The following is a 54,735-nucleotide window of genomic DNA, read 5'->3' as shown; positions in this document are numbered from 1 at the left end:
CGAGTCTCAGCTCGTCAAGGGATCGCAGTTCTGTGCAGAAAAATATACAGTTGATGTATGACTGTTCTGCACGATGCTACTGAGCTGAGCGTCACGGAAGCGGCCCAGCGAGGGGTCGCCCGCCTGGTGGCCGATGCGGAGCAGGGGACCGATCTGGTGGTTACCCGTCGGCATCAGCCAGTGGCGGCCGTGGTAAGCATCCGACGGCTCAACGAGTTGGAGGAGGCGGCGGCCGATCTGCGTGATTTGGCGCTCGTACTTGCCCGGTCGGTCGCGGATACGGGAGAGCGAGTCTCGCTCGATGAGGTAATCGCCGCTTTCGGGCATACTCGCGAGTCGCTGGCCGCCCTCCCGGACGACGAGTGATAGGTGTCCGACGTCGTCTTCACCGCACCAGCGGTCGATGACCTTCGGCGCATCGGCCCAGACGCGGTGCCCAAGGTGCTCAAGAAGATCCTTCTCCTGCTGGACAATCCCGAGGCTGGCTACCCGCTCGGCGGCGAACTGACCGGTTTCCGGAAGCTTGTGGTCGGTCGCAACACCTGGCGTGTCGTCTACCGCATCACCGAGGACAAGTCGGTGGAGATCTGTGAGGTGTGGGCCGTCGGTGAGCGAGCCGACGCGGAAGTGTACGCCGAGGCCACGGCGAGGGTTCGCGAGGCGGATGCCGAGCGTCCGGAGATTGTCCGGCTCGGCCAGGTGATCGAGCGTCTTGGCACGCTCGCCGATCACATTCGGATGGAGAAGGCGCCCCCTAGAGAACCGGTTCCAGATTGGCTCGCCGACCGGTTGATCCACACAGTGGGGATGGCCCGCGAGGACGTTGCCGCTCTTGATCTCCAAGAGGCCGTCGACCTGTGGGCTGAGTACCGGTCGAAGCCGAGTTAGGTCGCGCATCTATTGCCAGAGGCGGAGCACTGCGTGCTGCTCTGGGCGGTGCCCAGTGAGCGGGCACGGGTCTAGTGGTGGGCCGGGCTCTGGCGTGGCAGGGTGGCCGTCACGATCAGGCCGCCGCCTTCGCGGGGACGGGCCGAGACCTCGCCGCCGTGCGCGAGCGCGATCGAGCGCACGATGGACAACCCCAGCCCCGCGCTCTTGGCCGTGACCACGCGTTCGGGGCCGAGCCGGCGGAAGGGCTTGAACAGCGTCGGGATCTCGTACGGCGGCACAGCCGGACCGGTGTTGCTGACCTCCACCTCGACGCGCCCGTCATACGCGATGCGGCTGGCGGCCCGCACCCAGCCGGTGCCGTCGTCGATGTTGTGCCGGATTCCGTTCTCGACCAGGTTGTGCACCAGCCGTTCGAGTAGGAGCGCGTCCCCGCTGGTCGGCGCGGGCCCGGCCGCCTCGTGCAGGGTGATCTTCGACTCCGTGGCCTCGGCGGTGGCCTGCGCGATCACGTGGCTCACCACGTCGGCCAGATCCACGGGTGACCGATCGCCGATCTCGTGCTCGGCGCGGGCCAGGAGCAGCAGCCCGGAGATGAGCCGCTCGTGCCTGGCGTTGATCTCCAGCAGGCTCTCGCCGAGCTGCTTGACGTCGGCCGAGGCCGTACGGCGGTGCATGGCCAGCTCCACCAGCGCGCGGTTCAGCGTCAGCGGGGTGCGCAGCTCGTGCGAGGCGTTGGCGACGAACCTGCGCTGCCCGTCGAAGGAGTGGTCGAGCCGTTCGACCATGGTGTCGAAGGTGTCGGCCAGCTCCTTCACCTCGTCGGCCGGACCGTTCAGCGCGATCCGCTCGTGCAGGCCGCGCTCGGCGACCGGCGCGGCCGCGATCCGCCGCGCGGTCTCGGTCACCTGGCGGAGCGGCGTGAGCACCCGTCCGGCGACCAGCCACCCCACACCCGAGGCCGCGCCGCCGACCACGACCAGCGCGATCGCGCCCTGGGTGAGCAGCGAGGTGGTCGCGGCGCCGCGCAGCAGGCTCTGCTGCTGCTTCATCCAGTTCATGGCCTTGTCGCCGTCCAGCGAGCCCGTGTTGGTGTCCAGCGAGCCGGGACCTCCGCCTCTGACGATGATGGATACCGTCTTTTGCTCGAGCTGCTGGTTGAACAGCAAGTACGTGACGCCGAGCAGCGTCAGTCCCGCGACGAAGAACAGCGTGCTGTACACAAGGGTGAGCCTGCTGCGGAGCGTGGGAGTGGTCATGGAATCTGGTACCCCACTCCCGACACGGTCTCCACGACCGGCGGCTCGCCGAGCTTGCGGCGCAGCTTGAGGATGGTCAGGCGGACCGCGCTGGTGAACGGGTCGGCGTGCTCGTCCCACGCCTTCTCCAGCAGGTGTTCGGCGGGCACCACGGCCCCGTCGGCGAGCAGCAGCTCGGCCAGCACGGCGAACTCCTTCTTCGACAGCGGCACGTACCTGCCGTTCCTGAACACCTCCCGGCGAGCGGGATCGAGGGTGATCCCCGCGCGCCGCAGCACCGGCGGCGCGGCCGGACGCGAGCGCCGCCCGAGCGCCAGGACGCGGGCCGCGAGCTCGGGGAACGCGAACGGCTTGGCCAGGTAGTCGTCGGCGCCGAGGGAGAGCCCGGTCACCCGGTCGCCGATCTCGGCGGCGGCGGTGAGCATCAGCACCCGCGCGGTCGACGCGGACTCCACCAGCTCCCGGCAGACGTCGTCACCATGGACGAGCGGCAGATCACGGTCCAGGACGACCACGTCGTAGTCGTTGACCGCGATGCGCTCCAACGCCGCCTCCCCGTCGTGCGCGGTGTCGACCGCGTGCGTCTCCTCGCGCAGCCACTCGGCTATCGCGTCGGCGAGCATGCGCTCGTCCTCGACCACCAGCACCCGCATCGCGCCCTCGTCCCCTTCGGTCATGTACTGGGGCGATCGTGCCGGTTGCGCTGTTTGTTCGGCGTTAGCACCCATGGAAACGCCGGGGAAACGGCGTGCGCTGTTGGCTTTCGTCTCGTACACCCGAGCTGCAAGAAAGAGGAGACCATGAGACGACGAGGCATCCTGGCCGCGATCCCGCTCGCACTGACGCTGGCCCTGGCGGGCTGCGGCGCGAACGACCCGGCGGGCTCCGACGTGGCATCGGTGAGCAGCGGCAAACCTGCCGCCGCCCCCAGCGCCTCGGCCAGCGTGGACCGGGCGGGGATGGGGCTCAAGTTCGCCCAGTGCATGCGCGAGAACGGCGTCCCCATGGACGACCCCGAGCCCGGCAAGGGGGTCATGCTCAAGATGGACAAGAGCATCTCCCCGGAGACGGCACGGAAGGCGCAGGAGGCCTGCAAGGAGTACGCGCCGAACGGCGGTGGCCCGGGCGGGAAGGTGGACCCCAAGATGGCCGAGCAGATGCGCAAGTTCTCCCAGTGCATGCGGGACAACGGCGTCGAGGCCTTCCCCGACCCTGACGGCGGCGCGCTGCGCATGACCGGTGAGGCCGGCGACGACCCGGACTTCAAGGCCGCGCAGGAGAAGTGCTCGAAGGAGTTCCTGCCCCAGATGGGCCAGGGCGGCTCCTGATGTCCACAGCCACCCTCGACGACAAGGCGGCGGCGGGCGGGGATCGCCCGCGCCGCCGCCGCGGTCGCGGCAGGCGGGTCGCGGGCCTGCTCGTCGCGGTCGCCGTCATCGGTACGGCCGGCGCGGCCGTGAACGGCATGGGCCTCCTGGGCGGCGACCGGGCGGCGGGCAAGACGGCCGGCGCCCTGCCGCCCGCCACCACCACGGTGACCAGGCAGACGCTGCTCGACACGCGGGAGGCCGACGGCGACCTCGGCTACGGACCGACCACCACGGCGGTGAGCAGGAAGCCGGGCACGGTCACCTGGCTGCCGGACAGCGGTGACACGGTCGGCAGGGGCAAGTCCCTGTACCGGCTCGACGCCAAACCGGTGGTGCTGATGTACGGCACCACGCCCGCCTACCGCGACCTGCGGATCGGCACCGAGGGCAAGGACGTCGAGCAGCTCGAACACAACCTCAAGGCCCTCGGCTACGACGGCTTCACCGTCGACGACGAGTACACCGACTCCACGGCCGACGCGGTCAGAGAATGGCAGGAGGACCGCAACCTCGACGAGACCGGCGTCGTCGAGCTCGGCCGGGTCGTCTTCGCCGCCGGCAAGGTACGCGTGGACAGCCTCGAGGCCGAGGCCGGCCAGCCCACCGCGCCGGGCCAGAAGGTGCTCTCCTACACCGGCACCGACAAGGTGATCACCGTCAAGCTGGAGACGGAGGACCAGCGGGTGGCGAAGAAGGGCGCCAAGGCATCGGTCACGCTGCCCGACGGCAAGACCGTGTCCGGCAAGGTCACCGAGGTCGCCACCGTCATCGAACCGGGCGACGGGCAGGGCGCGGAGCCCGAGACGCGGGTGGAGGCGCTGGTCTCCCTCGGTGAGCAGCGGGCCGCCAAGGGGCTGGACCAGGCCGCGGTGGACGTGACGTTCACGGCGTCGAAACGCAAGAACGTGCTGACCGTGCCGATCGCCGCGCTCGTGGCGCTCCAGGAAGGCGGGTACGGCGTGGAGGTCGTCGAAGGCGGCAAGTCCCGATATGTCGGTGTGAAGACAGGTCTGTTCTCTGGCGGCCGGGTCGAGATCTCCGGCGACGGCCTCACCGAGGGCATGAGCGTCGGGATGCCCCGATGATGGCCTTTTCACCGACCTCATTTCCGATGATCTCCCTGACTGACGTCACCCGCTCCTATCCCGGCGGCGTCACCGCGCTGGACAAGGTGTCCCTGGAGATCGAGCGCGGTGAGCTCGTCGCGATCGTCGGCCCGTCCGGCTCGGGCAAGTCGACGATGCTCAACGTCGTCGGCACCCTCGACCGCCCGTCCTCGGGAACCGTCCGCATCGACGGCTACGACGTGGCGAAACTGTCGGACGGCCGGCTCTCCGCACTGCGGGCCACCCGCATCGGCTTCGTCTTCCAGCACTTCCACCTCGCCGCCAAGGTCCCGGCGATCGACAACGTGGCCGACGGCCTCGTCTACACCGGCATCGGGCGCGCCGAGCGGCGGAGGCGGGCCGCGACCGCGCTGGAGCGGGTCGGGCTCGGTCACCGCCTCGACCATGAGCCGCACGAGCTGTCCGGCGGCGAGCGGCAGCGCGTGGCCATCGCCAGGGCCGTGGCGGGTGATCCCCCGCTCCTGCTGGCCGACGAGCCGACCGGCGCCCTGGACTCCGTCTCGGGCGCCGGGGTGATGGACCTGCTGCACGACCTGAACGCGGCCGGCACCACCATCGTGATCATCACGCACGACCGGGAGATCGCCGCGAGCCTGCCCCGGCAGGTACGGATGCGCGACGGCCAGATCGTCGCCGACTCCGCGGCCGAAGAGAGAGTGGCCTGATGGCGGCCGTCGTCGAGCACGCGGGACTGCCGAAGCTCACCCCGGCCAGGATGCGCTCGGGCGATGTGCTGCGGGTCGGCGCCGTCGGCCTGCGGACCCGCCCGCTGCGGGCCTTCCTGTCCGCGCTCGGCATCGCCATCGGCATCGCGGCCATGATCGGCGTGGTCGGCATCTCGTCCTCGTCGGGAGCCGAGCTCGACCGTACGCTCTCGGCCCTCGGCACCAACCTGCTCACCGTCTCCTCCGGGCAGACGCTGATGGGCGAGCCGGCCAAGATGCCGGTCGAGGCAGAAGCGATGATCGAGCGGATCGGGCCCGTCGAAGCCGTCTCGGCCGCCGGAAAGGTCGGCGACGCCAAGGTCTACCGGTCGGAGGAGGTGCCCAAGGCGCAGACCAACGGCATCAACACCTACGCCGCCCGGCTCGACCTGCCGGCCACGGTGGGCGCGACGCTGCGCAGCGGCACCTGGCTCAACGCGGCCACTCAGCGCTACCCGGCCGCGGTGCTCGGGTCGAGCGCTGCCCAGCGGCTCGGGGTGGGCGCGGCGGGGCCGGACACCCAGGTGGTCGTGGGCGGCAAGCGGTTCACGGTGGTCGGCGTACTCGACCCGGTGCCGCTCGCCGACGAGCTGGACACCGCGGTGCTGGTCGGCTGGCCCGTCGCGGAGGCGGAGCTGGACTTCGACGGCTACCCGACGACCCTGTACACCCGCGCGGAGGAGTCGAAGCTGGAGAACGTACGCTCGGTGCTGGCGGGCACGGCCAATCCAGAGGCGCCCAACGAGGTCGACGTCTCGCGGCCGTCCGACGCGCTGGCCGCCAAGCAGGCGACCAGCCAGGCGTTCACCGGGCTGCTGCTGGGCGTCGGCGCGGTGGCGCTGCTGGTCGGTGGGGTCGGGGTGGCCAACACCATGGTCATCTCGGTGCTCGAACGGCGCTCCGAGATCGGCCTGCGCCGCTCGCTCGGCGCGACGCGCGGGCAGATCCGTACGCAGTTCCTCGCCGAGTCGCTGCTGCTCTCGGCGCTCGGCGGGGCGGGCGGGGTGCTCCTCGGCACCGGCGTCACCATGGGGTACGCGCTGTACCAGGGGTGGCCCGCGGTGATCCCCGCGTGGGCGACGGCCGGCGGACTCGCGGCCACCCTGGCCATCGGCGCCGTCGCCGGACTGTACCCGGCGATCCGCGCCTCCCGCCTCTCCCCGACCGAGGCACTCGCCACACCCTGACCTGCCCACCCTGACCCGCGCCACCCTGACCCGCCCAGCACCGCCAACCAGACGGCGGCCCGCTCGGCGCGGTCAACCCGGCGCGGTCAACCCGGCGCGGTCAACCCGGCGCGGGTCAGCGCTGTGCGGGTCAGCGCTGTGCGGGTCAGCGCTGTGCGGGCAGTCCGGCAGCGAGGGCGGCGAGCATGCGCTTCATCGTCGGCCGGAACGGCAGGCAGCGGGCGGCGATGTCGGGGTCCTGGGCGTAGAGCTCACGCAGGGCGGGCGGCGGGTTCGACATCGGGAAGAGCGTGCCCGCCAGCGCGGCGGCCGCCCCGGCCAGCTCGATCCCCTCACCGGTGGTCAGGCCGGGGTAGGCCAGAGCGACGCGCGCTCCCAGGTCGTCGATCGCGCTGTGCACGGCCCGCTTGAAGGCACGAGCCGCCGGGACCGAGATGTTGTGCTCCAACGTGATCGAGACGTGGCCCAGCAGGTCGCAGAAGAGCGTCCGCTCGGCCAGCGTGTCGGTCAGCGCGGCGACCACGTCGTCCGGACCGGCGGCCGTGGCGAGCCGGGCGGCGACCTCGTCCGCCCAGCCGATCCACTCCTCGACGGTGAGTTCGAGGTAGATCTCCTCCCGGGTCCCGAAATATCGCACCACGTTGGACTTCGCCAGTCCGACCGCCGACGCGACCCCGCCCAAGCTGACGTTGCGAACCCCTGATTCGGTGGCAAGCCGACGAGCGGCGGCGAGGATCTCCTCGCGCCGCTGCTGCTTGTGCTCCGGGCGCCTGGCCCGGAGAAACGCCGATCGCGTCATGGTTGAGCCAAGCATACGAGCAAGATAAGGAAACGTCGTCCTCTTGTTAAGATTACACCGTCCTGTTAACGTCGCCCTCAACTGACGCGCATCATTCGGAGGGCAATGTGGTCACGCTGCGGATGCGGGTGAACGGCGTAACCCGTTCGCTCGAGCTCGAACCATGGGTCAGCCTGCTCGACGCGCTACGCGAGCACCTCGGCCTGACCGGCACGAAGAAGGGCTGCGACCAGGGCGCCTGCGGCGCCTGCACGGTGCTGGTCGACGGCGAGCGGATCAACTCCTGCCTGGCCCTCGCGGTGCAGTACGAGGACCGCGACATCACCACCATCGAGGGGATCACGCACCCGATCCAGCGGGCGTTCATCGAGCACGACGGCTTCCAGTGCGGTTACTGCACCTCCGGCCAGATCTGCTCGGCGATCGGCATGCTGGCCGAGCACGGGGCGGGGATGCCCAGCGCGGTCACCGGGCCCGGCGCCACCGGGCTGTCGGAGGCCGAGATCAGGGAGCGTATGAGCGGCAACCTGTGCCGCTGCGGCGCGTACAACGGGATCGTCGACGCCATCAAGGAGGTCGCGCGATGAAGCCGTTCGCGTACGTCAGCGCGCCCGACGTGGCGACGGCCGTCCGCGCGATCGCGACGGAGCCCAACGCGAAGTTCCTCGGCGGCGGGACGAACCTCGTCGACCTGATGCGCGAGGACATCGAGCGGCCCGACACGGTGGTCGACATCACCCGGCTACCGCTGACCGAGATCGAGGAGCTGCCCGGCGGCGGCGTGCGCGTCGGGGCGCTGGTGCGCAACAGTCACCTGGCCGCCCACCGGCTGATCAGGACCCGCTATCCGCTGCTGTCGCAGGCGCTGCTCGCGGGCGCGTCGGCGCAGCTGCGCAACATGGCCACGGTGGGCGGCAACCTGCTGCAGCGCACCCGCTGCCCCTACTTCTACGACGGCGCGTCGGCCTGCAACAAGCGCGTGCCCGGCAGCGGCTGCGACGCGATCGGCGGCTTCAACCGCAACCACGCGATCCTCGGCACGAGCGACGACTGCATCGCCACGCACCCCTCGGACATGTGCGTCGCGCTCGCCGCGCTCGACGCCACCGTGGAGGTGGAGAGCGTACGCGGCCTGCGTCGCGTGCCGATGGCCGACTTCCACCGGCTGCCCGGCGGCACACCGCACCTGGAGACGGCGCTGGAGCCCGACGAGCTGATCACCGCGGTCGAGGTGCCTGCGCTGACGGCGCCCTCCTGCTATCGCAAGGTGCGCGACCGGGCCTCGTACGCGTTCGCCCTGGTGTCGGTCGCCGCGGCGCTGGAGGTCACGGACGGGGTCGTGTCGGAGGTACGGCTGGCGCTCGGCGGCGTGGCGGCCAAGCCGTGGCGGGCCCGCCAGGCCGAGGCGGCCCTGCTCGGCGCCCCGGCCACGGAGGAGTCGTTCCGCCGGGCGGCCGAGGCGGAGCTGGAGCCGGCGGTCGGCCGGCCGGACAACACCTTCAAGATCGAGCTGGCCCAACGGACGATCGTGGCGACGCTGCGGCGGCTCAGCGACGGGAGCCTGGCATGACCACCACCACCGAGACGCAGAGCCCGCCGCGCGAGCGGGCGGTCGGCCGGGGCATCGACCGGGTCGACGGCCCGGAGAAGACGACGGGCAAGGCCCGGTTCGCGGCCGAGTTCCCGTACCCGGACCTCGCCTACGCCGCCCTGGTGCACGCGACGGTCGCCCGCGGCCGGATCACCGGCATCGACGTCAAGGCGGCCGAGGCGGTGACGGGCGTCCTGTCGGTGCTCACCCATCTGAACGCGCCCGTGCTGAAGCCGGCGCCCGCGCGGAGCATGCTCGACCTGAGCACGATGGTCTCCGGCACCTCGGTCAATTACCTCAACACCGACGAGGTGCATTGGGACGGCCAGCCGGTGGCGGTCGTCGTCGCGGAGAGCCTGGAGGCGGCGCGGCACGGCGCGAGCCTGGTCGAGGTGACCTACCAGGAGTTCCCGGCCGTGGTGGACTTCGCCGCGGAGGAGGCGAACGCCAAGCCGCAGCCGAACAGCATCATGGGGCCGGGCAGCGCCAAGAAGGGTGACGCGGAGGCAGCCCTGGCGGTGGCGCCGGTCTCGGTGGACCTGCGCTTCACCACCCCGCCCCACAACCACAACGCGATCGAGCCGCACGCGACCACCGCCGTGTGGGACGGCGACCGGCTGACCGTGCACGAGGGCAGCCAGGCCATCTCCTGGATGCGCAAGCACCTCGCGGTCAGGTTCGGCATCCCCGAGCGGAATGTACGCATGACCTCCCCGTACGTCGGCGGCGGCTTCGGCGGCAAGGGCTCGATCTGGCCGGGCACGATCCTGACCGCGCTGGCCGCCCGGGCGACCGGCAGAGCGGTGCGGATGATGCTGACCAGGGAGGGCGTCTACCGCACGGTCGGCGGGCGCACGCCCTCGACCCAGCGCGTCGCGCTCGGCGCCGGCCAGGACGGCAGGCTGACCGCGCTGATCCACACCAGCGTCACCAGGACCGGAAAGGCGGGCGGCAATTCCGAGTCGGTGACCGAGGCGTCCCATCATCTCTACGACGCCGAGAACATCCTCGTTCAGCAGAAACTCGTCGAGATGGACCTGCTCCCCAACACGTTCATGCGCGCGCCCGGCGTGTCCATCGGCACGTTCGCGCTGGAGGCGGCGATCGACGAGCTGGCCGGCGAGCTCGGCGTCGACCCGATCGAGCTGCGGATGCGCAACGAGCCGGAGCGCAACCCGCTCGACGGCAAGCGCTTCGCGCACCGGAAGCTGCGCAAGGCGTACGCGCTGGGCGCCGAGCGGTTCGGCTGGGCCGAGCGCACGCCGGAGCCCGGCTCGATGCGCGACGGCAGGTGGCTCGTCGGCATGGGGGTGGCCACGGCTTACCACTCGTCGGTGCAGTTCACGGCCAACGTCACCGTGCGGCTCTCGGCCGATGGCACGGTCGTGGTGCGCTGCGGCTTCCACGAGATGGGCATGGGCGGCGCGACAGTGCAGGCGCAGATCGCCGCCGACGAGCTGGGCGTGCCGTTCGAGGCGGTTCGGGTGGAGTACGGCGACTCCGACCTGCCGACCGGGCCCATGGCGGGCGGCTCCGCGCAGACCGCGAGCGTCGCGGCCAGCCTGCTGTCGGCCTGCGAGAAGCTGAAGGGGTCGGTGCTGGCTCTGGCCCGGCGCTCCGGCGACTCGCCGTTGCGCGGGCAGCGGCTGGCCGCGGTCGAGGCCAGGGACGGCGGGCTCTACCGGCGCGACCGGCCGGACGCCGGCGAGAGCTACGAGGCCATCCTGTCCAGGGCGGGCCGGCCGTCCGTCGAGGCGGCGATCGGCTCCGAATCGGGCCTCGGCGCGCTGGCCGGGCAGGTCAGGTTCATGGCCAAGTTCGTCAACGACCGGCGGCGCTGGGTCAAGGCCGCGAGCGGCGCCCAGTTCTGCGAGGTACGCGTCGATCCGGACACCGGCGAGGTACGGCTGTCACGCTGGCTCGGCGTGTTCGACGTGGGCCGGGTGATCAACGCGAAGACGGCGGCCAGCCAGCTCCGGGGCGGCATCGTGATGGGGATCGGCATGGCGCTGTCGGAGGAGACGCTCGTCGACCCGCGCAACGGCCGCGTCATGAACCCGGGTCTGGGCGACTACCACATCCCGGTGCACGCCGACATCCCGCCGATCGACATCCACTACCTGGACGAGCCGGACCCGACCATGCCCCTGGGCCTGATCGGCATCGGCGAGGTGAGCATCACGGGCGTCGCCGGGGCCATCGCCAGCGCCGTCCACCACGCCACCGGCAAGCGCGTCCGCGACCTGCCGATCACGCTCGACAAGCTGCTCTGATCAATACCCCCTCCGGGGGAGCGGAAGAAACCGGTACGTCGCGGCTGAGGTCCCTCCGGGAGCGGAAGAAGCTGCCCCGGAGGGATACCCGGTGTCACTGACCGGCCAGGCCGGTGTGGGCGACTCCTCGGATGATCTGGCGCTGGAAGAGGACGAAGACCACCAGCAGCGGCAGCCCGGCCAACACCACGCTGGCCATGATCTGCGCGTACCGGAGCCCGAACGTGCCCTGCACCACGTTGGCCAAGCCGACCGGGAGCGTCATCGTGTTGGGGTCCGTCGAGACCAAGAACGGCCAGAGGAAGTTGTTCCACGTCGTGATGAACGTGAAGATCGACACGGCCGCGAGCACCGGGCGCGACAGCGGCAGGACGATCGTGAAGAACACCCGCCAGCGCCCGGCCCCGTCCACGAAGGCCGCCTGCTCCAGCTCCAGCGGCACGTCCTGGAAGAACTTGTAGAGGATGTACACGATCAGCGGCGCCGCCACCTGCGGCAGGATGATCGACCACCAGGTGTCGACCAGCCCGAGCGAGACCATCTCGGCGAACAGCGGCGCCATGAGCACCTGCGGCGGCACCATGATCCCGGCCAGGATGACCGCCAGGAGCACCCGCTGACCGCGGAACTGCGTGCGCGCGAACCCGTACGCGGCCATCGCCGAGAACAGCACGGTCATGAAGGTGACGACGACCGCGGTGACCGTCGAGTTGATCGCCCACTTGACGATGCCGCCGGTCGCCAGCACCAGCCGGTAGGCGTCCAGGGTGAGCTCGCTGCCGAACCACTGGAGCGGCAGCTTGGTGGTCTCGCTCTCGGGCTTCAGCGAGGTGGCGACGGCCCAGGCGAGGGGCGCGAGCCAGACGATGGCGAGCGCCGCCGCGACGACCAGCAGGATGATCTGGGAGGGGCTGAACCGCTTGGTCATGACAGGGCCTCCTCGCGCTTGCGGAGCAGCCGGAGCTGCCCCAGCGACACGATGACGATCAGGACGAAGAGGATGTAGGTGATGGCCGACGCGTAGCCGATGCGGTAGCCGGAGAAGCCGACCTCGTAGGCGTACTCGATGATCGGCCGGGTGGCCTCCTCGGGACCGCCGTTCGTCATCAGGTAGATCTGGTCGAAGACCTTCAGTGACGCGAGGAGCTGCAGGATCACGATGAGCCCGGTCGTCCGGCCGAGCAGCGGCAGCGTGATCGAGCGCAGCTTGGTCCACGCCGTCGCGCCGTCGATCGCGGCGGCGTCGTACAGGTGCTGGGGGATCGACTGCAGGGCGGCGAGGTAGAGCAGGAAGTTGAAGCCGACCGTCCACCAGACAGTGGTCAGCACCATCGACCACATCGCCACGCCCGGGTCGCCCAGCCAGAGGACGTCGGTGCCCAGAGTGCCGTTGAGCAGGCCGTACTCGGGCGGATAGATCATCTGCAGCCAGAGCACCGCGACCACGGCCGACGGCAGCAGGAACGGCCCGAAGAACGACAGCCGCCACAGCCACTGCAGGAAGCGCAGGTTGTGCACCAGCAGGGCGAACCCCAGGCCGAGCAGCACCAGCGGGATCGTGCTCAGCACGGTGAACACCACGGTGTTCCACAGTGAGTGCCACATTCTGGGGTCGCCGAACGCCTCGGCGTAGTTGGCGAACCCGACGAATTCGTTGTTGCCGCCCGCGATGTTGACGCTCGACAGGCTCATCCGGAGGCCGAGCACGGTCGGCCACACCAGGAAGGCGGCATAGATCACCAGGAAGGGCGCGACGAACAGCAGTCCGTGCTGGGTCCAGCGGCGCCGTACCTGGACGTGGGCGACGGGAGTGGTGGTGACGGGAGCGGCGGCAGTGGTGGCCATCATCCCTCCTTGGCGGGGAAGGGGTTCGGGGCTGACATGAGCCGGCGCAGCGCCTGTTTGGCCGTCTCCAGGCCCTGCTCGGGCGTCCGCGCCCCGCTGATGACCGGCGAGAACGCGCCGCCGAACTCGATCCACAGCCGCGACGCGGACCCGGCGAACCACACCTTCGGGTCCAGGGCGACCTCGGTGATCACTGAGCGGTACTCCGACTGCGGCTGCAGCGCCAGGTAGGCGGGCTCCTCAAGCGCGGGCAGGTAGGCGGGCACGTGCCCGGCCACCGCCCAGTCGGCACTGTGCTTGACCAGGTAGGCGATGAACCGGTAGGTCGCCGCCTCGGTCTCCGGGTCCCGGTTGCGCTGGTGCGGCAGCACGAACGAGTGGCAGTCGGCCTGGGCCGCGCCGCTGCCGAAGACGCTGGGGAAGCGGGCCATGCTGAACGGCGTCTTGCGCTCCTTGAGCCCGGTCGTCTCCCAGTCGCCGTTCCACAGGAAGGCCGCCAGGCCGTTGGTGAAGGCGGCCACGGACGCGCCGTAGTCGGTCTTGGGGTTGCAGAGCCCCTCCTGGCCGAGTTGGCGCATGAACCGCAGCGCGGTCAGCGCCTTGGTGTCGTCGAGGGTGATCCGGGTGCCGTCGTCCGACACCAGCGTGCCGCCGCTCTGCGCGTACAGCGACTCCCACACCCGCCACGGGCCCACCGTGCCGAGGCCGAGCGCATCGAAGACCAGCGGCGGCTTGCCGCCGAGCGCGTCCTTGGCCTTGCGCAGCATGGCCAGCAGTTCGTCGGTCCCGGTGGTCGGCTTCAGCTTGCCGTCGTCGCCGAGCAGGCCGGCCCGGCGGGAGAGGTCGGTGTTGTAGTACTGGACCATGGGATGGGCATCGAACGGCACGGCGTACAGCTCGCCGTTGACGTGGGCGCGTTCCCAGATGGGCGGGCTGAAGTCGGCGGCCCGCAGGCCGTTCTTGGCGAGCAGGTCGACGTTGATCGGGTCGAGTATCCGGCCGGCGCCGATCCCGGACAGGCGGGCCAGGTGGAACGTGGCCAGGTCGGGCGAGCGCCCGCCCGCTCCGGCCATCGCGACCTTCGTGTAGTACGGCTCGCCCCACGCGAGCACGTTCTCCTCGACGAAGACGTCGGGGTTGGCCTTGGCGAACGCGCCGACCATCCGGTTCATGATGATGCCGTCGCTCGCGCCGAGGAAGTGCCAGTAGCGGACCCGCCGCTGGGCCGAGCCCAGGCCGACGGGGATCGCACAGCCGGCCGCGCCGGCACCGAGAAGAGCGAGGCCGCCACCGAGGAGGTGGCGGCGGGAGACGGACGAGGGACCTTCCATGAGCGGCCTCTTTTCGGGTTACCCGAGTGTTTGCGGTAACACGTGAGCTGTCAAGAGCCTTGACCAGGTCTATGAGAGCGCTAACAATCTAGGCATCACTTCCGAGGAGTCTGCACAGTGCACGAAGCACATCTCACGATCGACCCCGCCTTCCGCGTGGCCCCGGTACGCCGCCGCACCTTCGGCACGTTCGTCGAGCACCTGGGCCGGTGCGTCTACACCGGCATCTACGAGCCGGGCCACCCGACGGCCGACGAGGACGGCTTCCGCCGGGACGTGCTCGACCTGACCCGCGAGCTGGGCGTGTCCACGGTCCGCTATCCGGGCGGCAACTTCGTCTCCGGCTACCGCTGGGAGGACGGCATCGGGCCGGTCGCCGAGCGGCCCCGGCGGCTGGACCTGGCCTGGCACAGCACCGAGACCAACGAGGTCGGGGTGGATGAGTTCGTCCGCTGGTGCCGCAAGGCCGGGGTGGAGCCGATGATGGCGCTCAACCTCGGTACGCGCGGCATCGCCGAGGCCCTTGACCTGCTCGAATACTGCAACCATCCGTCCGGCACCACACTGTCGGACCTGCGGATCGCCAACGGCGCCAAGGAGCCGCACGGCATCCGGATGTGGTGCCTGGGCAACGAGATGGACGGCACGTGGCAGACCGGCCACAAGACCGCCCGCGAGTACGGCCGGCTGGCCGCCGAGACCGCCCGCGCCATGCGCATGGTGGACGGCGATCTGGAGCTGGTCGCCTGCGGCAGCTCGGCCTCGTCGATGCCGACCTTCGGCGCGTGGGAGGCCACGGTGCTGGAGGAGACCTATGACGTGGTCGACTACGTCTCCTGCCACGCCTACTACGAGGAGAAGGACGGCGATCTGGCGAGCTTCCTGGCCTGCTCGACCGACATGGAGTACTTCATCCAGTCGGTCGTGTCCACGGCCGACAGCGTCGGAGCCCGGCTGAAGTCGCGCAAGAAGATCAACCTCTCGTTCGACGAGTGGAACGTCTGGTACCTGTCCCGCTTCCAGGCCGCCGAGCCGCCACGGGACTGGCCGGTCGCGCCGCCGCTGCTGGAGGACCACTACCACCTGGCGGACGCGGTGGCCTTCGGCGGCCTGCTGATCACCCTGCTGCGCAACAGCGACCGGGTGACCTCCGCCTCGCTGGCCCAGCTGGTCAACGTGATCGCGCCGATCATGACCTCGCCCGGCGGATCGGCGTGGAAGCAGACCACCTTCCACCCCTTCGCGCAGGCGTCCCGCCTGGCCGCCGGCGACGTGCTCCGCGTCGAGGCGACCTCTCCGAGCCACGACACCAAGGAGTACGGCGAGGTGCCGCTGCTGCACGCCGTCGCCACGCACTCCGGCGACGAGACCGTGATCTTCGCCGTCAACCGCTCGACCGACGAGCCGCTCTCCCTGGAGATCGACGCGCGGTCGCTGGGCGACGTCCGCGTCGTCGAGGCCACCACGCTGTCGGGCCCCGACGTCTACGCGCGCAACACCGCCGAGGCGCCGGACACGGTCGCCCCTCGGACCAACCCGGACGTCCAGCACGATCCCCTGCGCGTGCTGCTGCCCCCTGTCTCCTGGAACGTGATCCGCCTCGGCTGATCACTCTTGGCTGATCACCTCGTACGGCTGGCGCCCGTGCTCTCCCTGACCACGAGCTCGGGCTCCACCAGCCGCTGGGTCTCCCGCTTCGTGCCGGCCATCTGGTCGAGCAGCAGGTGGAAGGCGTTGCGACCGACCTCGCCGAAGTCCTGCCGGACCGTGGTCAGCGGGGGCCAGAAGTAGGCCGCTTCGGGGATGTCGTCGAAGCCGACCACGCTCACCTCCTCCGGCACCCGGCGCCCGGCCTCGCGCATCGCCCTGAGGACGCCCAGCGCCATCTGGTCGTTGCCGGCGAAGACGGCCGTGACCGAGGGGTCGGCGGCCAGCCGCCTGCCGTGCTGGTAGCCCGAGCGGGAGCTCCAGTCGCCGCGTAACAGCTCGGGCACCGGCCGGCCCTCGGCCTCCAGGGCTCCTCGCCAGCCCTCGATCCGGCCGCTGGCGTCGATCCAGTCGACCGGCCCGCTCAGGTGCCAGACGGTCTCGTGGCCGAGACTCAGCAGGTGGCGGGTCGCCCGCGCGGCGCCCGCCCGCTGGTCGACCATCACCACCGGCACCGGGACCTCCTTGCCCGCGTCGACGGCGACCACCGGCAGATCGGGCGGCAGGTAGCGCAGCCCGTCGACCGCCGACTCGTGGGGCGCGACGATGACCACGCCGTCGACGGACTGGGACCGGAGGCGGTGCACGCCCTCCTCGATCGACTTGCGGTTGAGCAGGCTCAGGCTGGCGATGCTCACGGTGTAGCCGCTCAGCCGGGCCGCCTGCTCGATGCAGTAGAGGGTCGAGGCCGGGCCGTACAGGGTGGTGTCGATGCTGACCACGCCGAGCACGCCGGAGCGGCCCGTGACCAGCTGGCGCGCAGCCGAGTTGGGCCAGTAGTCCAGCTCGCGCACGGCGGCCAGCACGCGCTCCCTGGTCTCGGCGCGGACCCGGTCGGGCGCGTTGAGCACCCGCGAGACCGTCATCGCCGAGACGCCGGCCAGCGCGGCCACATCGCCGAGCACGGCGGGCCTGGTGCGCGGTTTGCCGTCCGATCCCCCAGCCATGCGGATCACCACCTCCGCGATAACGCTAACAGGCAGGTCGCGCAGGTGTGGATCGCTGACCGCAGTGTGGACACGCGAACGGGCACTTGACACCTCCTTCCCGGCAATGGTCTGCTAGCGCTGATTCGGAATGGCATTCCGTAATACGGAATAGACGAAATACGGAAAAGAGAGGGGTGCGCGTGAAGGCCCTGGTGTTCACCGGTCCGAGCGTCGTGGAGCTGCGCGAGGTGCCCGAGCCCGTGGTCGGCGCCGGCGAGGTGCTCGTCCACGTGGCCGCGTCCGGCATCTGCGGCAGCGAGTTGCACGGCGTCAGGACACCAGGCTTCCGGGTGCCGCCCCTCATCATGGGACACGAGTTCACCGGCCACACCGACGACGGACAGGCCGTCATCGTCAACCCCATCCTGGCCTGCGGCACCTGCGACCTGTGCGCCCAAGGGCAGCCCAACATCTGCCGGAACCGGAAGATCCTCGGCATTCACCGGCCCGGCGGCTTCGCCGAACGCGTCGCCGTACCCACCGCCGCCGTCATCCCCCTGCCTGACGGCGTCGGCCGCACCGCCGCCGCCCTCGTCGAGCCCGCCGCCAACGCCGTGCACGCCTGGCGCCTGGCCGGCCACCCCGCCGGAGCCCGCGTCGGCGTCATCGGCGCCGGCGCCATCGGGCTCACCTGCCTCCACACCGCCCTCGCCGGCAAGGCCGCGTCCGTCCATGTCGCCGACCGCGCACCCGAACGCCTGGCCATCGCCGCCCGGCTCGGCGCCACCACCGGTCCCGAGCTGACCGGCGAGTACGACGTCATTTTCGACGCCGTCGGCGCCGCCGCCACGCACGAGCAGTCCCTCACCCACCTGCGCCCCGGCGGCGTGACGGTATGGCTCGGCCTGGCCGCCGCCGACCCCGGCTTCGACGCCACCGACCTCGTACGCACCGAGAAACGCGTCCTCGGCTCCTTCGCCTACGGCAACGGCGACTTCACCGCCGCCATCGACCTGGTCGGCGGATGGGACCTCAGCTGGACCGACCCCTACCCCCTCGACCAGGGCGCCGACATCTTCACCACTCTGATGAACGGCCACACCACCCCGGTCAAGGCCCTCCTGATCCCCTGAGAGGTGGCAACCATGTGCCCAGCCGACCCGCCGTTGTCCCGCTACCCGCCGGTGTCCCGGCTCCGGGTCGCGGTCCACGGCATGGTCAACCTCGACGGCCGCGCGCCGGCTCGTACCGAGGCTGACATGAGCGGCCACCGTGCCAGACGGGTACTTTCCTCGTAAAAACCTGCCTTTTACCTGCGCGTTCGCGGAATGGTCGGCGCGGTGGCGGACACCATCGTGGAGTGGAGCTTCTCAGGGCCGAGGGCCTGCGTAAACGCTTCCCGGGTGTGCTGGCGCTCGACGGCGTCGACCTGACCGTACGCGCCGGTGAGGTGCACGTCCTGCTGGGTGAGAACGGCGCGGGCAAGAGCACGCTCATCAAGATGCTCTCCGGCGCCTACCACCCGGACGAGGGCCGCGTGCTGCTCGACGGGCGAGTCGTGCACATCCGTACGGCCGGCGACGCGCAACGGCTCGGCATCGCCACCATCTACCAGGAGTTCAACCTGGTCCCTGAGCTCAGCGTGGCCGAGAACCTGTCGCTGGGCCGGCCGCCGCGCAGGTTCGGCTTCGTCGACACCAAGAAGATGCACGAGCGGGCCGTGGAACTGCTGGCGCGGGTGGGCGTGGACGTCGATCCGCGTACGCCGGTCGCCCGGCTGGGCATCGCGCGCATGCAGATGGTGGAGATCGCCAAGGCGCTCGCCCTGGACGCCCGCGTCCTGATCATGGACGAGCCGACGGCGGTGCTCACCACCGGCGAGGTCGAGAAGCTGTTCTCGATCGTCCGCCGGCTCCGTGAGGACGGGGTGGCGATCGTGTTCATCACCCACCACCTGGAGGAGATCGCCGAGATCGGCGACCGCGTGACCGTGCTGCGCGACGGCCGATCGGTCGGCGAGGTGCCCGCAGACACGCCCCAGGACGAGCTGGTCCGCCTCATGGTGGGCCGCCCGATCGACCAGCAGTTCCCGCGCCGGCGCGGCCAGACGGGCGAGCCGCTGCTCAAGGTCACCGGGCTCGGCCGCAAGGGCGTCTTCGAGGACGTCTCTTTCGAGGTGCGCGCGGGCGAGGTGGTCGGCCTGGCCGGGCTGGTGGGCGCCGGTCGTACCGAGGTGGCCAGGGCGGTGTTCGGCGCCGACCGCTACGACACCGGCGAGGTCACCGTGCGCGGCCGGCGGCCCGCGCCGGGCGACGTTGTCGCGGCCATGGAGGCCGGCCTGGGGCTGGTCCCCGAGGACCGCAAGGGCCAAGGGCTGGTCCTGGGCGCGGACATCGGCGAGAACCTGGGGCTGGTCACCATGCGCGAGGCCACCCGCGCCGGATTCGTCGACCGCGGCGGGCAGCGCCGGGCCGCCGCGGAGGTCGCGGAACAGCTCGGCATTCGGATGACCGGCCTGGCCCAGGAGGTACGCACGCTCTCGGGCGGCAACCAGCAGAAGGTCGTCATCGGCAAGTGGCTGGAGGCCGACGCGGGGGTGCTGATCCTCGACGAGCCGACCCGCGGCATCGACGTGGGCGCGAAGGTGGAGATCTACCAGCTGATCAACCAGCTCACCGCGTCGGGGCACGCGGTGCTCATGATCTCCAGCGATCTGCCCGAGGTGCTCGGGATGAGCGACCGGATCCTGGTGATGGCGCGCGGGCGGCTGGTCGGCGAGCTGTCCGCGGCCGAGGCCACCCAGGACGGCGTGATGGCGCTGGCGGTCGCCGAGGTGGCGGGTCCCCGTGGTCAGTAACGTCTTCCTCCGGCGGTCCTGGCTGGCCGAGAACGGCGCGCTCGTGGCGCTGGTCGTGCTGGTCGTGGCGCTGTCGCTGCTGTCGTCCGACTTCCTCAGCGTGACGAACCTGCTCAACGTGGGCGTACAGGCGGCCGTCACCGCGATCCTCGCCTTCGGCGGGACGTTCGTCATCGTCACCGGCGGCATCGACCTGTCGGTGGGGTCCGTCGCCGCGCTCTCCGCGATCGTCCTGGCGTGGACGGCCGCCGTCCCCGGCCTGCCCTGGCCGCTGGCCACCGTGGTCTCCCTGGTGGTCGGCGTCGCGTGCGGCCTGGTCAACGCCGCTCTCATCGCGTACGGCAAGCTGCCGCCGTTCATCGCCACGCTGGCCATGCTCGGCATCGCCCGCGGCCTGGCCCTGGTCATCTCCCAGGGCAGCCCCATCCCGATGCCGGACGCGGTCTCCCACCTGGGCGACACCATCGGCGGCTACCTGCCGGTCCCCGTCCTCGTGATGCTGGTCATGGGCGCCCTCGCGGCCGTGATACTCAACCGGACTTATGTGGGCCGCGCGATGTACGCCATCGGCGGAAACGAGGAGGCCGCCCGGCTGTCGGGCATCAAGGTTTCCCGGCAGAAGCTCATCACGTACGCGCTGTCCGGCGGATTCGCGGCGGTCGCCGGGATCGTCCTGGCCAGCCGCCTGGCCTCGGCCCAGCCGCAGGCCGCCGCCGGCTACGAGCTCGACGCCATCGCGGCCGTGGTCATCGGCGGCGCCAGCCTGTCCGGCGGGAAGGGCCGGGCGCTCGGCACGTTCGTCGGCGCGCTCATCCTGGCCGTCCTGCGCAACGGCCTGAACCTGCTCTCCGTCTCGGCCTTCTGGCAGCAGGTCGTGATCGGCGTGGTCATCGCGCTCGCGGTCCTCGTCGACACGCTGCGGCGCAGGGGGATGTCATAGGAAAGGGATAGATCATGCGGATTCCCGCGCTCGTCATAGCCGGCGCCGCTCTCGCGCTCGGCCTCACCGCCTGTGGCTCCGCCGGCCCGTCAGGCTCGAACAGCTCCGCCTCACCGGGCGGAGCCAACGTCAAGATCGGCATGTCCGTGTCGACGCTGAACAACCCGTACTTCGTCCAGCTCCGCGACGGCGCGCAGGCCGAGGCCCAGAGAGTCGGCGCCACGCTCACCGTCACCGACGCCCAGAACGACGCCTCCCAGCAGGTCAACCAGGTCCAGAACTTCGCCAGCCAGGCCATGAAGGCGATCATCCTGAACCCGGTCGACTCCGACGCGGCGGCGCCCGCGGCGAAGGCGGCGCAACGCGCCAACATCCCGGTCATCGCGGCCGACCGCGGCGTCAACGGCGCCGAGGTGACGCAGACCGTGGCCTCCGACAACGTGACGGGCGGCAAACTGGCCGCCCAGGAACTGGCCGAGCTGCTCGGCCACAAGGGCCAGGTCGTCGTGCTGCAGGGCGTGGCCGGGACCTCGGCCGCGCGCGACCGCGGGCAGGGCTTCACCGAGGGGATCAAGGCGTTCCCGAACATCAAGGTCGTGGCCCAGCAGCCGGCCGACTTCGACCGGACCAAGGGCCTCGACGTCATGACGAACCTGCTCCAGTCGAACCCCGGCATCAACGGCGTGTTCGCCGAGAACGACGAGATGGCGCTGGGCGCGATCAAGGCCCTGGGCGCCAAGGCGGGCAAGGAGGTCAAGGTCGTCGGCTTCGACGGCACCCCCGACGGCCTGAAGGCGGTCAAGGCGGGCACGATGAACGCCAGCGTCGCCCAGCAGCCCGCGCTGCTCGGCCAGCAGGCGGTGGCCGCCGCGGTCAAGGCCGCCAAGGGCGAGAAGATCGAAAAGACCGTGGCCGTGCCGGTGAAGGTCGCGACCACGGAGAACGTCGACGAGTTCAAGATCGACTGACCGGCGTCCAGATGGCTAGTTTCTGGGCGTGAGGACCCAGTTCCAGGGGTCGTTGTTCCTGTCATGGCTACCGGTGAGCCGGGTCACCCGGGAGCCGTCGACGCTGACCAGCACCAGACCGTTGTCGAACTCGTTCCCACATTTGCCCGCGCAACCGAGCGCGACCACGTTGTCGTTGTCGGCCCAGGCGAGCAGCTGGAGCACCTTCTGTTTGCCGACGACCTCTCCGGACCGGTCAGTGATGCGGGTCGGCAGGCCGTCGCGGCCGAGGACCAGCTTGCCGTCGGGCGAGACCTTCGACCTGCCGGTGTGGTAGACGTACTGGTCACCGGCCGGCGCCTCCCGTTGCTCGCCGTCGAGGTCGAGGAAGGCCTTGTCCGTCCCGGTGGTGCTGGGCTGCCAGAGCAGCGATCCGTCCAGGCTCCAGCCGAGATCCTGGCGCGCGTTCGAGTTGCCTGGAGACCCGTCCCTGCTCATCGGCCCGAGCTCGTGGTAGTCGGCCTCACCCGTGGCGACGTCGATGACGTAATAGCCGATCCGCGTGGACTCGGGCATCGACCTGGAATCCTTCCCCAGGACCTGCCACCGGTCCGGGTACTCGGAGTAGGCCGTGGCCAGGACCTTGGTGCCGTCGGGCGACCAGACCACCGACCCGACGGCGTGCTCCAGCCCGATCCAGGCCTTGACCTGCCGGGTGTTCATGTCGAGGATGCCCACCTGCTTGCCGATCAGGTCGCCCCCGACCACCGCGGCGAGCTGGAGTCCCGGCGCCACGTCCACCCAGGCCCAGGGGGTCTGCTCATAGGTGTCATCGCGCGGGTCGTAGAGCGACCAGACGCGCCGGGCGCGCACCCAGTTGTCCTCCAGCTTCTCGGTCTTGGTGACGTAGTACGCGGACAAGGCCACGTTCCCGGCCGCGACCAGCTTCCGCGGCGGCGCGTTCTCCTCGTCGCCGCGTACGTCGGTCGAGGTCACCGTCGGCCTGACCGGGACACTCACACCGTCGGTCGCCGGGCGCACGGTCGTGTTGTCGCCCCGCAGGCCGAAGGCGAACACGGCGACGGCCACCGCCAGCCCGACCGCCAGCACCGTCGCGCCGATGGGCAGCCAGGCGCGCCTCCGTAGCGCCCGGTCCGCCAGGTCGTGCGGGACCCGCGCCTCTGAGGCCCACTCCTCCAGGGTGTCGCGAAGCAGTCGGCTCATGTCGCGGCCTCCAGTTCCATGGCCAGCTCGGGGGCGATCAGCCGCAGCCGGGCAAGTGATCGGTGCGTGGTGCTTCTGACCGTGCCGACCGAGCACCCCAGCTCGCGGGCGACCTGGTGGTCGGGCAGGTCCTCGAAGTAGCGGAGCACGAGTATCGTGCGCTGCTTCGGGGTGAGCTTGGCCAGAGCGCCGCGCAGCACCATGCGCAGCTCGCTCTGGTGCGTGCGGTCCGCTCCCGGCAGGTCTGGCGGGGCCGCCTGGACGACCTCGCCGCGCCGGTTGGCCGCGCGCCACCAGCTCACCTGCTGGCGGTACATGATCTGCCTGGCGTACGCCTCGGGCGCCTCGACCCGCTGCCATTTCGCCGCCAGCTTCGTCAGTGCGGTCTGGACCAAGTCCTCGGCGCCGTGCTGGTCACCACCGGTGAGCAGGAAGCCGAGCCGCATCAGGGCGGGAGAGCGCGCAGAGACGAACTCGCGGAAGCCTTGCTCGTCCGCAGCGTCCACGATCACCTCCAAAGGGTTGATATCAGCCCTCAGACGCCGGGGAGCCTGCCGCGCTATGCCTCTGCCGAGTACTATTTCTGACTGAACCGGATAAGCGTTTTTGACGGGGCCACTGACAATTGGAGTAGGTGACCTAGAGTTTGGGAAGATAACCGGTTCACAGGAGGGTTTCGTGAAGAGACCGACGATCGCCGACATCGCCAGCCGGGCGGGAGTCTCCAAGGTGGCGGTCTCCTACGCGCTCAACGGTCAGCCGGGGGTGTCGGAGGCCACCCGGGCGAGGATCGTCGCCATCGCCGAGGAGATCGGCTGGCGGCCCAACAGCGCCGCCCGCGCGCTGAACGGCGCCAGGGCCCACACTGTGGGGCTCGCGCTGTGCCGTCCCGCGCGCTTCCTGGGCGTCGAGCCGTTCTTCATGGAGCTCATCAGCGGCATCGAGGGCGAGCTCGCGGACCACTCGTACGCCTTGATGCTCCAGGTGGTCGCCGACCATGAGCAGGAGATAGAGGTCTACCGGCGCTGGTGGGGCGAGAGCCGCACGGACGGCGCCTTCCTCGTCGACCTGCGTTATTCCGACGCCCGGGTGCCCGCCATGGAGCAGCTGGGCATGCCGGTCGTGGTGATCGGCCATCCCGCCGAGTCGGGCCCGCTGCCGGCGGTCTGGTCCGACGATGGCGAGGCGATCCGCGAGACCATCGCCTATCTCGTCGCGCTCGGGCACCGCCGCATCGCCCGCGTCGCCGGACTGTCTGACCTGGTCCACACGGCCGTACGCGATCGGGCGTTCGCGGAGTCGTGCGCGGGCGCGGCCGAGCACGTGACGGTGCACACCAACTACACGGGCGAGGAGGGCGCCAGGGCGACCAGGCGGCTGCTCAGCTCGGCGGCGCGGCCCACCGCGATCGTCTACGACAACGACATCATGGCGGTGGCGGGCCTGTCGGTCGCCCAGGAGATGCGGCTCGACGTGCCGCGTGACCTGTCGATCGTCGCCTGGGACGACTCCCCGCTCGCGCAGGTGGTCCGCCCGCCGCTCACCGCGCTGACCCGGGACATCCCGGCGTACGGAGCGCACGCCGCCCAGCGGCTGCTGGCCCTGATCGCGGGCGAGACCGTCCCCCCGTTCGAGGACCAGGCGGCCAGGCTGACTCCGCGCGGCAGCACCGGCGCCGTGCTGATCGACCAGCGTTGACTCATTGGATGGTGCGCCAGGACTGCTCCTCGACGAGTTCGCGGCTCCGCCAGCCGTCGGCGGTGCGCAGCATCCGGTGGTGATACCAGCCCCCGCCCTGGATCAGCCCCTTGCTGTCGGCGGAGACCAGTTCGCGCGAGGGAGCGAGAGTGTCGGCGAACGCCGCGCTCACGCGGGCCTCGCCGGCCTCGAAGGCGATCCTCGTGGCGCCGATCAGGTGCAGCCGTCCGGGCCAGTTGGCCAGGACGTCGGCGAGCCAGATCTTGGCCTCGGCCCGCGTGCCGCGGATGCCGCCCGCCGTCTGGTAGTCGATCACCGCGTCAGGGGTGAACACCTCGTCGAGCAGGTCCCAGTCCCCCGAGTCGATGGCGTAGGCGTAGCGGGCCAGCACCTCGGCGATCTGGAGGCGGTCGGCGATCTCGCGGTCGTCCATACGGCGATCCAACCAAACGCTTGCTACAAACGCCAGCCGGTTCAGTGCGCGTGGGCGTACTCGTCGCGCCGGCGCAGCATCACCAGCAGCATGAGCGGGAACATCGCCACGTGCGCGGCCATCATCAGCCCCATCCCGTCGACGACCCCCAGCCACAGCAGCGGGAACAGCGGCACGACCGGCACGAACATGGCGGCGCACATCTCCAGCGTGCCGGCCCACCCGTGACCCCGGAAGCGCATCCAGACGGCCATGCCAACGGACATGTCGAACGCCATGAGCAGGTAGGCCGGCTCGGGATCCCGGTCGTACGACAGACCGAGCCCGACGGCGTCGAACAGGAAGCCGAGCACGAACATCCCGACGAACATCGCGATGACCATCTCCACGTAATGCCAGGCGAATCGGCCCCATGATCTCTGTGTCATGCGCCGACTGTCCCACCCCGCGTCTCCCCGCCAAAAGGCGGGCAAATCGACAGGTCCGGAAACTTGGGGTCCCGGTCCTTCCGACGTAGGGTCTGGCCATGACCGTACGGCGGATCATCGTCATCGGATACGCGGCGGCGGAGCTGCTCGACATCGCCTGCATCACCAGCTCCCTGGTGACGGCCAACCACCACGCCCGCCGCCCCCTGTACGAAGTGCGGCTCGCCACCCTCGGCGGCAACCCCATCACCTGTGGCACCGGACTGACGCTGCAGGCCCAGGAAGTCCTCGAACGCGTCACCGGCCCCCTCGACACGGTCGTCGTCGTCGGCGGCATCGGCCACCAGGAGGCGGCGGAGAACCGGCCGATCCTGGCGCACCTGCGACGCCTCGCCCGCGAGAGCCGCCGCGTCGCGTCGGTGTGCACGGGAGCCGGCATCCTGGCCGCGACGGGCCTGCTGGACGGCCGGCGCGTGACCACGCACTGGGAGTGGGCGCGCGACCTCGCGGTCCGGCACCCCTCGGTGACCTTCGACCCCGACCCCATCTTCATCCGCGACGGCAACGTCATCACGGCGGCCGGCGTCACCAGCGCTCTCGACCTCACGCTGGCCTTCATCGAGGACGACCACGGCGCGGACCTGGCCAGGAAGGTCGCCCGCACCCTGGTGACCTACCTGCAACGGCCCGGCAACCAGGCGCAGATGAGCATCTTCACCGGCGCGCCGGCGGGCGAGGACAAGCTGGTCAGACAGGTGACCGAGTACGTCACCAGCCACCTGGCCGCCGACCTGACCACCGCCACGCTGGCGGCCGAGGCCGGGGTGAGCGAGCGGCACCTGACCCGGCTGTTCATCAAGGACCTGGGACAGACGCCCGGCCGGTTCGTCCGGCAGGCCCGTACGGAGGCGGCCGCCCACCTGCTGGCCTCGACCACCCTGCCCATGGCCGGCGTGGCGGCCCGCTGCGGCTTCGGCACGGCCGAGACGCTGCGGCAGGCGTTCGTGGACCGCTACGGGATCCCGCCGTCGCGCTACCGGCTGACGCAGCGATCGGCGTGAGTACTCCTACTCATCTGCCTTGAACGTGAAGCTGGTCGGCGGGCTGAAGGACGGGTCCGGCACGCCGTACACGAGCGAGATCTGCTCGTGCGCCTTGATCACGATGCTCGCCGGGTCGCCGGTGAACGGCTTGCCGTCGACCTGAGTGGTGAGCACCTTGCCGTTGCCGGTCCGCAGCGCGCCGATCTGGTTCGCCGAGAGGGTGACGCCCCACTGCTTGAAGATCTGGCCGAGGGTGTAGACCTCGCCCTTGGCGCGGGACTCGACGTGGATCACGCCGCGGCCGTCATGGGTGTGTACGGGGGTCATGTCCTCCCCCTCGATCCCGATGTTGGCCGGGACCGCCACCTCCCTGCCGTCCACGAAGAGGCTCAGATGGGCGTGGTAGTGCTCGGCGGTGCCCATCGGCCCGGCGGTGAGACCGGCGGCCTTCATCCCGGGGGCCGGGTCGTCCGGGATGGACCAGGGCGGCGTCCCGCCGTACGGCTGGGCGGGCTTGGCCGAGACGGTCTGGAAGATGCCGTACCCGGCCGCGGCCAGGGCGACCAGCGCGACGGCCGAGCCGATCCCCGCGGTCACCCACCTGCGGCGGCCCGGCTCTTCGATGACCGGCGGCTCGGCGGGGCGTTGCTGGGATTCCGGCGTCTCAATCGTGGACATGGGCGCTCCTGGGCAACATGCGGCTTTGCGACCTTCAGCTCATCATCCGCGAAAGAGGATCAGCGCAGATGACCCCGCCACCGGCCGGATGTGGCCGTGCTTTACGGCCAGCGGAGTCACCTGGCCGTTGAATCGCCACGAAAGGCACATCGGGGTCATCCTCTCCCCCGAAACCGGCTTCAACGCCCCCGATAGCGGCGAGAACCATCCAACAAAGGGTCCACGACGTTCAGAGGGCCGCAGGGCCCCTCGGGGAGGCACACGGATGCCGATCAAGGTCACCGTCTGGAGCGAGAACTACCACGAGCCACGCGAGGAGGACGTACGCCTGCGCTACCCGGAGGGCATTCACGGCGCGATCGCCGCCGGCCTGACCGAGCGGCTCGGCGACCGCGTACAGGTGCGCACCGCGATCCTGGAGGAACCGGAGCACGGGCTGTCCGAGAAGGTTCTCGCCGAGACCGACGTGCTCACCTGGTGGGGGCACATGGCCCACGAGGAGGTGTCCGACGAGGTCGTCGAGCGGGTGCATCAGCGCGTGCTCGGCGGGATGGGCCTGCTGGTGCTGCACTCGGGCCACTACTCGAAGATCTTCCGCAAACTGATGGGCACCACCTGCTCGCTCACCTGGCGCGACGCGGCCGAGCGCGAGCTGGTCTGGACGGTCGCCCCCGGCCACCCCATCGCCGAGGGCGTACCGCGGCCGCTGGTCATCGGTGAGCAGGAGACGTACGGCGAGCCGTTCGGCATCCCGGAGCCCGACGAGCTGGTCTTCGTCAGCAATTTCAGCGGCGGCGAGGTCTTCCGCAGCGGCTGCTGCTACCGCCGGGGCCTGGGCCGGGTCTTCTACTTCAGCCCCGGCGACCAGGGGCACCCGGTCTACCACCACCCCGACGTACGGCGCGTGCTGGCCAACGCGGTGCTGTGGGCCGCCCCCGCGTCCGGCGTCGGCGACCCTCTGCGGAACGCCCACACCCCCATCACCTGGTAGGAGCCGCATGACCTTCATAACCCTCGATGAGGACCGTCCTCTGCGGGCCGTGGTCGTCGGCGCCGGGTACATCGGCGGCCAATGGGCACCCGAACTGCTCGCCCATCCCGGCACCGAACTGGTCGGCTGGGTGGACGTGGCCGAGGAGCGCGCCCGCGCCTCCGCCGCCGTCCTGGGCCTGGACGGGCTGCCCGTCAGCGCCTCCCTCACCGCCGTGCTCGACGGCGAGGAGCCCGACTTCATCGTCAACTGCACCGTCCCCGGGGCTCATCGCGAGGTCACCGTCACCGCCCTGGAGCGCGGCGTGTCGGTGCTCAGCGAGAAGCCCATGTCGATCACGCTCGACGAGGCGCGGAGCATGGTGAGCGCGGCGGACCGGGCGCGGCGGCTGTTCGCGGTCAACCAGAACCGCCGCTTCCTGCCGAACCTGGTGGCCTTCCGCAGGACGGTGGCCGAGCTCGGGCCGCTCGGACTGCTGACCTCGGAGTTCTTCATGCCGTACAAGGGGCCGCCGTTCCTGGACACGCTGGAGCACCCGCTGTTACAGGACATGGCGATCCACCTGTTCGACGCGGCCCGCGCGGTGTCGGGGGCCGATCCGGTCAGCGTCTACTGCGAGTCGTTCCGGCCGGCGTGGACCTGGTATCCCGGTGCCTGCTCCGCCACGGCGATCTTCGAGATGACCGGCGGGCTCCGCTACACGTTCACGGGGAGCTGGTCCGCTCCCGGCCAGGCGACGTCCTGGACCGGCAGCTGGCGGGCCGCCGGCACGCACGGCACGGCGCGCTGGGACGGCGAACGGCGGCCGACGGTGGAAGGGGCCAATGGCCACAAGGTACGCAGACATCCACCCGAACCGGACCGGTACCCGGGGCGGGCCCGGTTCAGCGGGCTGGCGGAAGGGCTGGAGGAGTTCCTGGCCGGGCTGCGTACTGGGCGGCCGCCGCAGGGTGAGTGCCACGACAACATCCGAAGCCTGGCCATGGTGACGGCCGCCCTGGAGTCGGCCCGCACGGGGGCCCGGGTGCCGGTGGGCTTCGACGTCTGAGGGGCGCGTGGGTCAGGTCCGCGACAGCGGGTTGGGCAGCCGGGCCCAGCGGTCGCCGGTGGGGCCGCCTTCGAACTGCATCACCGTGTGCGCCTTGACAGGGAGCTCCGGGCCGAACAGCGCTGCCCGGTCGGCACGGGTGTCGGCGGTGGCGGGCAGGTCGTCGAACACCTGACCGGCCACCGCCGCCACCACCGCCCACAGCCGCTCCTCCACCTCCCGGTCGCCCTGCCCGAGAGCCGAGACGAGACTGCTGAAGGTGGTGCCGACGAGCGAGCCGAACAGCTTGGCGTGCAGCTCGTCCGGATCGTCGGTGATGAGGCGAGCGCTGAGCGGGGGCGGCGTAAGGCCGTTGCGGCGCAGGCGCGCGGGGCTGACCCGTATGTCGGCCAGGTCCCGGTAGACCAGGCGGATCGGGCGACCGTGACGGTCCAGGACGACCAGGAGGTTCTGCCCATGCGCCTCCAGCGTCACGCCGTACACCAGCAGCCCCAGCGCCGCCTCCAACGCCTGCCGCGCGAACTCCCCCAGCCACTCCACGGCCGCACCCAGGCGTGGACCGCCGGACAGAGACTGGACGACGCCGTGGATCAAGGGCGGGCCGCCGGACGTGGGCCGGACGATGAGGGCCGCCACGGGAAGCACCGTCTCGCCCGCGCCCGCGTACTCAGTCGGCGACTCGCGCACCAGGACCGCCAGGTCGGCGCTGGGCTCGCCATCCACCACCGCGCAGGCGGCGGCCAGATTGCGGGTGATCCGCAGCGGCCCGCCCAGCCGCCGGGCCAGATGCACCAGCATGGCCGAGAGCGGCGCGCTGTCCCGGATCGAGCCCGGCGAGATGTCCCGTACGTTGGACGTCAGCCGCGTGGAGAACGCCGTCTTGAAATGCGGCCCGCCGCCGACGGGCGCGAGTGTACGTACGCAGATCAGCGGCCGGGCCGCTATCCCGCCGGCCACGAACGGCCGGAACCCCAGCTCCGGCAGCACATGCCTGCTCTGCCACGGATGGGCGGGCAGCAGCAGCCGGTCACCGTCGCGCAGCCAGTCGGGCCAGGCCCCGATGACCACGCACCGCGACGCCGGCACCGCCACCAGATCCAGATCGACGACGGGCCGGTGCTCGGGCATGTACGCCAACTGCTCCGCCAGCGACACCCCGGGCCGGTTACGACAGGACGGATGGTACGGATGCCCGTCCACCACACTCTGCTCGAACCACTCCAGCGACCCCTCCTCCGCCTCGGTCCCCAGCCCCAGCCTGGCTCCGGCACGCGCGAGCGCCAGGGAGGCGACGCTGCGGTCCAGATCGGCGCCGAAGCGCTCCGATCCCGGCAGCCCGAGCGCGGCCAGCAGTTCGCCCGGCCGCGGGTAAGCCCGCCCGTCCAGCAGCACCGCCGAGTCCTCCCCCGCCCCCAGGTCGTACGCCATGCGGCTGGGCCCGGTGAGCAGACGCCCATCGGCCAACCGGACCCGCCCGGCCGCGCTCTCACGCCAGGCCCCGCCGTCGTGCCTGGCCACGCCGTCCTGCCTGACCGCGCCCTCGCGCCCGTCCGGGCCCTCCCGCCCGGCCAACCCGGGCACCGGCTCGTACAGCAGCCCCCGCCAGAGCAGGCCCAGGATGGTGGCCCGCGCCCCCGGCAGCGCCTCGGCGTAGGCGGCGGCCAGACCGGGACGGACCTGTGCCAGCTTTGCGGCAAATTCCGCTTCTGCCCGACCTTGAGGGGGATCCTCCACTTCAATACTCATAACGGGTAGTTACCCCGTGTATGACCACCGATACGAGTGGTGAGGGATCCGCGATGGCGCACCATCCCGAGGGGCCGGACGCGGCACAGGTGACCGTCGCCGACGCTCTCACGATGACGGCTCTCCTCAACTGCCTGGTCCGCGAAGTGGTCAGCCCCGAGTGCGGCCAGAACGACGGCCACCGGACCTACCGTCTGCCCACGACCGGACACCTGCTGCGCGTGCGCGCCGGACGCTACCCCGGCCACCCCGCCCTGTACACGCCCGGTGGCTGGCTCCCCCTGTCCCTGGACCGCCTGGTGGCGCTGACCGCCGAGGAGCTGACCGCGTACACCGGCGTGTCCAACGACACCCTCGCGGGCGAGATCCGCCACAGCAGGGACGTCGTCGCCACTCTGCTGTCCACCCGGCGCACCCCCACGTCGAACACCCGACCGTTCATCGAGCCCACCGAGCTGTTCCTGCGGTCCGAGCAGGCCCTGGTCGCCGGGCACCGCTACCACCCGGCTCCCAAGGCCCGTGGCGGCCTCGGTCCGGACGCCTGGCTCCCCTACGCGCCCGAGGCCCGCGCCCGCTTCCCGCTGATCCTGCTCGGGCTGGCGCCCGAGATCGTGCTGGAGGAGGGCGACGCCACCGCGCTGGACGCCCTTGGACCGCCGCCGCCCGATGGCGGCCTCCTGCTGCCCGCCCACCCCTGGCAACTGGAGCTGCTGGGCGGCCACACCGCCCTGCGGGACGGACGGCTGCAGAACCTGGGCGAGACCGCCGCCGTTCGGGACGGCCGACTGCGCTATCTCGGCGAAACCACCGCCATGGCCGTGCCCACCTCTTCGCTGCGCACCGTGTACCTGCCCGACGTGGACCTGTTCTGCAAGTTCAGTCTCGACGTCCGGATCACGAACGACGTCCGCCGCCTCTGGGCCCGCGACCTGCGCCAACTCACCTCGGTCGACCGCCGGCTGCGGGAGGTCTTCGACGACCTGCCCGCCCACCTGCCGAGACCGTCCGTACTCTCCGACCGGGGCTACCGCACCGTGAACCTCGGCGATGGCGACGGCGGCGAGGCGCTGGCGGTGGTCGTGCGCGACGGCCTGGGGGCGCACCTGCGGCCCGGCCTGACGGCGCTGCTGGCGGCGGGTGTCAGCGAGGGCTTTCCCGGCAACCCGCTCGACGGCCTCGACGAGGACCGGGCGCTCGCCTGGTGGCAGGGCTACCTGGAGCACGTCGTCCCACCGGTCCTGCACGCGTACCTGCGTCACGGTGTGGTCCTGGAGTGCCACCTGCAGAACGTACTGATCGGCGTGGACGCCACCGGCGCCCCGGCGCAGGTGATCTTCCGTGACCACGAGGGTGTCAAGCTGGTCGCTGACCGGCACCCGGACACGACACCGGGCGTCAGCGCGGCCTACGGCTGGGAGCGGCTGGTCTACTGCCTGGTGACCAACAATCTCTGGGAGATCGCCGGCGCGATCGAGGAGCGTCACCCGGGCCTCGGCGGCGAGCTGTGGGCGCGGGCCAGAGATCTGCTCGCCGGGTACGCGGCGGACCACCTGGAGGTCCGCACCCTGCTGGCCGCCGGCCACGTGCCCGCCAAGGCCAACCTGCTGCTGCGCTGGCTCGGCGCCGACGGCGGCGAGATGCGCTGCGTGCCCGTCCCCAACCCGCTGCTCGCCCGTCCCCAACCCCCGCTGCGTGCCCGTCCCTACTGACCCCTCTGCGTGCCCGTCCCCAGCCATCTGGGGGCCAGTAGCCGGTCGGCACAGAAACCGTGACCATGGTCATCGCTATTAGTAACCGAATAGCTACTGTCAGTGACAGTGCCAGGTAGATAGACATGGGCGTGACCGACATCATCTCTGAAAGGAGAAGGTCATGTACACACCAGCCGCGTACGAGCCGCCGGCCCTGGCCGAAGTCGGCGATTTCGCCGACCTGACGCGTGGTTTCCCGTCAGGCTTCGTCCTTGATTGGGCCCCCCAGCCGTTCCAGTGGTTCTCCGGCTGACGGGCGGGAGCATCGGTGCTAGGTGAGATGTGGTTCGCCGTCCTCCCCGACGGTGAAGCCGGTCTTGCCGCGGCAGGCGTGCTGCTTCCTGGAGCCAGTCAGGTGATCGACCACGCCTCCGGGCGGCCGTGGTTGATCGGGGACTGGCCCGGCCACCAGATCCGTCTGGCGGCGGCGGGAGCGGCACGGGTGGCGGTGATCGGGCGCTGCCCGGTCACCGCCACTGACCTGGCCCTGCGGCTGGCCCGGATACCCGACGTCGAGCGGATCGAGCAGGTCGTCGCGGGGCTGACGGGCAGCTTCCACCTGGTCGCCTCGATCGACGGCAGGGTCGCGGTGCGGGGCACCGCCTCGGCCGTCCGCCGCGTCTTCCATGCCCGCGTACGCGGTGTGACCGTGGCCGCCAGCCGTTCCGACGTGCTCGCGTGGGCGACCGGCGGGCGGATCGACGAGCGGGTGCTGGCCACGCGGCTGCTGCCGAGCGGGGTGGTCGGCCCGTTGCAGGACCTCGGTGTGTGGCGCGACGTCAGCTGCCTGCCGCCCGACCGTACGCTGCTGATCGAGCCCACCGGCATGACCGGCATCCGCACCTGGTGGCACCCACCCGAACCGGCCCTGCCCCTGGCTGAGGGGGCGACGGCGCTCCGCGAGGCGCTGACCGGCGCCGTGGACGCGTGCACCGCCGACGGCGGCACCATCAGCGCCGACCTGTCCGGCGGCATCGACTCCACCAGCCTCTGCTTCCTGGCCGCCCGCGGCCGGGCAAGCCTGATCACCGTGCACTGCGAGGGCATGGACCCCGGCAACGACGACCCGGCCTGGGCTTTCCGCGCGGCCACCGGCCTGCCGGATGCGACGCACCACGTCATCGGCAGCGACGAGCTCCCGCTGTGGTTCGCCGGGCTGACCGAGCCCCAGCCGTCGATGGAGGAACCCTCCGGCTGGGTACGCGACGCGGCACGGCTGGCCGACCTGGCCTGGCGGCTGAGCACCGCCGGTTCCCGGCTGCACCTGATGGGGGTCGGCGGCGACGAGCTGTTCTCGGCACTTCCGCCCTATCTTCACGACCTGGTCAGAGACCGGCCGTTCACGGCGCCCGCGCACCTGCGCGCCCGCCGGGCCCGCTGGCGCAGCTCCTGGTGGCGGATGCTGCGGGCACTGGCCGACCGCACCGACCACCCGGCCTGGCTGGAGCGCTGCGTCACCGACTTGAGCACCACGCCCGCGGCCGCGGACCCCTACTCGATGGCCTGGGGACCGCCGCTGCGCATGCCGCCCTGGGCCACCGCCTGCGCCGTGCACGCGGCCCGCGACGTACTGGCCGGGATCGCCGCCGCGCGCCCGGCGCCGCTGTCGCCGCTACGAGCCCAGCACCAGACCCTGCTCTACGCGCGCACCGGCGGGGCCGGGCTGCGCCAGATCGACCAGGCCACCTCCCGCCTGGGTCTCCCGTACGCCGCGCCGTACCTGGACGACGCCGTGATCGAGGCCGCCCTGTCCGTACGCCCGGAGGAGCGCGCCGGCCTCGGCCGTTACAAGCCGCTGCTGGCGGCCTCGATGGACGGCGTCGTGCCGGCCGAGATGCTCGAGCGCTCGACCAAGGGCGAGTACGGCGCCGACTTCTACGCCGGCTGGCGGCGCCATCGTGACAGCGTGCTGGAGCTGTTCGAGGCGTCGGAGCTCGGCCGGCTCGGGCTGATCGACACCGGCGCCCTGCGTGCCGCCCTGCTCGGCGTGCACCCGCGGCCGCACGTCATGGAACCCCTGTCGCAGACGCTCGCCTGCGAGATATGGCTGCGCTCACTGACCCCACACCGGATGCCGGCCATGACCACGGGAGACTCCTGATGCCCTTCAGCCTGCGCGGCGGCGTGTCCGCCGCGCACTCCATCGACGGCATGGTGCTGCTCGACGAGCACACCGGCCGCTACTGGCAGCTCAACGCCACCGCCACGCTGGTCCTGCGCGCCCTGCTCTGCGGCGCCTCTCCGGGCGAGGTGTCCAAGAGGCTGACCGGCAACCACCCGGGGCTGTCCGTCGAGCAGGCGGACCGCGACGTCGCCGACCTGCTGGCGGCCCTGCGCCGAGCCGGACTGGTGATGCCGTGAGCCACCCGATGACCTCCGAGTCACGCGCTCGGGTTTCGCCGGCCAGGACATCGGCGGCGCTCCTTGCCGTCGCCGCGGCCCGGCCACTGGCCGGGCTCAGGCCGTACCGCATCCGGCGCGTCCTGGGGGTGATCCGGCGCGGCGCCGTCGCCGCCACCGCCGCGCAGGCCCTGGCCGCCAGGGACGACGTGGTCGCTGTGAGCGCGCGCTGCGCCGGGCCCGCCTGCCTGCAGCGCTCGCTGGCGACGGCCATCCTGTGCCGGCTCCGGGGCACCTGGCCCACCTGGTGCGCGGGGGTGCGCGTGGAGCCGTTCCGCGCGCACGCCTGGGTACAGGTGAACGGGCAGCCCGTCGGCGAGCCCTACCCGGCCGGCTACTACCGGCCGATCATGACCGTCGCGGCCCCCCCGACCGCCCCATGAGGCCGGGGGCGATCCACACCCGCTCGCTGCGCAAGTCCTACCAGGGCATGCGCGCTGTGTGCGGGATCAGCCTGAACGTCGAGGCCGGGGAGATGTTCGGCTTCCTCGGGCCCAACGGGGCCGGCAAGTCCACCATGATCTCGATGCTGTCGACGCTGCTGCGGCCCAGCGGCGGCCGGGCCCTCGTCGCGGGCATAGACGTGCGCGACGACCCGAAGGAAGTACGCCGGCGCATCGGGCTGGTCTTCCAGGAGCCGACCGTCGACGCCGACCTGACCGTCCGCGAGAACCTCGCCTTCCACGCCACCCTCTACGGCCTGGGCAAGCACGACGCGCGCCGCCGCGTGGCCGAGGCCGCGGACCTCGTGGGCCTGACCGGCCGCGGCGACACGCTGGTACGCACCCTGTCCGACAGCATGAGACGCCTGCTGGAGATCGCCCGCGGGCTGCTGCACGAGCCGGGGGTGCTGTTCCTCGACGAACCCACGGTCGGCCTGGACCCGCAGGCCCGCGCGGAGATCTGGGAGCACCTGCGCGAGCTGCGCCATCGCCGGGCCATCACCGTGTTCCTGACCACCCACCACCTGGAGGAGGCCGAATACTGCGACCACATCGCCATGGTCGACCGGGGCCGGGTGGTCGCCGACGACTCACCGGCCGCGCTGAAGCGACTGATCGGCACCGACCGCATCCATCTGCGCACCGGCGACGACCAGGCCGCGGCCGCCACGCTGTCCGACTATCTGGGCCTGTCCAGCGCGTGGGGGCCTGACGGCCTGTACGTCCAGGTGACCGACGCGGCCACCGCCATCCCCTGGGTGTGCACCGTGCTGCGGGTGCCCGTCCACTCGATCGAGGTACGCCGTCCCAGCCTCGACGAGGTGTTCCTGCGCTACACCGGCCGGACCTTGGACGGCGCGGCACGTCCGGGGGTGTGGCCGTGACCGTGGACGCCCGTCCCTCCCTCTGGTCACGTCTCCTGCGCCGGCTCTGGTGGGAGACGCGGGCCGCCCACGTGGTGTGGCAGCGCGAACTGCTCCACTATGTCCGCAACCCCGCCCGTCTGATCATGACCCTGGTCCAGCCGGTCGTGTACCTGCTGGTCCTCGGCACCGGGCTCAGCGCCATGCTCCCGGGCGGTGACGGCTATCTCACCTACCTGTTTCCCGGCGTACTGCTGATGACCGTCCAGGCGCCCGCCATCGCCATCGGCGCCTCCGTCGCGGTCGACCGCGAGGCGGGCTTCCTCAGGGAGATGCTGGTCGCGCCCGTCCATCGGGTGAGCCTGCTGGCGGGCCGGTGCGCGGGCGCCGCCACGGTGGCCACCTGTCAGGGCGTGTTCGTCCTGGGTCTGGCGGGGGTGGCGCACATCCCGTACGCGCCTGAGCTGATGCTCGCCCTGGTCGCCGAGATGGCGCTGATCGCGTTCGCCATGACCGCGTTCGTCGCTCTGCTGGCCGTGGTCATCTCCCCGACACCGTCCTTCCACGCGGCACTGGGGTGCGCGCTGACGCCGCTGGTGTTCCTGTCGGGCGCGCTGTTCCCGATCGCGGGCCTGCCGGGCTGGTTGACCGCTCTCATGATGGCCAACCCGCTCACTTACGTGATCGACCTGCTCCGGCGGACCATCGCCCCCTACCTCGCGCGGCCGGAGCCCGCCGCCGTCCACTCGCCCGTCCTCATGGAGCTCGCCGTCACCGCCGGGGTCGGCCTGCTCTCCCTCCTCCTGGCCGCCCGCCGCCTCTCCCGCCCGCACTGAGGCCGTCCAGAGACCCCAGCCCGACGGACCGTCTTCCTCCCCTCCCCGAAAGGGGGTCCCTCCAGAGAGACATTGCGGTCCCTACACCAGGCCGACCATGAACCCCTCGTCGCGGATCCCCAGGTAGGCCGCGGGACGATATTGCCGCATCGCCCGCTCGATGACCGGAATGTACTTGGGGTTGGAGCCAAGGGGCAGCCGGTAACCGTTCTTGACCGTGTGGAACTCCCACAGGTGCTCCAGTTCCGGGTGGCGAGCGCGAAACCCAGGGTCGGCCGGGAAGAGATCCAGGCGCACCATCACCTTGCGCATGATGTAGTCGGCGAGCTTGACCCGGCGCTGCTGGGTGCGCGAGATGCCCACTCCCGACAGCTCGGCCCACGGCGCCGACCACGGCCTGCCCTGGGGATCGTCCCAGCGCACGCCATAACCGTCGAAGACCAGCCGGCGAGGGCGGCTGAGCTTGCGCCACGTGATGATCGGGAGGGCCCCGATGGCCAGGAACAGCAGCCCGAACAGCACGGCGACGACAGTGGTCCCGGCGCCGCCCCTGACCTGGCCGGTGAGTGACGACACGATCGTGATGAGCCCGATGACCCCGGCCACGGAGCCGCCGATCAACGCCTTCGTCTTGGCGTCCCCGCCGACGTCGATCACCACGGGAGGCGGGGCGAAGGCGGGGGGTTGCTGCTGCGGGGGATACGGGGCGTTGAACTGCTGCTGGTGGTGGGGTGGATACGGTGGCTGTTGCGGCGGCCGGTACGTCATGAAAAGTCAGGCTAGTTCGGGCGACCAGACCCTCCGCGACGCTTCACCGTTTTGCGAAGCGAGTTCGAGCAGGTTCAGCAGCTCCGGGTGGCGAACGCCAGGAACTGCGTCGTCTCCTCGGCGGAGAAGTTGTCGTCGGACCCGATCACCAGCGTGCACTCGCCCGTGCGCAGCCGTGGTCCCCAGGCGAGGCTCTCCAGGTTCTGTACCGGCGTCCGGATGTCATCGAGGTCGGTGACCAGGCGCTTGGAGACCGCCCGGTAGGGCCCGCCGGTCGTCAGGCTGTTCCTGGCCAGCACGTTCGTGGCTCCACGCAGGTCGATCTCGTACAGCTTCACCCGGTAACCGACGCCTTCGAGCCAGGTGCGTTCCAGAGCCAGGAACCGGTTCTCGTCGATCGCCAGGAGCTCCGAGACCCCGCTGTCGGACTGCCCGGTCGGCGGGACAGGAGCGGTGGGCAGGGGGTCGACAGGGTAGACGTACTGGGCGCTGGGCTTGCTCCTGAAGCGGCTCCATACGGTGAGGCGGGCCGCCGCGCCGTGCTCGACGGTCGGCGGCTCCCCGTCCTCGAAACGCGGGCCTTCGGTGGCGGTCGTGATCGTGCGCGAGGTGATGGCCAGGCCCTCGATGCCGAAGTTGCGCCTGGGCCCGGTGTCCGTGCCGGTCATGCGCAGGTTGGCGGGCATCGACAGCTCGCCGATCTGCTGTCCCTGGACGTCGGCCCGGTGGACGTACAGGCCGGACGGCGGGATGTCCGGGTGCCCCGCGTCCGGACGGTCGCCTTCGTCACCCCACAGCAGCCGGTCGGTCCACCGGTCGTAGCGGATGGTCTCCGGATCGGCGGACCCGGGCTCGCCGTACGGCGGGTAGGTGCTCCCGTCGGGGCGCAGGAAGGTGTTGACACCGGTGAGGTGCACGCCGGTGAACGCGCCGGTCCTCCAGTCGAAGGCGAGTCGCCCGGTGTAGAAGCGGGCCGGGCCGTAGCGCCCGCGGTCGTCGGAGATGAGGTACCAGGTGCCGGTGAGCGGGTCGCGATCGAGTCCGGACAGGCCACCGACCGTGGTGCCGGCGTAGGACATCTTGTACGGCAGCCGCTGTTCGCCGAGGAAACGGGTGATCTCGACGGGCTGCGGTGAGGCACTCGCCGCCGTGGCTGCGGGCACGGCGGCGAGGCCGATCGTGACCGCGACGGCCGCGGCGATGCCCACTATTCTCCGCATTCATCTCTCCCCACTCGGCGACACCGGCGGGGATATGAGATCGCGAATTCATCGGAAAGTCCACACGAATTATTAACGGCGATTCAGCCGCGATCAGCGAGAAAAGTGCTCACATGATGGCGAGTTGCCCGCCGTCGATGACCAGCTCGGTGCCGTGGATGAAGGCCGCGTCGTCCGAGGCCAGGAAGGCGTATCCGGCCGCGACCTCCTCGGCCAGCCCGGCCCGGCCGAGCGGGATGTGGTCACGCTCGTACGCCGATACGAAATCGTCCGCCAGCCCGGCTGAGATGGTGGAATTCAATGGAGTCTTGATATATCCGGGACAAAGGGAATTGACGCGAATGCCGTGCTTTCCAAGCTCCACGGCCATGGTCTTGGAGAGCAGCAGCACGCCACCCTTGGAGGCGTTGTAATGCGCGTAGTCGGCCTCGCCGCCGAGCCCGTTCGTGGACGACATGTTGAGGATCACTCCGCCGGCGCCGCGCGCCACCAGATGCCTGGCCACGGCCTGGGCGACCAGGAACATCCCCCGCAGGTTCACCGACACGATCCGGTCCCAGTGGTCGGGCGTGATCTCCAGGAAGGGCTCGCGCCAGGCGATGCCCGCGTTGTTGATCAGGACGTCGATCCCGCCCAGTGTCGCGATCGCGCCGTCCACCAGCCGGGCGACGTCGCCCTCCGAGCTGATGTCGCCCGCCAGCCCGTGCACCTCGCCCAGCGGAGCCAGCTCGGTCACCGCCTGGTCCACCTCGGCTTCGTCGAGGCCGCCGAGGACGACCCGGGCGCCCTCCTCCAGGAACCGGCGCGCGGTGGCGGCGCCGATGCCGCTGCTGCCACCACTGATCAGCACCCGCTTCCCTGCCAGTCCACGCATGAGGCCCTCCACTGTCGCGACTCGGCTCCGAACGTAGCATTGGTTCCGCTATGCGCACGAGCATTCTGCTATTCGGAAAGGTCCGCAGGTTCCACGAGCCCCTGGCGCCTGCTCATGAACCGCAGGTAGCCCGGAACAGCGTTCTGTTTCACGGAAAGGTGGCCCCACCCCCGACGGGGCCACCTCGCCCGGCTACCTACAGGGCTTGTAGGGCAGATCCTTGAGGGAGTAGTCGGTCGCCTTCTTGATGGCGTTGACGTTGAGCGTGGCCGCCTTGCTGCAGAAGCCGGACGGCGAGGTCAGATACTCCACCTGGAACACCGGCTTGCCCGCCCGGATGAACGGCGTCAGCTCCCCGCACTCGTCGAACTCGAAGCACTGCTCGTTGACCGCGTAGTCGAAGTCGCCCACCAGGTCGGACACCTGGGAGAGGTCGTTCTTCAGCGCCACCGACAGGCCCTTGGCGTGACCCAGGGCGGCCAGGGCCCGGTTGAAGATGAGCTGGGTGGCCGGGGTGACCGTCCAGCCGGTGACCGACTTGCCCTCCTCGTGCGCGTTCACCACGTCGAACTCGACGCCGTCGAACCCGGCCTGGGCGCACTTGTCGACCCGGGCCGCCATCATCGTCAGCAGGAAGTCCCGCTGGCCCTTGTCGTTGTTGATGTTGGCCCAGCGCTCGTTCGGGAACTCCTCGCTGAACGGCTTGCCCAGCAGGGAATTGCCGTGGCTGTTGTCCCAGTCGACGAACGCCTGGTAGTCGGGCCGGTACTCCTCGATCGAGCCGGCGTCGACGTAGCAGATCGCCTTGGCACCCTTCGCGTGGATGGCCGAGACGGCGGCGGTGTTGAGCGTGGTGTTGTTGCCCACCACATCGGCGTCCGCGTAGAGGTCGATGTCGAACACCGTCGGCTTCACGCAGGCGCCCCCGGTCTGCGGGACCTGGCAGATGTCGACGTTGACGCCGCCGGTGGCGGGGTAGGCGGAGTTGCCCTGGAGCTGGTACTGCCAGCGGCTCTGCAGCGGGGGCTTCCAGATCGCCGCACGAGCGTCGGCGGTAGGAGCGGCCGTGGCGGCGGCGGCCGATTCGGCTGCGCCGAGGACCGCCACCGGCGCGATGACCAGCGCCGCGGCCACGGCGGACCGGGTGAAGAACGATCGGAGGTTGACCATACTCACACCTTCTATTCCGAATGATGGAATGCTATTCCGGCCTCAAGGAAATAGGGCAAGATCATACGTTGTCAATCTTGTCTCGATGTCGAGAATTCCTCACAAAAGGCGTGCAACGCCCACCAGGCGGTTCTCCCCAGAGCTTTCCGCATAACGGAATGCTAGTCTGCATCGTGGATGGATGGCTATACTCGCCGCACGCAGCGGGCCCTCACGCCCGCCGTGGTCCGTGGAGGGAAAGAGCCCGATGGCACGCATCGTCTTCATCGGCGCCGGCAGCGTCGAATTCACCAAAAACGTCCTCTCCGACATCCTGACCTTCCCCGAGCTGGGGGACTCGACCTTGGTCCTCCATGACATCAACCCCGAGCGGCTCGCCACCGCGGCGGCCATGGCCGAGTGGATGGTCGCCGCGCTCGGCCTCGGCGCCAAGGTGGAGGCCCGTCTCGACCGCCGCGCCGCCGTGGACGGCGCCGACTACGTCATCAACGAGATCGCGGTCGGCGGGCACGCCGCGACCCGCGTCGACTTCGAGATCCCGCGCCGCTACGGCCTGCGCCAGACGATCGCCGACACCCTCGGCATCGGCGGCATCTTCCGGGCGCTCCGTACGATCCCGGTGATGGTCGGGCTGGGGAACGACCTGGCCGAGCTGGCGCCGGACGCACTGCTGCTCAACTACACCAACCCGATGGCGATGATCCCCCGGGCCGTCTACCAGGGCACCCCCTTCAAGCGGGTCGTCGGGCTCTGCCACTCGGTGCGCGACACGCAGGCGCGCCTCGCCTCGCTCGTGGGCGTACCCGAGGACGAGGTCTCCTTCGTCACGGCCGGGGCCAACCACCAGGCGTTCGTGCTGCGGTTCGAGCACGGTGGCCAGGACCTGTACCCGGCGCTCGACGACGTGATCGCCCGGGATCCCGACCTGCGCAGGACCGTGCGGGTGGAGATGTACCGCCGCTTCGGCTACTTCCCCACCGAGTCGAGCGAGCACGGCTCGGAATACCTGCCCTGGTTCCTGCACCACGACGACCAGGTGGCGCACTTCCGCATCCCGGTGGACATCTACCTGCGCTGGTCGGAGGAGAACCTCGACACTTACGAGGAGACCAAGCGGCGCCTGGCGGCCGGCGAGGGCGTGGAGATCGAGCCCGCGATGGAGCTGGCCTCCGAGGTCATCCACTCGATCGAGACCGGCATCCGCAGGGTGGTCCACGGCAACGTACGCAACGACGGGCTGATCGGTAACCTGCCGCCCGACGCCTGCGTCGAGGTGCCCTGTCTGGTCGACCGGTCGGGGATGCGCCCGACCCGGATCGGCGACCTGCCGCCCCAGCTCGCCGCGCTGAACCAGACGTTCCTGAACGTCGGCGACCTGACGGTACGGGCGGCGCTCGAAGGCCGCCGCGACCACGTCTACCACGCGGCCATGCTCGACCCGAACGCCGCCGCCACGCTCACCCTCCAGCAGATCCACGATCTCGTGGACGAGATGATCGCCGCCCACGGCGACCTCCTTCCCGAGGGCGTCCGATGAGGCGAGCCCTGGCCGCCGTCACGGGCATCGCCCTGCTCGCCACCGGCTGCGGCTCGGCGGCCGGGAGCGAGCAGGCGGGCGGCCCGGTGCGGATCACCGTCTGGGACGGCCAGTCGGACGCCGCCGCCAAATCGATCGCGAAGCTGGTGGCCCAGTTCAACCAAGCCCATCCGGACATCAAGGTGAGCCTCGAGTCCGGGGCCGCGACCGCCGACGGCATGCTGCCCAAGCTCACCGCCGCGCTCACCTCCGACGCCTATCCCGACATCGCCTATCTCTACGGGTCCTGGGCGCCCAACCTGGCCAGGAACCCGAAGACGGCCGACCTCACGCAGTACGCGAAGGATCCGGCCGTCGGCTGGGCGGACTTCTGGGCCAGCGAGCGGGAGGCGGCCACCGTCGAGGGCAAGGTCATCGGCTTCCCGGCGGTGGTCGACAACATGGTGGTCCTGTACAACAAGAAGCTGCTGGCCAAGGCGGGAATCGAGGCCCCGAAGCCCGACTGGACCTGGGACGACTTCCGGGCGATCGCCAAGAAGACCACCGACGCTGGGTCCGGCACCTTCGGCACCACCTGGGCGATCAGCGGTGGCGAAGAGGCCGTCTGGGGTCTGTGGCCGCTGGTCTGGCAGGCGGGCGGCGACGTGCTCTCCCCCGATCGCAAGAAGGCCGTCTTCAACTCCGCCGCCGGGCAGCAGGCGCTCGGCCTGCTGCGCGGCATGGCCATCGACGACAAGTCGCTCTACCTGGACTCCAGCCCGGCCGAGAAGGGCCAGAAGCTCTTCGAATCGGGCCGGCTCGGCATGTTCCTGGCCGGGCCGTGGGTACTGTCCGACCTGCAGGCCGCCAAGGTCGACTACGGCGTCGCCCAGCTCCCCGGTACGAACGGCAACCACGAGACGGTCTCCGGACCCGACAACTGGGTGGTGTTCAAGCACGACGACCGGCGGGTCAAGGCCGCCGCCACGTTCCTGACCTGGCTGACCGCGGCCGAACAGCAGCTGGAGTGGATGAAGGACACCGGCTCGCTGCCCATCCGCGAGTCGATCACCAAGCTGCCCGGCTACCAGGACTACCTCACGAAATATCCGGGCATCGAGGTGATCTCCACCAACCTGACCAACGCCAAGCGGGTCAGGCCGCCGACGACCCGATATCCGCGGGTGTCGGCGTTCGTGGCCGAGGCCATCGCGCAGACCCTGCTCGGCAAGGCCGATCCCAAGACGGCCCTGGACGAGGCGGCCGACAAGGCCGACGCGGCGCTCGCCGTACCGGGATCGTGAACAGCACCGCGCCGGCCCTGGACCGGGCCGCCGTCGGCCACCGGCAGCCGCGCGACCGCCGCAGACTCGCCGAGAACGTCGCCGGCTGGACCTTCGCCGGCCCCGCCTCGCTGATCATCCTCGGCTTCTCGCTGGTCCCGATGGTGTGGGCGCTCGCGCTGTCCTTCACCGACTCCGACCTGCAGACGCCGGGGCGGAACGTGGGGCTGGCCAACTACCGGGCGCTGCTGGAGGACCCCGTCTTCTTCCAGGCGCTGCGCAACACCGGGCTGCTCGTCGTGCTCTACATCCCGGCGTCGCTGATCGCGGGCCTGCTCGTGGCGGTGCTGCTGAACAGGAAGGTACGCGGGATCGGGTTCTACCGGACCTGCTTCCTGGTGCCCTACATCGCCTCGGCGACCTCGGCCGGGCTGCTGATGGGCTACATCTTCGACCGGGACTTCGGGCTGATGAACGGGCTGTTCGTCAAGCTCGGGCTGCCGGTGCAGGGGTTGCTGAGCAGCCCTTCGCAGGCCATGTTCGTGCTCACCCTGATCTTCTTCTGGACCCGGTTCGGGTTCGCGGTGGTGATCTATCTGGCCGCGATCCAGGAGATCAACAAGGAGATCCTGGAGGCCGCCTCGATCGACGGGGCGGGCCGGTGGACCACGTTCCGGCACATCATCGTGCCGTCCGTACGGCCGATGACGCTCTTCCTCACGGTCTGGGGCGTGATCGACGCGCTGCAGTTCTTCGACCTGGTCATGACCACGACCAAGGGCGGCCCGGCCAACGCGACCGTGACGATCGTCTACTACATCTGGCAGCTCGCCTTCAACTACTTCACGGCCGGCTATGGCGCGGCCGTGGCGTACGTCCTGTTCGTCGGCACCCTTGTGCTGATCATCGGCGGCTTCTTGATCGCGCGCAGGAAGGGAGCTTTGGCGTGAAGAGGCATGGCGTGAAGAGGTTCCGCCTGCCCAGCAAGTGGCATCTGGTGCTCCTGCCGATGTCGGTGGTGACCGTGCTGCCGTTCGTCTGGATGATCCTCAGCTCGGTGATGACCCAGGGCGAGCTCAACCGGTTCCCGCCGCCGTTCTGGCCGGAGGGCATCGACCTGGGCGGCTACCGTACGGTGCTCAACGGCTCGAACTTCCCGCGCTGGTTCCTCAACAGCGTGATCGTGTCCGGCGCCATCGTGCTGGCCCAGCTGGCGCTCTGCAGCCTGGCGGGCTACGCGTTCGCCAGGATCAGGTTCACCGGCTCCAGGATCACGCTGGTCCTGGTCATCGCCACCGCGCTGATCCCCTTCCAGCTCACGGTGATCCCGACCTTCCTGATCTTCAACAAGGTCGGGCTGACCGACACGCTCGGCGCGCTCATCGTGCCGCAGCTCAGCTCGGCGGTCGGCATCTTCCTGATGACCTCGTTCTTCCAGTCCTTCCCGAGGGAGCTGGAGGAGGCCGCGCGGATCGACGGCTGCTCGCGGTACGGGGTGTTCTTCAAGGTGGTGCTACCGGTGGCGCGGCCCGCGCTGGCCGCGCTGGCGGTCATCACGTTCATCACCGCCTGGAACGACCTGTTCTGGCCGGTGGTGGCGATCAACTCGGACGCCAACTACACCGTGCAGGTGGGGTTGACGTCGTTCCAGGGCCAGCACCGGGCCGACTGGCCGGCGATCATGGCGGGCACGGTGCTGACGACGCTGCCGGTGCTGGGCGTGTTCCTGTTCGGCCAGCGCCGGTTCGTCCAGGCGCTGACCGGCGCGGTCAAGGGCTGATCGGGGCGGGGGCTGAGGTCACGGTCACGGGTTCAGGTCGCGGTAGGGGTTGGCGGGCAGGCCGGTGAACGAGGTGCGCCGCCGCCACAGCTCGCCGCCGGTCCGGCCGTCCCAGGCGGTGGTGACGTACAGGATGTCGAGGTCGGGGCCGCCGAAGGCGCAGCTCGTCACGTTGGTGGCGGGCACCTCCACCGTCAGGTCGGGCTGCCCGTCCGGCCGCAGCCGGACCACCTTCCCGCCGCCCCACAGCGCCACCCACACATGCCCCGACGCGTCTACCGTGAGGCCGTCGGGGCTCGGGAGCACGGCGAACAACCGGCGATCCGCGACCTGACCGGTCGCCGGGTCGTAGTCGAAGACGTCGACCCGGTCCGTGAGCGTGTCCACGTAGTAGAGCAGCCGCTCGTCGGGGCTCCACCCGATGCCGTTGGAGATCGTGACGCCGTCGAGGATCCGCTCGACCCGGCGGTCGGGGTCGAGGCGGTAGAGCGAGCCCGCGCCAGGAGTGTCCTCCTGCGCCATGGTCCCGGCGAAGAACCGGCCCGCGCGATCGCACGCGCCGTCGTTCATCCGGTTTCCGGGTGGTTCGGCCGCCGTCACGGGCGCGACGACGGTCAGCTCTCCATCGATCAGCTCTCCATCGTGTACGGCGAAACCGTCCCTGACGGCGAGCGCCAGCCCGCCGGACGCACGCGGAACCGCCACGCCCACAGGCTGCCCCACGTCGATCGACTCGTGCGAGCCGTCGGCGGGGTCGAGCCGGTGCACCAGGCCCGCGGGGATGTCCACCCAGAGCAGCGTCCCCGTCCGCTCGTCCCAGCACGGCCCCTCACCCAGCCGCGCGTGCGGAACGGGTACGACCTCCATCGCCACTCCCTTGTTCCGTATGTCAGAACGTCATTCCAGTTAGAGTGCCAGGAGATCACCCGGAAGATCGCACTGTCAACCGATCAGCCCTGCCGCCGCGACCGCCCACCGCAGATCGTGGCCGCTGGTCAGCCCTGCTCCGCGACCGCCCGCCGCAGGGTGTGGCCCACCTCTTCCATCCGGGCCGGTGACATCCTGTCCTTGATCGCGGTCACGCTCACCGCGGCGACGGGAGCCGTCCGCCCCAGGAAGACCGGGGCGGACACGCAGCGCACGCCGGGTTCGTTCTCCTCCATGTCGAGCGCGTAGCCGCGCTGCCGGACCTGGTCCAGGTGCGTGGCCAGCTTGGCCGGGTTCGTGATCGTGTTGCGGGTCCTGGTCGCGAGCGGGCCGTAGCGGTCGGCCCATGCCTTGATCGCCTCGTCGGTCGGGTAGGTCCACGCCAGCAGCGCCTTGCCCACGCCCGTGCAGTGGGCCGCGTTGCGCCCGCCGACCACGGAGGTCATCGTGATGGACCGCACCGCCTCGACCTTGTCCAGGTAGACGACCTCGCCGCCGTCCAGCATGGCCATGTGCACGGTCTCGGCGAACTCCTCGCTCAGCCGCAGCAGCAACGGGCGCACCAGCGTGCGCAGGTCCATGGTTTCGTAGAATCTGAAGGCCGTGGCGAGCATCTCGGTGCCGAGGAAGTAGGGCCCGCTGGGTTCGGGCTGCGCGGCGAAACCGCGATGCTTGAGCGCGCCGAGCAGCCGGTGGAGCGAGCTCTTGGGCAGGCCGAGCCGGGTGGCCAGCTCGTCGAGCGTCACCCCTCGGCTGTGCTTGCCGATCTCCTGCAGGATCAGCAGGGCGCGGTCGACGCTGCCCACCGGCGACTGGGCCTCGGCCATGGATTCTCCTAGCGTATTCCGAATAATGGAATGCTATCGCGTATTGCGGAAACTTGGCTAGTCGCCACCCTCAACTCTTTACGGCATAAGCTATTGTGTGGATGATTGGTTTACAGCGTATGGAGTTAGAAGGAGATCCTTGATGACCGAGGCCAAACTGCACGACGGAAGCACGATCCACCTGGAGGTGCACGGCCGGGGCCCGACAGTGCTGCTGCCGGTCAACCCGGTGCCGATCGACGGCACCAAGGCCGACGACATGCGTAAATGGGGCGTCGACCCGGCGCTCGGCCGCAACCTCATCGACGGGCTGTCGGACGCGTTCAGGGTCGTCGCCTTCGACTACGAGGGCCACGTCCTGGCCACCCCCAAGCCGGACACGCTGACCCCGGCCAACATCGCCGCCGACCTGCTCGCCGTCGCCGACGCAGTGGACGCCGACCGGTTCGCCTACTACGGCTACTCGTGGCTCGCGCTCAGTGGGTTGCAGCTGGCGATCAGGACCGACCGGCTGTCGGCGCTCGTCATGGGCGGCTACCCGCCGCTCGACGGACCGTACGCGGAGATGCTCAGCGTGACCATGGCCACCTACGAGATGTCCGGCCAGGACCCCGCCCCGAAGAAGGAGGCGGAGCCCAAGGCCGAGAACGAGTACGACTGGGACTCCGCGGAGGTCACCATGACGGAGGCCCAGACCAGGCAGTTCGTCACGCTCTACGAGGGTCTGCAGGATTTCGACGACCGGGCGGCTCAGGCGAGCCTGAGCTGCCCGCGCCTGTGCTTCGCGGGCTCGGCCGACAAGATCGAGTACGGCGAGCGGTGGGGCGGTGTGGACGTGGACATTGCCGGGCCGATGGTCAACCGGCGCGCCGAGCTCGAAGCGCTCGGCTGGGAGGTGCGCGTGCTCGACGGCCTCGACCACATACGGGCGATGCAGGTGGCCAATGTCCTGCCGATCCTGCGGCCCTGGCTGGAGAGCCGGATCAGGTGAGCTCGGCGATGGGGACGCGGCGGAAGGCGATGGTCGAGTAGGCGCTGGTGTCACCCGTCTCGTACAGCAGCCCGACCGTGTCCGCGTCCACCCTGACCAGGTCCGAGTACGCCGCGGGCAGGCCCGACACCGTGTGCACGGGCCGCCACGTGACGCCGCCGTCCGCGCTGGCCCGTACCGTCATCACCGCCCTGGCGTCCGGCGCCCCCGGGGCGGAGAACAGCAGGACGTCCGGCGCCTCGCAGTGCAGCACGCTGCCCTCCACGACCGGGCAGACCAGATCGGCCTGCGGGCGGAACGGCGCTTCGAGCGTCTGCCCGCCGTCGGCCGAGTAGGCGTCGGCCCGGTTGCCGGGAGCGGTGGAGTCGGTGCGGGAGTTGACGTAGAGGCGGCCCTCCGGCAGCTCGGTGGCCGTGGACTCGTTGATGTTGAGGTAACCGTCGTTGTTGCCGTCGACGTACCCGATGCGCCACGAGGTGCCGCCGTCGTCGCTCAGCAGGCAGTGGCCGCCGTTGTACTTGCCCTCCGTGCCGTTGTCGCGACCGGTCGGGGGCACCGAGTGGTTGGCGGGGACCACGAGGCGACCCGCGTGCGGCCCCTGCCGCAGCTCGACCGCGTGGCCGGGGCCGGTGGCGTACCAGCGCCACTCGGGCCGCTTCGCGCTAGCGGTGATCTCGCGGGGCGCCGACCAGGTGACGCCGTCGTCGTCGCTCGCCTGCACGTACACGCGGCGGCCGTCGGCGGCGGCGACCTGCCCGCGCCTGATCTTGTCCTCGGTGGCGGCGGGGCCGTTGCGCACGTACACCAGGACGATCCGGCCGTCGCGGGCCACGATGGGGGCCGGGTTACCCGCGGTGCCCTTACGCGGTTCTGAGGCGACCACGCGCGGTCCGTCCCACGTGGCACCGCCGTCGGTCGACCTCTTGAGCACGATGTCGATGTGGCCCGAGTCGCCGGCCGAGCCGTGCCGCCCCTCGGCGAAGGCCAGGATCGTGCCGGCCCCGGTCACCACCGCCGCCGGGATGCGGAAGGTGTGGTAACCGTCGGTGCCCGCCCGGTAGGGCACCGATGTGGGGTAGCCGTGCGCCATCGGGTTCCTCCTCGTCCGCCTGCGGATGCGACTTTATGGATGCGACTTTATGGCGAGTACGCACGGTCGCCGGGTCCGCTCACCTGCCCGCCCGCAGGCGATCACCCGCTGCTGCACCAGCGTTAACTCCCTCTTCACCTGACCCGCGCCGATTGTCGGCTGCCAGCCAATTGCCAGGAACGCTGGGTAACCTCCAAGCGCATGACCTGGCAGCACAAGATCAACAAGGCGCTCGGCAAATATGCCGGCGTCCAGTTCTCGCGGGTCAGCAAGGCGGCTCCGGAGAGCCCGGCAAGACCACCTGCCGACCCCGCCGACAGGCTGTTGAGCGAGCCGGTGTTCATCCTGTCGCCCGTCAGATCGGGCTCCACCCTGCTGCGCGCGATGCTCGACGCCCACTCCCTGGTCCACGCCCCGCACGAGCTGCATGTGCGCCGGCTCGGGGTCGAGTTCGGGACGTCACTGGCGGAACGGTCGATGGCGGCGCTCGGCCACAACCGGGCCGACCTGGAACACCTGCTCTGGGACCGGGTGCTCCACCGCGAGCTGGTCCGCAGCGGCAAGCGGCACATCGTGGACAAGACCCCGGCCAACGCCTTCGCCCACGAGCGCATCGCCACCTGCTGGCCCGACGCGCGCTTCGTCTTCCTGCTGCGCCACCCGGCCTCCATCGCCGCCTCCTGGTACGAGGCCGCCCCGGACAAGCGCGACCGCGAAGCGGCGGCGGCCGACGCGCTGCGCTACATGAAGGCGGTCCAGCGGGCCAGAAAGGCGCACACCGGCCTGACCGTGCGCTATGAGGACCTGACCGCCGATCCCGAGCGCGAGACGAGAGCCGTCTGCGAGTTCCTGGGCGTCCCCTGGGAGCCGGAGATGCTCGCGTACGGCCGGCCTGACGTCCTCACCAAGGGGCTCGGCGACTGGCGAGACAAGATCCGCTCCGGCAGCGTGCAGCCGGGCCGTGAACTTCCCACACCTGAGGAGGTGCCCGAGACGCTCCGGGCCATGTGCCGGAGCTGGGGATACTCATGAAGATCCGATATCTGCTGCTGCATGCCTATGGGCAGGGCGGGACGATCCGTACCGTCATCAACCAGGCCAACGCTATGGTCGCGCTCGGCCACGAGGTGGAGATCGCCAGTGCCGTACGACGGCGCGACAAGCCCCAGTTCCCCATCGATCCCCGCGTGACGCTGGTTCCGCTGGCCGACCAGCGCGCCGGTGTGCCGGTCGACTCGCTGGGCCGCAAGCTGTGGCGCAGGATGCGCGGCAAGATCGTGCCCTTCGGGGAGTTCGCCGCCGACTACTTCACCGAACGGGTGGAGAGGGCGGTCATCGACTATGTCTCGCGCCTCGAAGGCGGCATCCTGGTCACGACCCGGCCCGCGCTCAACCTGATCGCCGCCCGCCGTACTCCCAAGAGCGTCATCTGCGTCGCCCAGGACCACATGAACGTGGGCGCCTACCCCGAGACGATCACCCGGGACATCGCCCGCTACTACGGCCGCTTCGACGCGGTCGTCGTGCTGACCACGAAGAACCAGATCGAATACCGCATCCTCCTGCCTGACACGCCCATCGTGCGCATCCCCAACGCGCTGCACGGGTCGGGGCCGGTCTCCAAGCAGGTGAACCCGGTCGTGGTGGCGGCCGGGCGGCTGGTCAAGCAGAAGGGCTTCGACCTGCTGATCCCGGCGTTCCAGCAGGCGGCGCGGCGGCATCCGGACTGGCGGCTGCGCGTGTACGGCGGCGGCCCCAGGAAGGCCGAGCTCACCGCGCTCATCGCCGAGCTCGGCCTGCAGGACCGGGTGCAGTTGATGGGCCGTACGGACCGCCTGGAGGAGAAGCTGGCCGGGGCATCGATCTATGCGCTCTCGTCCCGCTTCGAGGGGCTGCCGATGGTGATGATCGAGGCGATGGGGCAAGGGCTGCCGATCGCCGCGTTCGACTGCCCGACCGGGCCCGCCGACGTGCTCACTTCGGGCAAGGACGGGCTGCTGGTGCCGGCTGGGGACGTCGCCGGGCTGGCCGACGCGCTCGACCAGCTGATGTCGGACAAGGCGCTGCGGATGCGGATGGGGGCGGCGGCCAGGCGGACGGCCGCCAACTACCACGCCGACTCGGTGATGCCGCTGTGGGAGGACCTGTTCGCGGAGCTGCTGAGCCGCGAGCCCATCCTCGACAGCTATTGGACCCGCTAGCGGCCCTGGCGGGCGCGCCATTCGGAGATGACGCGTTCGACGTCGTACGGCATCAGGTTGAGCGGCGGGCCCTGCAGCCCGGTCCTGATCGCCTCGCGGATGCGCGCGTTGATCTCCTCGATGATGCGCCGCGCCTCGGTCTCCGATCTGGCACCCACGGCCTCGGCGCGCGCCTCCTCCGCGTCCTTGCGCAGGGCGAGTGTCGGCGGCAGCGGCATCGACAGGCCCTCGCTGCGCACCTTCTGCTTGATCCACCACATCTCGTCGTACGGCTTGTCGAGGTCGGGAAGCGGCTTGCCGGCGCCTGGCAGGTTGTCGAACTCGCCGCGCTCCGTCGCCTCACGGATCTGCCGGTCGATCCATGACTCGAAGCTCATCCCACCCGGTTTGCGCTCTGTCATCCTCGACCCCTCTCCTCACCCGAGATTATGCCGAGGCGCTATCGGGGCCCGCCAGCCGAGCATGGCTTCGGTCATCCGTACGGCCGCGACCGTAGTGGGCACGTCGTGCACGCGGAGGATCCGGGCGCCCTTCAGGACGGCGGTCACGTTCGCGGCGATCGTGCCTTCCGTCCGCTCGCGCTGCGGGCGATCGAGGGTCTCGCCGATGAAGTCCTTGTTCGACAGGGCGACCAGGGTCGGGTAGCCGATCGAGGTGATCTCGTCGAGCCTGCGCATGAGCTCCAGTGAGTGGAAGGTGTTCTTGTTCAGGTCGTGGCCGGGGTCGATGATGATCCGCTCGGCGGGGATGCCGGAGTCGAGCACGAACCGGACCCGCTCGCGCAGGAAGTCCGCGACCTCTGTCACGACGTCGCCGTACACCGGCCGGACGACCGCCTTCCCCGGGCCGGCGAGGCTGTGGGTCACGATCACGGTCGCGCCGCTCTCCGCCGCGACCGCGGCCATGCCGGGCTCGCGCAGGCCGTTGGTGTCGTTGATGACGTCGGCGCCGGCCGCCAGAGCCGCCTTCGCCACGTCGGCGCGGTGGGTGTCGACCGAGATGACGGCGTCCGTCACGTTGCGGATCTCGGCGATGACGGGGACCACCCGGTCAACCTCCTCGCCGACGCTGACGCCGTCCTGATCGGCGCTGAACGCGAATCCGCCGACGTCCACCCAGTCGGCGCCGGCCGCGACGGCGGCCCGCGCCGCCTCGACGGCCCTGTGGAGCTCGAACGTCCGGCCCTTGTCGTGGAAGGAGTTGGGCGTCCTGTTGACGATCGCCATGATGGCCACCTGGCGCGCGAAGTCGAACTCGCGGCGGCCGATGCGCCGGACGGGGAAGAGGATGTCGCTCACGTTGATGCACTCTCCAGGAGATTCGCCCAGCGATCGATGGACCCGTCGAACTGCCGGGCCACGAGCGCCGCGTCCATCACCATCTCCCCAGTATCGAGCCTCGGCTGTCACACGCCGACCTGGGTCCGGCTCACGGGGTGGCGGGCGCTTTCAGAATCTTCGAAATGCTCGACAAAGGCCCCCTGATCACACCAAACTCTCCTGGCAGGGGGCGCGCGACGAGGGGCGTCACCGCCGCTCCCATCAGGTTGGCCGAGGCCCACTCTCCCAAACGGCGGTGGCCCCCGTGGACAGCGCGGTGGCCCCCATCGCCTTGGTCACCAGCGCGTCCACCAGCCAGGCGAAGCTGTCGTCCAGCGAGACGCACAGCGCGAACACCCCGGCCGACTCCAGTGCGCAGAACCCCTGGACCGCGCTGCGGATGCCGCGGGCGGCGTGCGCCAGGGCGGCTCCGGTCAGCGAGCCGACGGCCAGGACGTCGACGGTGACGGCCGCCGCCTCGTCCGCGGCACTGCGTACTTCCTCGTCGTCGAAGCCGTCCACCGCGAAGTGCGTGGCCGCGTACAGGGCAGGATGCTCGCGCGCGTATGCTCGCTGGGCGTGGGCCAGCGCTCTCAAGGCGTCGGCTCCCGAGCGGCCGGTGGCGGCGCGGCGGCAGTGGTCGGCGAGGTCGCGATGTCCCTTGACGGACAGGGCGATGCGAAGGTCACGCAGCCCGCCGGGCAGGTGGACGTACAGGCTGGGCGCGGCCACACCCAGATGGCGGGCCAGCGCGCTGATGGACAGGGCGTCGATGCCGTGCTCATCGGCATAGGCGATCGCCCCATCTATCGTCGTCTGCCGCGTTAGTCTCTTACGCATCGTCCGCCCCGCAACCCTAACGGCTATAGGATTAATCCTAATACCAATAGGGGGGACTGACGTGATCACCAGGAGTATCGCGCGTCTTGCCGGAGCGGGAGCGGCTGCGGGTGTGCTGGTGGCCGCTATCGCCCTGCCTGCCGTGGGCGGCGCGGGGGCGCTGTTCAAGACCGCTTCCGCCGAGCTGAATCTCAAGGCGACAGATCTCCCCGAGGAGCCGCCCGCCGAGATGACCGCGATCCTCGACGCCAAGGGCAACCAGATCGCGCAGTTCTACGAGCAGTACCGCAAGGTCATCCCGTTGGCCGACATGGGCGACCTCATGAAGAAAGCGATCATCTCGATCGAGGACTACCGGTTCTACGAGCACGGCCCGATCGACATCGAGGGCACGGTCCGCGCGCTGGCGAAGAACCTGGGGACGGGCCGGGTGGCGCAGGGCGGCTCCAGCATCACCCAGCAGTACGTCAAGCAGGTGCTGCTCAACAACGCCACCACCGAAGAGGACAAGAACAAGGCGCTGGAGGCCACCTACGCGCGCAAGCTCAACGAGCTGCGTTATGCGATGGCCGTCGAGGAGAAGTACACCAAGG

The 54,735-nt window shown here is 70.4% G+C and carries 54 protein-coding genes and 1 pseudogene (1 of these 55 running past the window's edge); 32 read left to right on the top strand and 23 right to left on the bottom strand.

Annotation, left to right across the window (positions count from 1 at the left end; translation table 11 throughout):
- The first annotated feature begins 57 nt into the window (after positions 1-57).
- The gene (locus ACGFJ2_RS21615) at positions 58-366 is read left to right on the top strand and encodes a type II toxin-antitoxin system prevent-host-death family antitoxin (RefSeq protein WP_357657046.1); all 309 of its coding nucleotides are present in this window, start codon (positions 58-60) and stop codon (positions 364-366) included.
- Positions 367-369: 3 nt separating this feature from the next.
- Positions 370-888, top strand: coding sequence for a type II toxin-antitoxin system RelE/ParE family toxin (locus ACGFJ2_RS21610; protein WP_393470771.1), 519 nt, complete (start codon positions 370-372; stop codon positions 886-888).
- A 71-nt stretch (positions 889-959) separates the two neighbouring features.
- Here ACGFJ2_RS21610 and ACGFJ2_RS21605 read toward each other — a convergent pair whose 3' ends face one another.
- Positions 960-2,147, bottom strand: coding sequence for a HAMP domain-containing sensor histidine kinase (locus tag ACGFJ2_RS21605; protein WP_357939062.1), 1,188 nt, complete (start codon positions 2,145-2,147; stop codon positions 960-962).
- Positions 2,144-2,800: a response regulator transcription factor gene (locus ACGFJ2_RS21600; protein WP_357939754.1), complete on the bottom strand. Its 657-nt coding sequence runs from the start codon at positions 2,798-2,800 to the stop codon at positions 2,144-2,146. The genes ACGFJ2_RS21605 and ACGFJ2_RS21600 overlap by 4 nt, the downstream gene beginning before the upstream one ends.
- A 147-nt stretch (positions 2,801-2,947) precedes the next feature.
- Between ACGFJ2_RS21600 and ACGFJ2_RS21595 the strand changes: the two genes are divergently transcribed.
- From ACGFJ2_RS21595 to ACGFJ2_RS21580, 4 genes are read left to right on the top strand one after another with little or no spacing between them, the layout of a single operon-like run.
- On the top strand, positions 2,948-3,475 hold the full coding sequence (locus tag ACGFJ2_RS21595; RefSeq protein WP_357939060.1) for a hypothetical protein: 528 nt from the start codon (positions 2,948-2,950) through the stop codon (positions 3,473-3,475).
- The gene (locus tag ACGFJ2_RS21590) at positions 3,475-4,602 is read left to right on the top strand and encodes a peptidoglycan-binding protein (protein WP_393470766.1); all 1,128 of its coding nucleotides are present in this window, start codon (positions 3,475-3,477) and stop codon (positions 4,600-4,602) included. The genes ACGFJ2_RS21595 and ACGFJ2_RS21590 overlap by 1 nt, the downstream gene beginning before the upstream one ends.
- Positions 4,603-4,628: 26 nt before the next feature.
- On the top strand, positions 4,629-5,309 hold the full coding sequence (locus ACGFJ2_RS21585) for an ABC transporter ATP-binding protein (RefSeq protein ID WP_358431374.1): 681 nt from the start codon (positions 4,629-4,631) through the stop codon (positions 5,307-5,309).
- On the top strand, positions 5,309-6,535 hold the full coding sequence (locus ACGFJ2_RS21580) for an ABC transporter permease (RefSeq protein WP_393470763.1): 1,227 nt from the start codon (positions 5,309-5,311) through the stop codon (positions 6,533-6,535). The genes ACGFJ2_RS21585 and ACGFJ2_RS21580 overlap by 1 nt, the downstream gene beginning before the upstream one ends.
- 145 nt (positions 6,536-6,680) lie before the next feature.
- Here the strand turns inward: ACGFJ2_RS21580 and ACGFJ2_RS21575 are convergent, their stop codons facing one another.
- Complete coding sequence (locus ACGFJ2_RS21575) at positions 6,681-7,334, bottom strand: TetR family transcriptional regulator (protein WP_393470760.1); 654 nt, start codon at positions 7,332-7,334, stop codon at positions 6,681-6,683.
- A gap of 122 nt (positions 7,335-7,456) precedes the next feature.
- On the opposite strand from ACGFJ2_RS21575, the gene ACGFJ2_RS21570 reads away from it, so the two are divergent.
- From ACGFJ2_RS21570 to ACGFJ2_RS21560, 3 genes are read left to right on the top strand one after another with little or no spacing between them, the layout of a single operon-like run.
- Entirely contained in the window at positions 7,457-7,921 is a 465-nt protein-coding gene (locus ACGFJ2_RS21570; protein ID WP_393471419.1) for a (2Fe-2S)-binding protein, read from the top strand.
- On the top strand, positions 7,918-8,904 hold the full coding sequence (locus ACGFJ2_RS21565) for an FAD binding domain-containing protein (protein WP_393470757.1): 987 nt from the start codon (positions 7,918-7,920) through the stop codon (positions 8,902-8,904). The genes ACGFJ2_RS21570 and ACGFJ2_RS21565 overlap by 4 nt, the downstream gene beginning before the upstream one ends.
- Complete coding sequence (locus tag ACGFJ2_RS21560) at positions 8,901-11,198, top strand: xanthine dehydrogenase family protein molybdopterin-binding subunit (RefSeq protein WP_393470754.1); 2,298 nt, start codon at positions 8,901-8,903, stop codon at positions 11,196-11,198. Before ACGFJ2_RS21565 ends, ACGFJ2_RS21560 begins: the two co-directional genes overlap by 4 nt.
- A 94-nt stretch (positions 11,199-11,292) precedes the next feature.
- On the opposite strand, the gene ACGFJ2_RS21555 is transcribed toward ACGFJ2_RS21560, so the two are convergent.
- From ACGFJ2_RS21555 to ACGFJ2_RS21545, 3 genes are read right to left on the bottom strand one after another with little or no spacing between them, the layout of a single operon-like run.
- Positions 11,293-12,126 carry a carbohydrate ABC transporter permease gene (locus ACGFJ2_RS21555; protein WP_357939046.1) on the bottom strand — a complete coding sequence of 278 codons (834 nt, stop codon included), beginning with the start codon at positions 12,124-12,126 and terminating at the stop codon, positions 11,293-11,295.
- Complete coding sequence (locus ACGFJ2_RS21550; RefSeq protein WP_357939044.1) at positions 12,123-13,046, bottom strand: sugar ABC transporter permease; 924 nt, start codon at positions 13,044-13,046, stop codon at positions 12,123-12,125. The genes ACGFJ2_RS21555 and ACGFJ2_RS21550 overlap by 4 nt, the downstream gene beginning before the upstream one ends.
- Positions 13,043-14,374 (bottom strand): extracellular solute-binding protein, encoded by a 1,332-nt coding sequence (locus tag ACGFJ2_RS21545; protein ID WP_357939042.1) that lies wholly within the window; start codon positions 14,372-14,374, stop codon positions 13,043-13,045. Before ACGFJ2_RS21545 ends, ACGFJ2_RS21550 begins: the two co-directional genes overlap by 4 nt.
- Before the next feature lie 117 nt (positions 14,375-14,491).
- Between ACGFJ2_RS21545 and ACGFJ2_RS21540 the strand changes: the two genes are divergently transcribed.
- Positions 14,492-15,982, top strand: coding sequence for an alpha-N-arabinofuranosidase (locus ACGFJ2_RS21540; protein ID WP_358176052.1), 1,491 nt, complete (start codon positions 14,492-14,494; stop codon positions 15,980-15,982).
- A gap of 14 nt (positions 15,983-15,996) precedes the next feature.
- Here ACGFJ2_RS21540 and ACGFJ2_RS21535 read toward each other — a convergent pair whose 3' ends face one another.
- A complete protein-coding gene (locus ACGFJ2_RS21535) occupies positions 15,997-17,028 on the bottom strand; it encodes a LacI family DNA-binding transcriptional regulator (RefSeq protein ID WP_357657101.1) in 1,032 nt (343 codons plus the stop codon).
- 182 nt (positions 17,029-17,210) lie between these two features.
- Here ACGFJ2_RS21535 and ACGFJ2_RS21530 point away from each other — a divergent pair, with 182 nt between their 5' ends.
- The 3 genes and pseudogenes from ACGFJ2_RS21530 (at position 17,211) to ACGFJ2_RS21520 (ending at position 21,775) form a co-directional block, all read left to right on the top strand.
- Positions 17,211-18,143 (top strand): alcohol dehydrogenase catalytic domain-containing protein, encoded by a 933-nt coding sequence (locus tag ACGFJ2_RS21530; RefSeq protein WP_393470748.1) that lies wholly within the window; start codon positions 17,211-17,213, stop codon positions 18,141-18,143.
- Between the two features lie 227 nt (positions 18,144-18,370).
- Positions 18,371-19,867 carry a sugar ABC transporter ATP-binding protein gene (locus ACGFJ2_RS21525; RefSeq protein ID WP_393470745.1) on the top strand — a complete coding sequence of 499 codons (1,497 nt, stop codon included), beginning with the start codon at positions 18,371-18,373 and terminating at the stop codon, positions 19,865-19,867.
- Positions 19,857-21,775, top strand: a pseudogene (locus ACGFJ2_RS21520) (substrate-binding domain-containing protein). Before ACGFJ2_RS21525 ends, ACGFJ2_RS21520 begins: the two are co-directional and overlap by 11 nt.
- Before the next feature lie 15 nt (positions 21,776-21,790).
- Here the strand turns inward: ACGFJ2_RS21520 and ACGFJ2_RS21515 are convergent.
- Positions 21,791-22,978, bottom strand: coding sequence for a hypothetical protein (locus ACGFJ2_RS21515; RefSeq protein ID WP_393470743.1), 1,188 nt, complete (start codon positions 22,976-22,978; stop codon positions 21,791-21,793).
- Entirely contained in the window at positions 22,975-23,484 is a 510-nt protein-coding gene (locus ACGFJ2_RS21510) for a SigE family RNA polymerase sigma factor (protein ID WP_393470740.1), read from the bottom strand. Before ACGFJ2_RS21510 ends, ACGFJ2_RS21515 begins: the two co-directional genes overlap by 4 nt.
- A gap of 172 nt (positions 23,485-23,656) precedes the next feature.
- Between ACGFJ2_RS21510 and ACGFJ2_RS21505 the strand changes: the two genes are divergently transcribed.
- On the top strand, positions 23,657-24,676 hold the full coding sequence (locus ACGFJ2_RS21505; protein WP_393470737.1) for a LacI family DNA-binding transcriptional regulator: 1,020 nt from the start codon (positions 23,657-23,659) through the stop codon (positions 24,674-24,676).
- Between the two features lies 1 nt (position 24,677).
- Here the strand turns inward: ACGFJ2_RS21505 and ACGFJ2_RS21500 are convergent, their stop codons facing one another.
- Both ACGFJ2_RS21500 and ACGFJ2_RS21495 read right to left on the bottom strand, forming a co-directional pair.
- The gene (locus tag ACGFJ2_RS21500) at positions 24,678-25,109 is read right to left on the bottom strand and encodes a nuclear transport factor 2 family protein (RefSeq protein ID WP_357939024.1); all 432 of its coding nucleotides are present in this window, start codon (positions 25,107-25,109) and stop codon (positions 24,678-24,680) included.
- A gap of 41 nt (positions 25,110-25,150) precedes the next feature.
- Entirely contained in the window at positions 25,151-25,537 is a 387-nt protein-coding gene (locus tag ACGFJ2_RS21495; RefSeq protein WP_393470734.1) for a hypothetical protein, read from the bottom strand.
- 98 nt (positions 25,538-25,635) lie between these two features.
- On the opposite strand from ACGFJ2_RS21495, the gene ACGFJ2_RS21490 reads away from it, so the two are divergent.
- Positions 25,636-26,598 (top strand): GlxA family transcriptional regulator, encoded by a 963-nt coding sequence (locus ACGFJ2_RS21490; protein WP_393470731.1) that lies wholly within the window; start codon positions 25,636-25,638, stop codon positions 26,596-26,598.
- A 6-nt stretch (positions 26,599-26,604) separates the two neighbouring features.
- Here the strand turns inward: ACGFJ2_RS21490 and ACGFJ2_RS21485 are convergent, their stop codons facing one another.
- The gene (locus ACGFJ2_RS21485; protein WP_357939018.1) at positions 26,605-27,258 is read right to left on the bottom strand and encodes a hypothetical protein; all 654 of its coding nucleotides are present in this window, start codon (positions 27,256-27,258) and stop codon (positions 26,605-26,607) included.
- Positions 27,259-27,523: 265 nt separating this feature from the next.
- Here ACGFJ2_RS21485 and ACGFJ2_RS21480 point away from each other — a divergent pair, with 265 nt between their 5' ends.
- Positions 27,524-28,249, top strand: a complete 726-nt coding sequence (locus ACGFJ2_RS21480; protein WP_357939016.1) for a ThuA domain-containing protein — start codon at positions 27,524-27,526, stop codon at positions 28,247-28,249.
- 7 nt (positions 28,250-28,256) lie between these two features.
- On the top strand, positions 28,257-29,297 hold the full coding sequence (locus ACGFJ2_RS21475; RefSeq protein ID WP_393470728.1) for a Gfo/Idh/MocA family protein: 1,041 nt from the start codon (positions 28,257-28,259) through the stop codon (positions 29,295-29,297).
- Positions 29,298-29,309: 12 nt separating this feature from the next.
- On the opposite strand, the gene ACGFJ2_RS21470 is transcribed toward ACGFJ2_RS21475, so the two are convergent.
- Positions 29,310-31,043: an IucA/IucC family protein gene (locus ACGFJ2_RS21470; RefSeq protein ID WP_393470726.1), complete on the bottom strand. Its 1,734-nt coding sequence runs from the start codon at positions 31,041-31,043 to the stop codon at positions 29,310-29,312.
- 53 nt (positions 31,044-31,096) lie between these two features.
- Between ACGFJ2_RS21470 and ACGFJ2_RS21465 the strand changes: the two genes are divergently transcribed.
- The 7 genes from ACGFJ2_RS21465 (at position 31,097) to ACGFJ2_RS21435 (ending at position 37,336) form a co-directional block, all read left to right on the top strand.
- Positions 31,097-32,752 carry an IucA/IucC family protein gene (locus ACGFJ2_RS21465; RefSeq protein WP_393470723.1) on the top strand — a complete coding sequence of 552 codons (1,656 nt, stop codon included), beginning with the start codon at positions 31,097-31,099 and terminating at the stop codon, positions 32,750-32,752.
- A 163-nt stretch (positions 32,753-32,915) separates the two neighbouring features.
- On the top strand, positions 32,916-33,047 hold the full coding sequence (locus ACGFJ2_RS21460) for a lasso RiPP family leader peptide-containing protein (protein ID WP_357939008.1): 132 nt from the start codon (positions 32,916-32,918) through the stop codon (positions 33,045-33,047).
- Between the two features lie 15 nt (positions 33,048-33,062).
- A complete protein-coding gene (locus ACGFJ2_RS21455) occupies positions 33,063-34,895 on the top strand; it encodes an asparagine synthase-related protein (RefSeq protein ID WP_357939006.1) in 1,833 nt (610 codons plus the stop codon).
- A complete protein-coding gene (locus ACGFJ2_RS21450) occupies positions 34,895-35,155 on the top strand; it encodes a lasso peptide biosynthesis PqqD family chaperone (protein WP_357939004.1) in 261 nt (86 codons plus the stop codon). Before ACGFJ2_RS21455 ends, ACGFJ2_RS21450 begins: the two co-directional genes overlap by 1 nt.
- Positions 35,152-35,577, top strand: a complete 426-nt coding sequence (locus ACGFJ2_RS21445; protein ID WP_358176070.1) for a lasso peptide biosynthesis B2 protein — start codon at positions 35,152-35,154, stop codon at positions 35,575-35,577. Before ACGFJ2_RS21450 ends, ACGFJ2_RS21445 begins: the two co-directional genes overlap by 4 nt.
- The gene (locus ACGFJ2_RS21440) at positions 35,574-36,521 is read left to right on the top strand and encodes an ABC transporter ATP-binding protein (protein WP_357939000.1); all 948 of its coding nucleotides are present in this window, start codon (positions 35,574-35,576) and stop codon (positions 36,519-36,521) included. The genes ACGFJ2_RS21445 and ACGFJ2_RS21440 overlap by 4 nt, the downstream gene beginning before the upstream one ends.
- A complete protein-coding gene (locus ACGFJ2_RS21435; protein WP_357938998.1) occupies positions 36,518-37,336 on the top strand; it encodes an ABC transporter permease in 819 nt (272 codons plus the stop codon). The genes ACGFJ2_RS21440 and ACGFJ2_RS21435 overlap by 4 nt, the downstream gene beginning before the upstream one ends.
- 81 nt (positions 37,337-37,417) lie before the next feature.
- Here the strand turns inward: ACGFJ2_RS21435 and ACGFJ2_RS21430 are convergent, their stop codons facing one another.
- The 4 genes from ACGFJ2_RS21430 to ACGFJ2_RS21415 form a co-directional block, all read right to left on the bottom strand.
- Positions 37,418-38,104 (bottom strand): hypothetical protein, encoded by a 687-nt coding sequence (locus ACGFJ2_RS21430; protein WP_393470716.1) that lies wholly within the window; start codon positions 38,102-38,104, stop codon positions 37,418-37,420.
- A 74-nt stretch (positions 38,105-38,178) separates the two neighbouring features.
- Complete coding sequence (locus tag ACGFJ2_RS21425) at positions 38,179-39,324, bottom strand: esterase-like activity of phytase family protein (RefSeq protein ID WP_393470713.1); 1,146 nt, start codon at positions 39,322-39,324, stop codon at positions 38,179-38,181.
- 109 nt (positions 39,325-39,433) lie between these two features.
- Complete coding sequence (locus tag ACGFJ2_RS21420; protein ID WP_357938992.1) at positions 39,434-40,198, bottom strand: SDR family oxidoreductase; 765 nt, start codon at positions 40,196-40,198, stop codon at positions 39,434-39,436.
- Positions 40,199-40,390: 192 nt separating this feature from the next.
- Positions 40,391-41,368, bottom strand: coding sequence for an endo alpha-1,4 polygalactosaminidase (locus tag ACGFJ2_RS21415; protein ID WP_393470709.1), 978 nt, complete (start codon positions 41,366-41,368; stop codon positions 40,391-40,393).
- Positions 41,369-41,615: 247 nt separating this feature from the next.
- Between ACGFJ2_RS21415 and ACGFJ2_RS21410 the strand changes: the two genes are divergently transcribed.
- From ACGFJ2_RS21410 to ACGFJ2_RS21395, 4 genes are read left to right on the top strand one after another with little or no spacing between them, the layout of a single operon-like run.
- Positions 41,616-42,905: an alpha-glucosidase/alpha-galactosidase gene (locus ACGFJ2_RS21410; RefSeq protein ID WP_393470706.1), complete on the top strand. Its 1,290-nt coding sequence runs from the start codon at positions 41,616-41,618 to the stop codon at positions 42,903-42,905.
- Entirely contained in the window at positions 42,902-44,188 is a 1,287-nt protein-coding gene (locus tag ACGFJ2_RS21405) for an ABC transporter substrate-binding protein (RefSeq protein WP_393470703.1), read from the top strand. Before ACGFJ2_RS21410 ends, ACGFJ2_RS21405 begins: the two co-directional genes overlap by 4 nt.
- The gene (locus tag ACGFJ2_RS21400) at positions 44,185-45,117 is read left to right on the top strand and encodes a sugar ABC transporter permease (protein WP_358176087.1); all 933 of its coding nucleotides are present in this window, start codon (positions 44,185-44,187) and stop codon (positions 45,115-45,117) included. The genes ACGFJ2_RS21405 and ACGFJ2_RS21400 overlap by 4 nt, the downstream gene beginning before the upstream one ends.
- Positions 45,114-45,947, top strand: coding sequence for a carbohydrate ABC transporter permease (locus ACGFJ2_RS21395; protein WP_393470700.1), 834 nt, complete (start codon positions 45,114-45,116; stop codon positions 45,945-45,947). The genes ACGFJ2_RS21400 and ACGFJ2_RS21395 overlap by 4 nt, the downstream gene beginning before the upstream one ends.
- Before the next feature lie 24 nt (positions 45,948-45,971).
- Here ACGFJ2_RS21395 and ACGFJ2_RS21390 read toward each other — a convergent pair whose 3' ends face one another.
- Both ACGFJ2_RS21390 and ACGFJ2_RS21385 read right to left on the bottom strand, forming a co-directional pair.
- Positions 45,972-46,814: an SMP-30/gluconolactonase/LRE family protein gene (locus ACGFJ2_RS21390; protein ID WP_393470697.1), complete on the bottom strand. Its 843-nt coding sequence runs from the start codon at positions 46,812-46,814 to the stop codon at positions 45,972-45,974.
- A 128-nt stretch (positions 46,815-46,942) separates the two neighbouring features.
- Entirely contained in the window at positions 46,943-47,701 is a 759-nt protein-coding gene (locus ACGFJ2_RS21385) for an IclR family transcriptional regulator (protein WP_357938978.1), read from the bottom strand.
- A gap of 142 nt (positions 47,702-47,843) precedes the next feature.
- Between ACGFJ2_RS21385 and ACGFJ2_RS21380 the strand changes: the two genes are divergently transcribed.
- Positions 47,844-48,692 (top strand): alpha/beta fold hydrolase, encoded by an 849-nt coding sequence (locus ACGFJ2_RS21380; protein ID WP_393470694.1) that lies wholly within the window; start codon positions 47,844-47,846, stop codon positions 48,690-48,692.
- Here the strand turns inward: ACGFJ2_RS21380 and ACGFJ2_RS21375 are convergent.
- Complete coding sequence (locus ACGFJ2_RS21375) at positions 48,685-49,782, bottom strand: exo-alpha-sialidase (RefSeq protein ID WP_393470691.1); 1,098 nt, start codon at positions 49,780-49,782, stop codon at positions 48,685-48,687. The two genes, ACGFJ2_RS21380 and ACGFJ2_RS21375, sit on opposite strands and share 8 nt — an antisense overlap.
- 201 nt (positions 49,783-49,983) lie before the next feature.
- Here ACGFJ2_RS21375 and ACGFJ2_RS21370 point away from each other — a divergent pair, with 201 nt between their 5' ends.
- Together ACGFJ2_RS21370 and ACGFJ2_RS21365 are read left to right on the top strand one after the other, a co-directional pair.
- The gene (locus ACGFJ2_RS21370; protein ID WP_393470688.1) at positions 49,984-50,814 is read left to right on the top strand and encodes a sulfotransferase family protein; all 831 of its coding nucleotides are present in this window, start codon (positions 49,984-49,986) and stop codon (positions 50,812-50,814) included.
- The gene (locus tag ACGFJ2_RS21365) at positions 50,811-51,983 is read left to right on the top strand and encodes a glycosyltransferase family 4 protein (protein ID WP_393470685.1); all 1,173 of its coding nucleotides are present in this window, start codon (positions 50,811-50,813) and stop codon (positions 51,981-51,983) included. Before ACGFJ2_RS21370 ends, ACGFJ2_RS21365 begins: the two co-directional genes overlap by 4 nt.
- On the opposite strand, the gene ACGFJ2_RS21360 is transcribed toward ACGFJ2_RS21365, so the two are convergent.
- The 3 genes from ACGFJ2_RS21360 to ACGFJ2_RS21350 all read right to left on the bottom strand — a co-directional run bounded on the left by ACGFJ2_RS21360 (position 51,980) and on the right by ACGFJ2_RS21350 (position 54,142).
- Complete coding sequence (locus ACGFJ2_RS21360; RefSeq protein ID WP_357938967.1) at positions 51,980-52,384, bottom strand: DUF1992 domain-containing protein; 405 nt, start codon at positions 52,382-52,384, stop codon at positions 51,980-51,982. The two genes, ACGFJ2_RS21365 and ACGFJ2_RS21360, sit on opposite strands and share 4 nt — an antisense overlap.
- A 15-nt stretch (positions 52,385-52,399) precedes the next feature.
- Positions 52,400-53,281 (bottom strand): dihydropteroate synthase, encoded by an 882-nt coding sequence (gene folP, locus ACGFJ2_RS21355; RefSeq protein WP_393470682.1) that lies wholly within the window; start codon positions 53,279-53,281, stop codon positions 52,400-52,402.
- A 243-nt stretch (positions 53,282-53,524) separates the two neighbouring features.
- A complete protein-coding gene (locus ACGFJ2_RS21350; RefSeq protein WP_357938963.1) occupies positions 53,525-54,142 on the bottom strand; it encodes a TetR/AcrR family transcriptional regulator in 618 nt (205 codons plus the stop codon).
- A 61-nt stretch (positions 54,143-54,203) separates the two neighbouring features.
- Between ACGFJ2_RS21350 and ACGFJ2_RS21345 the strand changes: the two genes are divergently transcribed.
- Positions 54,204-54,735, top strand: partial view of a transglycosylase domain-containing protein gene (locus ACGFJ2_RS21345; RefSeq protein ID WP_393470679.1) — the beginning only. It continues 1,622 nt past the right edge of the window; the window shows 532 of its 2,154 coding nt (coding positions 1-532); the start codon lies at positions 54,204-54,206; its stop codon lies beyond the right edge, outside the window.

Origin of the sequence: Nonomuraea sp. NPDC049028, assembly GCF_043197735.1 — a bacterium.
Lineage (GTDB): Bacteria > Actinomycetota > Actinomycetes > Streptosporangiales > Streptosporangiaceae > Nonomuraea.
This window is presented reverse-complemented; position numbering and strand designations above follow the sequence as displayed.

Coding starts and splice junctions, on each gene's coding strand:
- ACGFJ2_RS21405 (WP_393470703.1), top strand. CDS start 42,902: ATGAGGCGAGCCCTGGCCGCCGTCACGGGCATCGCCCTGCTCGCCACC.
- ACGFJ2_RS21580 (WP_393470763.1), top strand. CDS start 5,309: ATGGCGGCCGTCGTCGAGCACGCGGGACTGCCGAAGCTCACCCCGGCC.
- ACGFJ2_RS21545 (WP_357939042.1), bottom strand. CDS start 14,374: ATGGAAGGTCCCTCGTCCGTCTCCCGCCGCCACCTCCTCGGTGGCGGC.
- ACGFJ2_RS21370 (WP_393470688.1), top strand. CDS start 49,984: ATGACCTGGCAGCACAAGATCAACAAGGCGCTCGGCAAATATGCCGGC.
- ACGFJ2_RS21385 (WP_357938978.1), bottom strand. CDS start 47,701: ATGGCCGAGGCCCAGTCGCCGGTGGGCAGCGTCGACCGCGCCCTGCTG.
- ACGFJ2_RS21375 (WP_393470691.1), bottom strand. CDS start 49,782: ATGGCGCACGGCTACCCCACATCGGTGCCCTACCGGGCGGGCACCGAC.
- ACGFJ2_RS21485 (WP_357939018.1), bottom strand. CDS start 27,258: ATGTCCACGATTGAGACGCCGGAATCCCAGCAACGCCCCGCCGAGCCG.
- ACGFJ2_RS21365 (WP_393470685.1), top strand. CDS start 50,811: ATGAAGATCCGATATCTGCTGCTGCATGCCTATGGGCAGGGCGGGACG.
- ACGFJ2_RS21615 (WP_357657046.1), top strand. CDS start 58: ATGACTGTTCTGCACGATGCTACTGAGCTGAGCGTCACGGAAGCGGCC.
- ACGFJ2_RS21380 (WP_393470694.1), top strand. CDS start 47,844: ATGACCGAGGCCAAACTGCACGACGGAAGCACGATCCACCTGGAGGTG.
- ACGFJ2_RS21535 (WP_357657101.1), bottom strand. CDS start 17,028: ATGGCTGGGGGATCGGACGGCAAACCGCGCACCAGGCCCGCCGTGCTC.
- ACGFJ2_RS21495 (WP_393470734.1), bottom strand. CDS start 25,537: ATGACACAGAGATCATGGGGCCGATTCGCCTGGCATTACGTGGAGATG.
- ACGFJ2_RS21560 (WP_393470754.1), top strand. CDS start 8,901: ATGACCACCACCACCGAGACGCAGAGCCCGCCGCGCGAGCGGGCGGTC.
- ACGFJ2_RS21465 (WP_393470723.1), top strand. CDS start 31,097: ATGGCGCACCATCCCGAGGGGCCGGACGCGGCACAGGTGACCGTCGCC.
- ACGFJ2_RS21440 (WP_357939000.1), top strand. CDS start 35,574: ATGAGGCCGGGGGCGATCCACACCCGCTCGCTGCGCAAGTCCTACCAG.
- ACGFJ2_RS21585 (WP_358431374.1), top strand. CDS start 4,629: ATGATCTCCCTGACTGACGTCACCCGCTCCTATCCCGGCGGCGTCACC.
- ACGFJ2_RS21475 (WP_393470728.1), top strand. CDS start 28,257: ATGACCTTCATAACCCTCGATGAGGACCGTCCTCTGCGGGCCGTGGTC.
- ACGFJ2_RS21500 (WP_357939024.1), bottom strand. CDS start 25,109: ATGGACGACCGCGAGATCGCCGACCGCCTCCAGATCGCCGAGGTGCTG.
- ACGFJ2_RS21605 (WP_357939062.1), bottom strand. CDS start 2,147: ATGACCACTCCCACGCTCCGCAGCAGGCTCACCCTTGTGTACAGCACG.
- ACGFJ2_RS21550 (WP_357939044.1), bottom strand. CDS start 13,046: ATGATGGCCACCACTGCCGCCGCTCCCGTCACCACCACTCCCGTCGCC.
- ACGFJ2_RS21590 (WP_393470766.1), top strand. CDS start 3,475: ATGTCCACAGCCACCCTCGACGACAAGGCGGCGGCGGGCGGGGATCGC.
- ACGFJ2_RS21350 (WP_357938963.1), bottom strand. CDS start 54,142: ATGCGTAAGAGACTAACGCGGCAGACGACGATAGATGGGGCGATCGCC.
- ACGFJ2_RS21555 (WP_357939046.1), bottom strand. CDS start 12,126: ATGACCAAGCGGTTCAGCCCCTCCCAGATCATCCTGCTGGTCGTCGCG.
- ACGFJ2_RS21470 (WP_393470726.1), bottom strand. CDS start 31,043: ATGAGTATTGAAGTGGAGGATCCCCCTCAAGGTCGGGCAGAAGCGGAA.
- ACGFJ2_RS21600 (WP_357939754.1), bottom strand. CDS start 2,800: ATGCGGGTGCTGGTGGTCGAGGACGAGCGCATGCTCGCCGACGCGATA.
- ACGFJ2_RS21430 (WP_393470716.1), bottom strand. CDS start 38,104: ATGACGTACCGGCCGCCGCAACAGCCACCGTATCCACCCCACCACCAG.
- ACGFJ2_RS21575 (WP_393470760.1), bottom strand. CDS start 7,334: ATGACGCGATCGGCGTTTCTCCGGGCCAGGCGCCCGGAGCACAAGCAG.
- ACGFJ2_RS21570 (WP_393471419.1), top strand. CDS start 7,457: ATGCGGGTGAACGGCGTAACCCGTTCGCTCGAGCTCGAACCATGGGTC.
- ACGFJ2_RS21390 (WP_393470697.1), bottom strand. CDS start 46,814: ATGGAGGTCGTACCCGTTCCGCACGCGCGGCTGGGTGAGGGGCCGTGC.
- ACGFJ2_RS21425 (WP_393470713.1), bottom strand. CDS start 39,324: ATGCGGAGAATAGTGGGCATCGCCGCGGCCGTCGCGGTCACGATCGGC.
- ACGFJ2_RS21420 (WP_357938992.1), bottom strand. CDS start 40,198: ATGCGTGGACTGGCAGGGAAGCGGGTGCTGATCAGTGGTGGCAGCAGC.
- ACGFJ2_RS21415 (WP_393470709.1), bottom strand. CDS start 41,368: ATGGTCAACCTCCGATCGTTCTTCACCCGGTCCGCCGTGGCCGCGGCG.
- ACGFJ2_RS21360 (WP_357938967.1), bottom strand. CDS start 52,384: ATGACAGAGCGCAAACCGGGTGGGATGAGCTTCGAGTCATGGATCGAC.
- ACGFJ2_RS21450 (WP_357939004.1), top strand. CDS start 34,895: ATGCCCTTCAGCCTGCGCGGCGGCGTGTCCGCCGCGCACTCCATCGAC.
- ACGFJ2_RS21410 (WP_393470706.1), top strand. CDS start 41,616: ATGGCACGCATCGTCTTCATCGGCGCCGGCAGCGTCGAATTCACCAAA.
- ACGFJ2_RS21565 (WP_393470757.1), top strand. CDS start 7,918: ATGAAGCCGTTCGCGTACGTCAGCGCGCCCGACGTGGCGACGGCCGTC.
- ACGFJ2_RS21480 (WP_357939016.1), top strand. CDS start 27,524: ATGCCGATCAAGGTCACCGTCTGGAGCGAGAACTACCACGAGCCACGC.
- ACGFJ2_RS21515 (WP_393470743.1), bottom strand. CDS start 22,978: ATGAGCCGACTGCTTCGCGACACCCTGGAGGAGTGGGCCTCAGAGGCG.
- ACGFJ2_RS21460 (WP_357939008.1), top strand. CDS start 32,916: ATGTACACACCAGCCGCGTACGAGCCGCCGGCCCTGGCCGAAGTCGGC.
- ACGFJ2_RS21490 (WP_393470731.1), top strand. CDS start 25,636: ATGACCGTACGGCGGATCATCGTCATCGGATACGCGGCGGCGGAGCTG.
- ACGFJ2_RS21595 (WP_357939060.1), top strand. CDS start 2,948: ATGAGACGACGAGGCATCCTGGCCGCGATCCCGCTCGCACTGACGCTG.